The sequence below is a fragment of the Rugamonas sp. GW822-FHT03B10 genome, from assembly GCF_058801745.1.
In genome coordinates this window covers 112,942-169,166 of the sequence record NZ_JBXANP010000008.1, presented here as the reverse complement: position 1 = coordinate 169,166, position 56,225 = coordinate 112,942, and the positions used below count along the sequence as shown (strand labels likewise).

Sequence of the window (56,225 nt, the reverse complement as noted above, 5' to 3'; positions counted from 1 at the left end):
CAACGTGACCCCGTTCGAGCCCGAGTGGGAAGGCTACGTCACGCTGGAATTCTCCAACACCACGCCGCTGCCGGCCAAGATCTACGCCGGTGAAGGCTGCGCCCAGGTGCTGTTCTTCGAAAGCGACGAAGTGTGCGAAACGTCGTACAAGGACCGCAACGGCAAATACCAGGGCCAGCACGGCGTGACCCTGCCGAAAGCCTAAGCCGGAAGACGATGCCGGGGGCTAGCCCCGGCAGGAAACAGCACCTGCACCCCTAGTCCTCGTCCATCGAGTCCATCGCCCAGTCGTACAGTGGCGCCGTGGGCATCCGCCACGCGGCGCACGATGGACAGTCCCAGGCCGCTGCCCGGTTGATTCGCGTCCGCCAGCCGGAAGAAGCGGTCGAACACGCGTTCGCGCATTGCGGGCGGAATCCCCGGCCCGGTATCGGCCACCTCCAGGCACACTTGCTCCCCCTCGCGGTGGCACGACAGGCGCACCACGCCCGGTTGCGGCGTGTAGCGCATGGCGTTGTCGCACAGGTTACGCAACAGGATGTGGATGCTGTCCGGGTCCAGCATGCAGCGCGCCGGGGATAACTCCGTCTCCAGTTGCAGGCCGTGGCGGCGTGCCTGTTCGCGCAGTGCCGGCACCTGCGCGGCCAGCAGTTGGCACAGGTCCAGCGATTGCAGGGCAGGGTGGGCGCCCGTCTGCGGTTCCAGCCGCGACAGCGTCATCAACTGGTCCACCAGACGGCTGGCCCGGTCCACACTGGCGCCCAGGCCGGCCAGGAATTCGTTGCGCTCGGCGTCGTTGCGGGCGCGCTGGATCACCTGCAGATTGGTCTTGATGGCGGCCAGCGGCGTGCGCAGCTCGTGCGCCGCGTCTGCCGTGAAGCGCTGCTCGTGCTCCAGCGTCAGCCGCACCCGCTCGAACAGGTGGTTGATGGCCCGCAGCAGCGGCTGCACTTCCGTCGGCGCGCCGTCCACGCTCACTTCGCGCAGTTCATTGGGCGTGCGCTGGGCCACTTCACCGGCGCTGCGCTGTAAGGTACGGAAGACGCGGTTGATGCTCCACCAGATGGCGCCGGCCAGTAGCGGCACCGCCAGCAACGCGTAGCCGGCGATGCGGTGGGCGAACTTGTCGCTGATTTCCTGACGGTGACTGGCCGGTTCGGCCAGCTGGATCTGTAGATGGCCCTTGCCGTCCCAACTGGTGTAGGTGCGCCAGCGGCGTGTTTCGATGCTGGTCCATCCCAGTCCGTCGGCTTTTGCGAGCGGCTGCTCGGGTGCGGCGGCGCTTTTGTACAGCAGATGGCCTTCCTTGTCCCACAACTGGAAGATCAGGTACTCGCCGTGCATCAGGTCATCGTGCTCGTCCAGCGCCGTCGGGTCCACGCCCTGGCCTTCCTCCACCTCGTGCGCGGCCAGGGTGAGCAACAGGTGCGCCGCTTCCGTCAACGACTGATCGAACTGTTCCTGGCTCTCGCGATCCGCTTCCAGGTAGACGGTGAAAGCGCTCACGGCCCACACGGCGCAGGTGAGGCTAAGCAGCACCATGAGCAGCGTGCGCCGCAGCGACCAGCTGCGTGCGGCGGGGGCCGCCGTCATGGCGTGGGGCCGGCCGGCGCCGGGTCGATGGTGTAGCCTACCGCATGCACGGTGCGGATCAATTCCTTGCCCAGTTTTCGGCGCAGGTGGTGGATGTGGACCTGGATCGCGTTGCTTTCCACCTCCTCGCCCCAGCTGTACAGGGTCTCCTCCAATTGTTCGCGGCTCAGCACCCGACCCCGGTTCTCCACCAGCATCAGCAGGATGCCATATTCTTTGTTCGTCAGCGGCACGGGCTGGCCGGCGCTGCGCACCTGGCGCGCGGCCGTGTCGATTTCCAGCGTGCCGTGGGTAAGCAGTTCCCGCGTGCGCCCGGCCGCGCGGCGGCTGGCGGCGCGGATGCGGGCGGCCAGTTCGTCCAGGTCGAACGGTTTGATGATGAAATCGTCCGCGCCGCCATCGAGGCCGGCGATGCGGTCGGGCACCTGGTCGCGCGCCGTCACGATCAGGACCGCGCCGGCGTAGCCGTTGGCGCGCAGGGTGCGCAGCACCTGCATGCCGTCCATCTGGGGCAGGCCCAGGTCCAGCAGCACGCAGTCGTAGTGGTGCAGGCGGGCGGCCGTCAGCGCGCTTTCGGCCGACTGCACCCAGTCGACGGCGTAGTTCGACTGGTCCAGACCGATCTGCGTGGCCCGTCCAAGCTGGGGATCATCCTCGACCAACAAGATGCGCATGGCGTCCTTTCCAATAATTTTATGATCTGCCGCGCAGACAGGGCGGGCAGCCTCTCGCTAGCATGATCCCATGGTAGGGCGCAGTTGTTAAGAAGCTCTTAACAAGTTTCGCCCATGATCCGCAGCATTCACCACACATCCACAGGCTGTCATGATATCCATACCTACCCCCACTGGCGCCGCCCGACGCGGTCAATTGTTGCTGCTGGCGTGCGCGCTGGCCATCGCCTCCTGGCCCGCGCGGGCGCAAGCCCCGGCGGAGGAAATCATCAAACTTGACGCGACCCAGCAGCGCCGCGCCGGCGTGCAGACGGTGGCGGCCGGGGCGCCGTCGCCCGATGGCGGCAGCAGCGGCCAGCAACTGGCCGGCACCGTGGTGGCGGCGCCCGAGGGCACGGCTGTTGTGAGCAGCATCGTGGCTGGGGTGGTGCAGCAGATCCATGTGAGCCCGCTGCAGGAAGTGCGCGCCAGCACCGCTGTTGTCACCTTGTTCAGTCAGCAGCTGGTCGAGTGGCAGCGCGATTACCTGCAACTGGCCACCCAGGCCACGCTCGCGCGACGCAAACTGACCCGCGACGAAGCCCTGTTTGCGGATGGCGTGATTGCCCGTTCCCGGCTGGAGGAAAGCCGGGCGGCCTCGATGCAGGCGTCCGTGATGGCCAGCGAGCGGCGCCACGCGCTGCGCGCGGCCGGGATGGGACAAGCCCAGTTGCAGCGCTTGCTGGAAAAACAAGCCATGTCGCCGGCGCTGACGCTGACTGCGGGTGCGGCCGGCACCTTGCTCGATTTGCCGCTGTCGCCCGGCCAGCGGGTGGAGGCGGGCGCGCCGCTGGCCCGCATCGCCAAATCCGGCGCCCTGTGGCTGGAACTGCAGGCCACGCCGCAACTGGCTGCGCAACTGCACGTGGGCGATACGGTGCAGGTGGTCGGATGCGGCGCCGCGCGGGTGCAGGCGCTGTCGCCACACCTGAATGCAGGCAACCAGAGCGTGCTGGTACGGGCGCGCATGGAGCGCGAAGGCTGCCTGAAATTGAACCAGTATGTGCAGGCGACGGTGGCGGCCAAGCCGGCCGGCGGCGTGCTGCTGCCGTCGTCGGCCCTGGTGCGGCGCGGCGCGGCCAACTATGTGTTCGTCCAGCGCACCACCGGCTTCGCGGCCGTGCCGGTGACGATGGCGCCGGCGGGTGCGGACTCCATGTGGGTGCAAGGCGCGCTGCCGGCCGGTAGCCAGGTGGCGGTGCGGGGCGTGGCCGCCATCAAGGGCGCCTGGCTTGGTCTGGGTGCGGAAGGAGCCAAGTGATGCTGGAACGTCTGATTGCATTCGCGCTGTCGCAGCGCCTCCTGATGCTGGTGCTGACGCTGATGCTGGGCGCGGCCGGCGTGCAGGCGCTGCGGGGGCTGCCGATCGACGCCTTCCCCGACGTCTCCGGCACCCAGGTCAAACTGATCATGAAAGCGCCCGGCATGACGCCGGAGGAAGTGGAGGCGCGCATCGTGGCGCCCATCGAACAGGAATTGATGGGCATACCGCGCCAGGTGATGCTGCGTTCGCAGTCCAAATACGCCATCGCCGACGTGACGCTCGATTTCCAGGACGGCACGGACGTGTTCTGGGCCCGCCAGCAGGTCAGCGAGCGGCTGGCCGGCGTGCTCAAGGACCTGCCGGCCAACGTGGTGGGCGGCCTCGCGCCGATCACGACGCCGCTCGGCGAAGTGTTCATGTTCACCATTGAAGGGCCGCTATCGCTGGCCGACAAGCGCACGCTGCTCGACTGGACCATCCGCCCGCAACTGCGCGGTATTCCCGGCGTGGCCGAAGTGAACACGCTCGGTGGCCTGGTGCGCAGTTTCGAGGTGGTGCCCGACGTGACGGCACTGGCGGCGCGCCGCCTGTCGTTGTCGCAGTTGCAGGCCGCGCTGGAGAACAACAACCGCAACGACGGCGCCGGACGCCTTGGAGCGGGCGAGGAATCGCTGCTGGTGCGCAGCGACGGCAATATCCGCACGCTGGACGACGTGCGCGCCATCAGCGTCGCCTCGCGCGACGGCATGACGGTGCGGGTGGGCGACGTGGCCACCGTCCGCATCGGCCAGCTGACGCGCTATGGCAGCGTGACCGAGAACGGCAAGGGCGAGGCGGTGGAGGCGCTGGTGCTGTCCATGCGCGGCGCCAACGCGCAGCAGGTGGTCAACGAGGTGCGCGACAAACTGGCGCTGATCGGCAAGACCCTGCCCGCCGGCACCAGCATCAAGACCTTCTATGACCGCGGCAACCTGGTGGAGCGCGCCGTGGGCACCGTCACCTCGGCGCTGGGCGAGGCGACCGTGCTGGTGGTGCTGCTGCTGTATCTGTTCCTTGGCAACCTGCGCTCGGCGCTGGTGGTGGCGTGCATCCTGCCGCTGGCCGCGCTGGGCACCTTCGTGCTGATGCAAGCCTATGGCCTGAGCGCCAACCTGATGTCGCTCGGCGGCCTGGCGATCGCCATCGGCATGCTGGTGGACGCGGCCGTCGTCGTGGTGGAGAACATCGAGGCGCATGGCAACACGCCCGGCCCCAAGCTGGCGCGCCTGCACGTGATCTACCGCGCCGTGCGCGAAGTGGCGCTGCCGGTGACGGCCGGCATGCTGGTCATCATGATCGTGTTCCTGCCGCTGCTGTCGCTGCAAGGACTGGAGGGCAAACTGTTCGGCCCCGTGGCGCTGACCATCATCTTCGCGCTGGCGGCCTCGCTGCTGCTGTCGCTGACGGTGATCCCCGTGCTGGCCTCGCTGCTGCTGAAGGACCATCACGGCGACGCGCCCCGGCTGGTGCAATGGCTGGAACGCCAGTACCGCAGGCTGCTGGCGGTGGCGCTCGGCCACGGCCGCAAGGTGGCCGTGGGGGCGGTGGCGGCGCTGGTGCTGGCGGCGGTGCTGTTCCCGTTCATCGGCAAGTCGTTCATGCCCACGCTGGATGAGGGCGACATCATCATGCAGATCGAGAAGCTGCCGTCGGTGAACCTGCAGGAATCGGCGCGGCTGGACATGGCGCTGCAGCAGCGCATCCTGGCCCAGGTGCCGGAGGTGTCGCGCATCGTGGCCCGTCTCGGTTCCGATGAACTGGGGCTGGACCCGATGGGCCTGAACGAGACGGACAGCTTCCTCGTGCTGAAGCCGCGCGCCCAATGGCGCAGCCAGGACAAGGAAGTGCTGATCGACGCCTTGCGCGCGGCCACAGCGGGCTTCCCCGGCCTGAACATCAGCTTCACCCAGCCGATCGAGATGCGCACGTCCGAAATGCTGTCCGGCGTGCGGGGCGACCTGGCCGTGAAAATCTACGGTCCCGACCTCAAGCGGCTCGGCGCGCTGGCCGACGCTGTGGTGGCCGCCGTGCAGGCCGTCCCTGGCAGTGAGGATGTGCTGACCATCAAAAACAGCGGCGTGCAGTACCTGCAAGTGGAGCTGGACCGGGCCGCCGTGGGCCGCGCCGGCTTGAATGGCGACCAGGTGCAGAACGACCTGCGCACACTGGTGGAAGGGCGCACGGTAGGGGTGGTGGTGGAGCAGAACCGCCGTGTTCCCCTGCTGTTGCGGGGCGCGGACGATTTGCAGCGCTCGCCCGACCTGTTCCAGCAACTGCGCCTGCCGCAGGAGGGCGGCGACGCGCTGTCGCTCGGCCACCTGGCGGCGCTGCGCATGGTGGACGGCCCGGTCAAGGTGGAACGGGAGAACGCGTCGCGCATGGTGGTGGTGCGCGCCAACGTCCGGGGCCGCGACCTGGTGGGCTTTGTCGACGAGGCCAAGGCGCGGGTGGCCAAGCTGGTGCCGCTGCCGCCCGGCTACCGCATGGCGTGGGGTGGCCAGTTCGAGAACCAGCAGCGCGCGGCGGCCCGTTTGGGCATGGTGGTGCCGGTGGCGCTGGCGCTGATCTTCCTGCTGCTGTTCGCCACCTTGCACAGCGTGCGGCAGGCGTTGCTGGTGTTCGTGAACATCCCGTTCGCGCTGGTGGGCGGCGTGGTGGCCCTGGCCGTGACGGGGCAGTACCTGTCCGTGCCGGCCTCCGTTGGCTTCATCGCGTTGATGGGTATCGCCGTGCTGAACGGGCTGGTGATGATCACCTGCTTCAACCAGTTGCTGGCGCGCGGCATGCCGCTGGCTGAGGTGGTGGTGGAAGGCGCCCTGCGCCGCCTGCGGCCCGTGCTGATGACGGCTTGCATCACGGGCTTCGGCCTGGTGCCGCTGCTGCTGGCCAGCGGACCCGGTTCCGAGATCCAGAAGCCGCTGGCCATCGTCGTCACGGGTGGCCTGCTGAGCGCAACGTCGCTGACCCTGATCCTGTTGCCGCTGCTGTTCCGCCGTTTCGGCGTGGCGCGGCAACGTTAAGAAAAGAGAGTGCAAAGAAAATGAGCATGAGTACCGATATCAAATACGAGGCCATGTTGACGCTGGCCATCCCCGGCGCGCTCGAAGGCGACGTGCTGGACTTCCTGCTGCTGCGCCCCGAGCAGGCGCCGGGCTTCTCCGTGGTGGACGCGCAGGGCATGGGCAAGGGCGCCACCCTGCATACGACGCTGGAACAGGTGCAGGGCCGTTGCCGGCGCAAGCTGGTGCACGTGGTGGGCACGGTGGACGGCCTGAAAGCGCTGGTGGCGGCGCTGGCGGCGGAACTGCGCAATCCCGAAGTGGCGTGGTGGCTCACGCCGGTGCTCGCGTTCGGGAGGCTGGCATGAAACGCTTAGTGGTGCTGTCGATATGCGCGCTGCTGGCCGGTGCGCCAGCCTTCGCCCAGCACGCCGCCGACCCGGCGTTGGCGTTGCTGCCGCCCGAGGCCACGGTGCGGCAGGTGCTGGCCGCCATGCCGCAGTTGCGCGAAGTGGCCTTGCAGGGCGAGCTGGCCCAGGCCAACAAGGCCGGGCTGGAAGCGGGGCGACATGAATGGACGGTGCGCGCCGGCGTGAGCACGCGCAACGAGCTGGCCGGACCCACGTGGCGCGAACAGGAAGTCGCCCTGGAACGCCCCGTGCGCTGGTTCGGCAAGGCCGCGCAGGATGCCGCCATCGGCGCCACCGGTGTGGCCGTGGCGCAGGCGGCCCACGAGGACGCGTGGCACGAAGCCGGCCGCACGTTGATGGCGGACTGGTTCTCCGCCGTGCGCGAGAACGTCGCGGTGGCGCGGCTGGAGCAGCAGCACGCGCTGGCGGGGCAACTGGTGCGCGTCGCCACGCAGCGCGTGAAGGCGGGCGATGGCGCGGCGCTGGAGCAGTTGCAGGCGGAGACGGAGCAGGCACGCGTGGCGGCGCAATTGCAGCAGGCGCGCCAGCGCGGCGCGTTGGCGCAGCAGCTACTGCGGTCGAATTATCCCGGCTTGCCGGCCGCGCCGGCTTCAGACCTGCCCGCGCCGCAGGAGCCGGAAGGCTCGGCCGATAGCTGGGTGGCCAGCATCGTGGGCCACAATCACGAGTTGGAACTGGCCGAATCGTCGGCGCAACTGGCCGCACAGCAGGCGCGCCGCGCCAGCGCCGAGCGCATGCCCGATCCCACCGTGAGCGTGCGCGCCAGCCGTGAACGGGGTGGCCAGGAGCGGGTGCTGGGGCTGGTGCTGTCGATGCCGTTGCCGGGCGCGGGTCGCGGCGCGGACACGCGCGCCGCCACCGCGCGCGCGGAGCAGGCCAAGGAACGGCTCGACATGGCGCGCATCCGCGTCGATGCGGGAGCGCGCCGGGTGGTGCTCGACAGTGGCCATAGCCGCCAGATCTGGCAAACCATGGACAGCATCGCGCAGCAAAGCGAACGCCAGGCAGCATTGATGATGAAGGCGTATGCGGCGGGCGAAGTCAGTCTGAGCGAGGCGTTGCTGGCGCGGCGGCAATCGCTGGATGCGGCGCTGGCGGCCCAAACGGCCCAGCTGGATGCGCTGCAAGCCTATGCACGGCTGAAGCTCGACGCCCATATGTTGTGGGCCTTCGAGGAGTAAGGCCCGCGACAGGGACGCGATGAGGGGGGCCGCTCAGGGCGTGCCGTCCGCCCCCGACGGGTGCCGCTGGCCGATGGGCAGCACGATCTCCACGCACAGCCCACCCTCGGGCCGGTTGCTGGCCGTGATCTCGCCGCCGTGCGCGTGCACCACATGCTGGGCGATGGCCAGTCCCAGACCGTGGCCGTCGGTGTCGTTGCGCGTGTTGGCGGACCTGAAGAAGGGCTGGAAGATGGACGCCAGCTCGTCCGCTGCGACGCCGGGTCCGTTGTCCAGCACCCGGATGCAAAGCTGGCGCGCGTGGGGGCGCGGCCGCAACTGCAGCAGCACCGTGCCGCCCTCCGGGCTGTGCTTGATGGCGTTGCGCACCACGTTCTCGATGGCGCGCGCCAGCAGGTCGGCCTGGCCGATCACCACCACGTCGGCCTCGCCGTCGCATGCCACGCCGCGGCGCTGGCTCGACGCCTCGAAACCGGCATCGTCCACGATCTGCTCCAGCAGGTCGGCCATGCTGATCTCCTCCTGTCCCGCGCCCAGCGCGCCGGCCTCCAGCCGCGATAGCGTGAGCAATTCGCCCACCAGCTTGTCCATGCGTACGCCCTCGCGCTCGATGCGCGCCATCGACGACGCCATCTTGTCCGGCAGCTGGTGCGCCAGCCCGATGGCCGCCTGAAGGCGCGCCAGCGGCGAGCGCAGTTCGTGCGAAACGTCGTGCAGCAAGCGGGTCTGGCCGTCGATCAGGCTGCGCAGGCGCGCGGTCATGCGGTCGAAGTCGCGCCCCAGATCGTTCAGCTCCGTACCGCGCTTGCCGGAGGCATCCACAAAGCGGGGCGCCAGATCGCCGCCGGCCGCCGCTTCAAACGCGGCCCGCAGGGCCCGGATCGGACGCGAGAAATACCAGGCCAGCAGCACCGCAAACAGCAGGCTGGCCAGGATGGCCGCCACGATGGGCACGTACGGCGCCAGCGGCTGGAAGCGCGGATTGCGGCCATCGGGCGGTGGGTTGGCGCGCGGCGGGCCGCCTTCGCCTCCTGGACCGGGTGGCGGCATGCGCAATGCGTCGCCATCGGGCGCCGGCTGTGAGCCATGGTCGCGCGGCTTGGTTGGTGGCCCGCCGGGGCCGTCGCCGGGTCCATGACGGGGCGGCTCGCCCATGTGCGGGTCGCCCAGGCCGGCCAGCAGCGGGTTCGGATAGCCGCCGTCGAAACCGCGCAGCCGTTCGTGCGACGGCAGGAACAACAGGTAGTGCCGGCCGCCGGCATCGCGCGCGTCGCGCACGGCGGGGCGGGCATCGTCCTCTTTCAACAAGGCCCGCGCTTCGGCCAGCATGGCCGGGCTGACCGCGCGGCCCAGCAGTTCCCGGCCCTGGGCGTCGACGGCGAACACCCGGTGGTGGCGCATGGCGGTCAGCAGGCCGCGCAGCGCATCCGCGCCGCCGAATTCGAGCGTGGCGGCGGCCGAGTTGATGGCCATTTCGGCCGGCGGGCTGGTGTCGATGACGGCGCCGGCGTTGTTGGCGGCGTTGCGGTTCTTGAGCCAGACGGCGCCGCCTATGCCCACCGTGGCCGCCAGTTGGGCCAGCAGGATGGAGAGGAAGAACTTCCAGAACAGGCGGCCCACGGCTTATTCCTTGATCAGCTGGTAGCCCTGGCGGTACACGGTCTGCAGGCAGGAGCGGCCATCGGCGATGGTGCCCAGCTTGTGCCGCAGGCTGCTCAGATGGACGTCGATATTGCGGTCGAAGCGGGCCATGGGCCGGCCCAAACCCTGTTCGGACAGGGTGTTCTTGCTGACGGGCCGGCCGGCATGACGGGCCAGCACTTCGAGCAGGTTGAATTCGGTGCTGGTCAGTTGCAGCTTGACGCCGGCCCAGGCGGCGCGGCGCTGTTCCGGCCACATGGTGAGCTGGCCCACGCTGAGCGTGGCGGGGCCGCCGGCATCGGCCGGCGCGGCTTGCGCGCGGCGCAGGATGGCGCGGATGCGGGCCGTCAGTTCGCGCGGGGTACAAGGCTTGGCCACGTAATCGTCCGCGCCCAGCTCCAGGCCCACGATGCGGTCGGTGTCGTCGCCGCGCGCCGTCAGCATCAGGATGGGCAGCTGGCTGCTGTTGCGGATGCGGCGCAGCGTCTCCAGTCCGTTCATGCGCGGCATCATCACGTCGAGGATGGCGATCGCATAAGTGCCAGTGAGCGCTTCGGCCGTGCCGGCTTCGCCGTCGTGGACGGCCTTGACGTCAAAGCCTTCCTGCTCCAGGTATTCCTGGAACATGCTTACCAGTTCGATATCGTCGTCGATCAGCAGGACTTTGCTCATTGCAGCGCGTGTGGGGCAGTGTGGATGCGGCCATCATAACGCAAGCGGGACCGGGGGCGGCCCGGCTTTACCCGCTTTTACACCGCCTTGAACGGCCGTCTTTACACGGTTTTACCTTGTCCTAACGGCGCTTTACACCACCCGGCCGGAAAATGGCGGCTCCAATGCACAACCAAGGACCGCTGTCATGAATATCAAGAGAACGAAGATGCAAGCATGCCTGCTGGCCGCGATGCTGGCCTTGCCCCTGGCCGCCCACGCCGACGTGGCCGCGATGGCCGATGGTGCCCCGGGCGCCGGCCCCGCGTGCGGCCATCCGCCCGGCCCCGGCATGGACGACGGCCACCCGATGCGCGGGCTGGAAGCCATGCATGGCGGCCCTGCCATGCCCGGCATGATGCCGTTCGGCGCCGCTGGCATGGGCGGCGAGCCGCCATTCCTGCGCGCTGTCGAGCTGAGTGAGGCGCAACAAGACAAAGTGTTCGCCATTCTGCATGCGCAGGAACCCTACCTGCGGGACCAGGGCAAGGCCGTCGCCAAGGCACATGCGGCGCTGCGTGAACTGGCGCGCGCGGCGCAGTACGACGATGCCAAGGCCGCATCGCTGGCGCAAGCGGGTGCCCAGGCCATGGCCAACCTCATGCTGCAACACGTGCGCACGGAGCAGAAACTGCTGGCCGTGTTGACGCCGGAGCAGCGCAAGCAGCTGGACGAGCATGTGCGCCCACAGGATCAGCGCCGCCAGCCAACACGGGCACCGCGCCAGTAATCACGCCTATCCATTCCCCGCTCCACCCCAACCAAGGAGAACCCGATGTCGATCAACGCCCTCAGTTCCGGCAGTGCCGTCAACCAGATGACCTTTTTGAACAGAGCCAGTTCCACCTCCGCCGCCGGTGACGGCGGCCCGGTGCGCGGCGGGCCGCCACCGGGAGCTCGTCCGGACGGCGGCGGGTTTGTCGCCGCCATCGCGAACGCGCTCAAGGAAATCGGCGTGACCAGCACCGGTACCGCGTCGGGCACCGCCGCCTCGGGCGGCAGCGCCACCGGCGGTACCGGCGACACGAAGTCCGCCAGCGATACGACGTCCACCGACGGCGGCAACGTGGCGCAGGCGCTGGGCAGCTTCCTGCAAAGCCTGATGGGCGCGCTGCACGCACAAGGCGGCGCCAATGAGGATGGTCCACCCCCTTATGGCGAAGGGCAGCAGGGGCAGCAAGGGCAGGGCATGGGCGGACCCGGTGGCGCCGGTGGACCGGGGCGGCTGGCGTCCGACCTGCAAAGCCTGATCTCCAAACTGGGCAGCGCAACATCGACCTCCACGGCCACCGCCACCAGCGCCACCGACGACACCTCGGCCACGGACGCCACCTCCGACCTGGAGAGCACGTTCAAGAACCTGCTGGACCAACTGGGAGGGACCAGCGGCACCAGCGGCACCAGCGGTACCAACAGCGCCGACAGCAACGACAAGCTGGCCAGCTTCCTGCAAGCGCTGTCGAACAATCTGTCGGGCGCCGGCAGCAGCGGCAATCTGATCAACACCACCGTCTGAGGGCCGCACGATGGAGAACAACCACGAGGCACATGGCCACAGCCTGGCGGACGACCTGTCCGCGATGATGGGCATGCACACCAGCCGGCGCCAGTCGCTGCGCTGGCTGCTTGCGGGCGCGTCGGCGCTGCCGGTGCTGGGCTGCGGCGGCGGATCGTCCGTCACGGATGCCGGCACGGCCAGCAGCGGCACCTCATCGGGCTCCAGCGGAACCACCGCCACGGGATCGGCCGGCTCCTGCGCCGTGATCCCGGAGGAGACGGGCGGACCTTACCCGGCCGATGGCACCAACAGCAACGGCGCCGGCGGCGGCGCCACCAGTGTGCTCGATTTGTCGGGCGTGGTGCGCAGCGATATCCGCAGTAGCTTCAATGGCGCGACGGCCGTGGCGGCCGGTGTGCCGTTGACGGTCAAGCTGCGGATCGTCAACGCCAACGGCGCTTGCGCGGCCCTGCCGGGGTACGCCGTCTATCTGTGGCACTGCGACCGCGACGGCAACTATTCGCTGTACTCCAGCGGCGTGACGGACCAGAACTACCTGCGCGGTGTGCAGGAGGCAGACAGCGACGGCGTCGTCAGCTTCAGCACCATCTTCCCCGGCTGCTACGCGGGGCGCATGCCGCACGTGCACTTCGAGGTGTATCCCACGCTGGCCAAGAGCGTGAGCGCGGCGAACCGGATCAAGACTTCCCAATTCACGTTCCCGATGGCGACGCTGAACGAGGTCTATGCGAGCGCGGGTTACAGCGCCAGCGTGCGCAACCTGGCCCAGATCAGCTACGCGACCGATAACGTGTTTGGCGACGGCACGTCCTTGCAGATGGTGGCCGTGACGGGCAATGCGACCGACGGTTATGTCGTCACCCTGACGGTGGGCGTTAGCGCTTGACGTTGTTACGGTTCTACAGCGCTTAGGGCATGCGGCAAGGCGCCGCATGCCTGTCCCCCTGCAGGCGCGCTTCCTCGCCAGCAATTGTTTCCTTCTCCGGCCCGTGGGCGAAAGCGATTTCGCCGCCACGGCGCATAAAAAGCCCTCTTCCGAAGTTGATTTCGCCGCGTTGGCACGCGTGCTTGCGCGCGCCCGCTGGCATGGCGCTTGCGATGCAATGGACATGGGCGCAAGCGCGCCAGTCCAACCGGAGCACCTATGAACCAGCGACTGCTCGACTACCGTCCTGAGCTTGAATTTCTCGAAGCGTCCAGCGTCGGCGGCCTGGCCAGCGGCGATGAACTGACGCTGGCGGCCCGCCTGCTGGAACTGCGGGGCGGGGCGCAGCTGGACCGCTTCATCGATGCGATGGTGCGGACAGGCGGCGGCCCTGCGCCGCTGGCGGACGCGCTCAAACGGGCGGCCCGGCAAGTGTTGCCACTGCATGGCTGGCCGGGCACTCCGGTGATCGAGTCGTTGCGGCGGCGTGGCAAGAGCGATCCGGTCGCCCGCGCGGCCCGCATCTTCGGCGTTGAGCTGGAGGGCTTGAGCCCCGAAGACAAGGAGTTCGAGCTCGCGCAGCGCTTTGTCCGTTTTGCCCGGGAAGCGATCCGGCTGGCGGCGGATGCGGTCAGGCCCGCCGGTGTCGCGGCGGCGCTGGCCGAGTCGGCGCGCAGCCACGCGCCCGGCCTGCTCCATTGCGAGGCTGGACGGATGGGCCGCTGGCAGCGGCACGGCGACCGCATCATCGTCTACGACTGCTGACAGGTTGGGGAGGGAGAGGCTTAGTGGCGCGCCGGGTGGCCCGTTCGCCCGCGCATTTGTTGTTTGACCAGAGATGGGGAGTTCACCATGCATGACATCGATCGTACAACGCTGGAATTCGGCCAGCAGGAAATGTCCGGCTACGAGTCGGAACAATTTGAATTCGGCCAGGGAGAGTGGGGGGGCGAGATGGGCCAGCAAGGCATGTTCTCGGAAGCGGAGGAGATGGAACTGGCCAACGAGCTGCTCTCGGTCAGCAACGAGGCCGAGCTCGAACAGTTCCTGGGCAGCTTCCTGCGCAAGGCGGCGTCGGTGGCCGGGCAGGTGATCAAGTCGCCGATAGGGCAGGCCATCGGCGGCGTGCTGAAAGGCGTGGCCAAGAAGGCGCTGCCGCTGGCCGGTGGCGCCATCGGCGGCTACTTCGGCGGTCCGCTGGGCGCCAAGATCGGCAGCGGGCTGGCCTCGGCCGCCGGCGGCGCGCTGGGTCTGGAAGCGGAATCGATCGGCGGCGAGGACCGTGAATTCGAGGGCGCGCGGCAGTTCGTCCGATTGGCCGCCGATACCGTCAACCGGGCCGCCGCCGCGCGCGGGGCCGGCGATCCGCGCGCCATCGCGCAGGCGGCGGCCACGGCGGCGGCGCGCCAGTTCGCACCGGGCCTGCTGGCGCGCGCCGGCACGCCGGGTGGCGCGCCCGCCACTTTCGGCGGTGCGCCGGGCATGCACGCCGGCGCACAGGGCGCCGCGCACGGGCGGGGCCAGTCGGGGCGCTGGATGCGTCATGGCCACAAGATCGTCCTGTACGGAGCATGACCGCCATGGCCATCAGCGCATTCGCCGTGTGGATGCTGACGCAGGAGGCGCGGTCGTTGCAGGCGCGTCTCGAGCGCCTGCGGCCGTTCGCGCTGATCGAGCCGATGGTGCCGGCGGCGGCGCTGCTGCCGCAGGCACAGACGGCCATCGAGAGCTATCTGGCGCGCGGACGGCGCGAGCTGCACGGCATGTTGCGCGGGTATCTGGCGTGGTTGCAGGGGCCGGCCCGGCAGATGGCCAGCGCGGCCGATGCGCAGCGCCGCTTCACCTTCCTGCGCCTGCGCTTCAACGCCGCGCTGACCCAGTTCGACCTGTTCAACGAGGTGATCACCCAGCGCAGCGAGCACGAAAACGGCGTCTGGCTGTCCGGCCTCGACGCGGTGGCAGCCGATGCGCTGACGCTGGCCGGGGCGTACTACCAGGCGCCGCCCGTGGTCTGCTACCTCGACCGCGGACCCGGCGCCGCGATACGGCGGGCGCGCACCCGCTTGCCCGGCGGTGGCGAGAACCCGGTGGCCATCGTGCGGGTGCCGCGCGAGCGCATGGTCGGCAGCGGCATCGCCTCGTCGCTGGTGCATGAGGTGGGGCACCAGGGCGCGGCCCTGCTCGATCTGGTCAACTCGGTGCGCCCGCTGCTGCAGGCCATGCAGCGCGGTGGCGCAGGGGCGCCCCAGGCATGGCAGCTGTGGGAACGCTGGATATCGGAGATCGTGGCCGATTTCTGGTCGCTGTTGCGGGTGGGCGTGGTGGCCACGCTGGGCCTGATCGGCGTGGTCAGCCTGCCGCGCGCGTTCGTGTTCCGGCTGAACGCGGACGATCCGCACCCCGTGCCGTGGATACGGGTCAAGCTCAGTTGCGCCATGGGGCGCAGCGTCTATCCGCACCCGCAATGGGAGCGGCTCGAACGTTTGTGGGAATCCTACTATCCGCCGGCCGGGCTGGCGCCGCCACAGTTGCAGGTTTTGGCGCAGCTGCAGGACAGTATGCCGGCGCTGGTCGGCCTGTTGGTGCAGCACCGGCCACCGGCCTTGCGCGGGCGCTCGCTGCTGGAAGCGATGAACGCGTCGGCGCGCCAGCCCGCGCGCCTGCAGCTGCTGTTCCGCTTCTGGAACCGGACGCCGGAGCGCATGTACCGCGCCGCGCCCTCGCTCGTGTTCGCCGTGCTGGGGCAGGCGCGGGCCGACGGCACGCTGGCGCCCGAAGCCGAGGCGGCGCTGGTCGAGCGCCTGCTCACGCACTGGGCGCTGCGCACCACCTTAGACACCAGCGCCGTGTGCGGCGCGCATCAACATCGTTTGTCCACCCTGGAAGGAGCATGAAATGACAACCAAGAACCCGGCGGCCGCCGATATCCGGCCCGGCGCGGTCCAGGTCAGCGTGCATGACAAGGCGAGCGGCGCGGTCGTCGTCAATGCCGCCATCGCCCTGTACCGCGGCACTGGCGACTGCAGCAAGTTCGATCCCGTGAAATGGAGCGGCGCCCAGGAAGCGCCGCTCGACGTGCGCGTGACCGATGCGCGCGGCTACGCCACTTTCCCAGACCTGCCGCCGGCGGTCTACGTTGCCGTGTATGACCATTTTCCCGTCACTGCGCCCCAATGCGCGCAAGTGCACGCGGGCTGCGCCGCCTTGCTGTGTTTCGACCTGGAGGTCGATCCCGAGGTGACGTTGAGTTTCGAGACGCCCGATTGCCAGCCCAGCGATTGCCACACGGCCCGCGTGAGCGACCGCGTGACGGCGCAGGTGGGCTTTTTTGGCGACGCCAGCGACGATGTGCGGTCCCATGTCGACGTGGTGCCGGTCGCGCCATGGACCAAGGTGCGCGGCGAAGACTACCAGTTCAGCTGCACCGTGCGCCGGCCCGGCGTGCAGCGCTTCGAGGCCCAGCTGCTGCTGGGCCGGCGTGCCAACGCGGTGCTGGCCGGCGTGGCCGGGGCGGGCGCGTCCGGCGCCGGCGGGCCGCCGGCCATGATCGCGCTGGCCGCCGAATTCGAAGCCGAGGAGCGCACGCCCCAGCTGATCTCCGGTAACGTGGGCGTGTCGCTGTCGCGCACCGAGACCGAGCCGACCGAGGACCTGCCGCTGTGGACGCTGATCCGCAACAGCACCGAGGCCATGAGCTTCACCAACTACCTCCATTTCATCGACAGCCTGTTTTGCGCCGAACCGGCGAATGGCACCGTGTTCGGCCCGGCCGGCTTCGAGGGCGAGCGTTTCCTGAAGAAGGCCGACCGCTTCCACCATCTGCGTCACCGGCGCGCGCTGCCGTTCACGGACGCCGAGTCCTACCGTGTGCTGAAGGCGGCCACGGAGGCGTTCGTGATGGTCAACTGCGGGGTGCTGAGCAAGCCGCTGGCCTTCAATCCCGACGAGGACAACGCCTATCTGGACCGGCGCGACATCCCGCCCGGCAAGGATCTGGAGACGGTGCTGCTGGACGACTATCTGGAGAAGGTGGACGGCACGGCGACCTTGCCCTACCTGGCCATCATCCGCCGCAAGCTGCCCGACATTCCGATCCAGATCGCCCACGGGCGCGAGCACGACGCCGACCTGTGCTTCGGCATCCTGCAGGACAAGCTGGCCAATCCCTGCCTGCTGGAGCTGATCTGGTCCTACTGGCACGAGGAGGGCATGCTGGTGCAGACCATGAACGCCATCACCCAGCGCTTCCAGAACGTGCGCGGCCCCGGCGCCAACGATCCGCTGGCCAACACCGAGATCGACATGCTGCGCCCGTTGAACAACCTGATCTGGGGTTACACGCAGGATGAGCAGCATCGGCTGACGGTGGTGCGCCGCAACTACGAATATGACCATCATTACGGCGTGCGGCTGGAGGGCAAGGCCGTGCAGCACATGCGCGCGGCCGACACCCGCTCCAAGTTCCTCGAAGCGTTCCACCACTTGCTGCGGCTGTGCACGCAGTTCTACAAGCAGGACGACGACACCACCGTCAAGGCCGACGCCTTCCCCGTGCTGAACGCGCTCAAGGAAGTGCACCTGATCCTGTCGCAGGGCGCGCACAACCAGTTCGGCGACCTGCCGTCCACCGCCCGCATCGAGATGCTGATGCAGCAGTGGCTGCTGGCGCGGCCCGAGTTCCGCGAGTTCCTGCCCACCCGTCTGATGGTGGCCTATCCCGAACCGTGGATGGACCGGGTGGACGCGATGAAGAAGCTGCAGGGCTGGACCGACACCAGCGTGATGCACTTCCGCAGCCTGGCCATGTTCGGGGAACAGGTGCTGCTGTCGGTGCGCTACGGCGCCTGGTCCGATGTCTATGAGCCGACGCCGGCCTTCAACTGGGCCCGCTTCTGGCGGCCGCAGGTGCAGGGCTACATCCACGCGTACCGGGCCGCGACCGGCGTGGACCTGTCGATGGAGAAGCTGGACGCGGTGGCCGAGGCGACCATTCCGTCCGTGCTGCTGCGCCAGCGGCTGGCCGAGCAGGTTCGGAGCACGGCCTGACGCGGCATGGCCGACTTCTGCAGCGCGCTGTATCTGGGCATGCGCCATCCATCGGCCGCGCTCGGTGGCTGGCGGACGTTGACGCTGGGGCGCCCGGCGGCGCTGGAGGAGGCGCCGGGCGCGCGGCCGGTGGCGGCCGGGTTGGCACGCTTGCTGGGCAGCGAAGCGGCATTGCTGATGCCATCCACGCTGCACCTGTTCTGGGATCTGTTCGGCATGCTGGCCGAACAACCGCTGGCGGTGCTGGTCGATGGCGGCGCTTATCCGATCGCGCGCTGGGGGGCGCAGCGGGCCGTGATGCGAGGCGCCGTGATGCAGCAGTTTCCACGCGGCGCGGTGCCGGTGGCGGCGCGGCTGGCGCGGCGCGCGGCCCAGGCAGGAAGGCGTCCGTTGATTCTGGCGGATGGCTATTGTCCGGGTGCGGACAGCGGACCGCCGCTGGCCGATTATGCCCGCATCGCGGCCGAGTGGGATGGCTATCTGGTGCTGGACGATACGCAGGCGTTGGGGGTGAAGGGCTGGCAAGGTGGCGGTTCGCTGCGCCTGCCCGGCGTGGCAGGCCCGCGGGTGATGGTGGGGGCGTCGTTGGCGAAGGGCTTCGGCGCGCCGTTGGCGGTGTTGGCCGGCAGCGCCGCATTTGGCCAGTGGTTCGCCAATCGTAGTGAGGTGCGGCGCCATTGTAGTCCGCCGTCCGTGGCCGTCGTCGCGGCGGCGGCGCGGGCGCTGGCCATCAACCAGCGTTGCGGCGACAGTTTGCGCGCCCGTTTGTGGCGCAACGTGGCGCGGTTCCGGGACGGCGCGGCACTGCGGGGCATGCGTTGCCACGGTGGGGAGTTTCCCGTCCAGACCGTGCCGTTGCCGTCAGGGTGTGCGCCCGCGCGTTTGCAGGCCGCGCTGGCAGGCCAGGGAACACACGCCGTCGCGCAGTGGACGGGACGGCGCGGTGCACTCACTTTTCTGCTGCGCGCGGACCACCGCCCGGAGCATATCGAGCAGGCGCTTGACGCGCTTGCGACCTTGTTGGAGGACCGTTATGAACCACAAATTTGACACGTTGCCTTTCCCGGCCCAGGCCAACGCGGCACAGCCGGAAGGGGAGTTCGAACTGGAGCCGGAGCGCGGCGGGCGAACGTTCAGGGGCGGCGCATACCGCGCGGGCGGCGCCGGCGGCATGGGCGCCAAGGTCGGCAAGGGCGGGTGGGGGCGATGGGGACAGCATGGGCATCACGCGGGCCATCCGTGGCCGCGTCATCGGCCGCACCACCGCGTCTATTACGGTTCCGGCCTGTGGCCCTATGACGATGAGCCGGTATGGCATCCGCCGTACTGCGATTGCTCGCAATGCGGCGGCGCGGCGACCTTCGATGTGCTGCCGTTCGGCGCCCCGGCGGAGGGCCCCGGTTCGCCGTTCAGCGCGGACCGCGAACAGGAGCTGGCGATGGAGCTGCTGTCCGTGTCCAGCGAGGCGGAGATGGAGCAATTCCTGGGCAACGTCTTCAGCAGCGTGTGGAAGGGGGTCAAGAAGGTGGCCTCACCACTGGGCGGCGTGCTCAAGGCCGTCGCCAAGCGCGCCTTGCCCTATGTGGGCGGCGCGCTGGGGACGCTGATTCCGATACCGGGCGTGGGCACGGCGCTGGGGCGGGCGGTGGGCACGGCCGTCAGTCAGGCATTGGAGATGGAGTTCGCGGGCATGGCGCCGCAACAGCAGGAATTCGAAATGGCGCGGCGCTTCGTGCGGCTGGCCGGGACGGCTGCGCAGCTGGCCGGGCGGGGCGACGGCAGCCCGCAGTCCGTGCGCGCCGCCGTGCTGGTGGCGGCGCGGCGCCATGTGCCCACGTTGCCATGATCATCGACTGCCATTGCCACGCCGGGCCGGGCGACGGCTTGAGCGGCCCGTGGGATGCGAACGCGGGGCTGGCGCGTTATCTGCGCCGGGCCGCGCGCGCGGGCATCACGCGCAGCGTGTTGTTCGCCGCGTTCCACTCCGACTATGCGCGCGCCAATCGCGCCGTGGCCCGCATCGTGGCCGCCGCGCCGCACCGGCTGCTCGGTTTCGCCTTCGTCCATGCCACGCGCGACCGGGGCCGCATCCACGCCATGTTGCGCGAGGCGGTCGAGCAGCTGGGCTTCGTGGGCGTCAAATTGCATCGCCACGACGCGCGCATCAATGGCGAAGTGTGCGATGCGGCCCGCGCCTTCCACTTGCCCGTGTTGTACGATCCCGTGGGCGAGGTGGCGGTGGCCGAATTGCTGGCGAAGGACTATCCTGACGTCGATTTCATCCTGCCCCACCTCGGCAGCTTCGCCGACGACTGGAGCGCGCAACTGGCCATGATCGACCATCTGGTCCGGCATCCGAACATCTACACGGACACCGCCGGCATCCGCCGCTTCGACCTGCTGCAGCAGGCCGTGCGGCGGGCCGGCGCGCACAAGGTGTTGTTCGGCTCCGACGGCCCGTGGCTGCATCCGGGGCTGGAGCTGCACAAGGTGCGTCTGCTCGGGCTGTCGCAGGAGGATGAATCACTGATCCTGGGCGGGAATTTGCGGCGTCTGTGCCGGCTCGCCTGACGGTACATGGCGGCGATGCCGGCCCGGTGCCGGCTCATGCTTGCGTGCCATCGGCCGGCCGCGTCTTGCGCCGGATTTGCAGCGCGCGGTCCGTCACGCCCAGCCGCTGGGCGGCGCGCTGGTTGCTGCCGCCTTCCTGTTCCAGCACGATCCGGATCGCCATGTCGGCACTGGCCTGGGTGATGCGGGCCAGGCTCAGGCCCAGGTCCAGCGCGCACCGGATGGCGCCGGCGAACGCGGCGTCCGGCCACGAGGAGGCCAGCGGGGCATCGCAATGCACGCGTTCATCGGGCGGCACAGCGCCCAATGTGATGGGGCCGCAACCGCAATGGCGGTGCCACAGCCGCGCCACGATCTGCCGCAACTCGCGCACGTTGCCGGGATAGTCGCGCGTGAGCAGATAGTCGCGCACGGACGGATCGAGCTCGCAGCCGGGTTGCGGCGCGGCGTGCGCGGCCAGGAAGTGCGTCACCAGCGGCAGAATGTCCTCGCGCCGCTCGCGCAAGGGCGGTGTGCGGCAACGCCAGCCGGCGATGCGGTACAGCAGGTCGGCGCGGAACCGGCCCTGCGCCACGTCGGCCTCCAGATCGCGGTTGGTGGCGCAGATCAGGCGGAAATGGCTGGGCTGCCAGCTGTTGCCGCCCACCCGTTTGTATTTGTGCTCCTGCACCACGCGCAGCAACTGGGCTTGCAGCGGCAGCGGCAGTTCGCCTATCTCGTCCAGAAACAGCACGCCCTGGTCGGCCTGCGCGAACGCGCCATCGCGCGCGCCCACCGCGCCCGTGTAGGCGCCCCGTTCATGGCCGAACAATTCGCTGCCGGCCAGTTCGGGCGATAGCGTGGTGCAATCGAGTACGGTCAGCTCGCCCGCGCTACCGCTGAGCTGGTGGATGGCTTGGGCGATCAGGTCCTTGCCGGTGCCCGTCTCGCCCGTGATCAGGACCGACGATGTGCTGAACGCGGCCACCTCCACCACCTCATCAACGAGGGCGCGCCAGACAGCGCTGCGCCCCACCAGTGTCCGGCGCACGGCGTCCGATTCCGCCAGCCGGGCCACCGCGCGCCGGCGTTCGATGCGGGCCAGCAGCGGCGCCGGATCGGCGTCGTCGCATGGCCACCACAGCACATCGGCGGCCCCGGCAGAGAGTACATTCCAGCATAGGGCGGCGGGCGGCGCTTCAGCGCGGCACAGCAGGGCGAAGACATCGCTGTTCTCGTGCCGTGGCGCGAGCGCCGCCAGCTGCGCGGGCTCCGCGTCGTCCAGCAACACGACCCGGCAGGCGGACTCATCCTTTTCGCCTGCGTGGATGGCGATCCCTTGCCGCGCCCATCGCTGTGCCAGCAACGCGGCCCGCCCGGACAAGGCAGGCGTGGCGGCATGCAGGCAGACGGCGGGTGGTGTCGGATTCATGTGATCGCAGCCAGCGGTACCCAGGACGCGGGCCCCTGTGGCGCCTGCACCACAGGGGCAGGGGCCGATGCCCGGGACCGTGGTGCATTATAGATTGCGCAACCATGCGCACGTTTGCGCTGTGCGTATCGTGCGCGGCGGGTGCGCACGCAAAAAAAATCGGGGATGCTTCACGCCTTGGATAGCGTGGTGCATCCCCGATTGGACGGGCGTGGCCGGCTTACTGTTTGACGCAGTCGACGAAATAGCCGCGCTTGCCATCCACCTCGCGCTTGACCAGCCCGTGCACGTCCGTCTCGAAGCCGGGGAAGCGCTCGTTGAAGTCGCGGGCGAAGCGCAGGTAGTCGACGATGGTCTTGTTGAAGCGCTCGCCCGGAATCAGCAGCGGGATGCCCGGCGGGTAGGGCGTCAGCAGGATGGACGTGATGCGGCCTTCCAGCTCGTCGATCGCCACGCGCTCGATCTCGCGGTGCGCCATCTTGGCGAAGGCGTCCGACGGCTTCATGGCCGGGATCATGTCCGACAGATACATCTCCGTCGTCAGGCGCGCCACGTCGTAGGCCTTGTAGAAGTTGTGGATCTGCTGGCACAGGTCGCGCAGGCCCAATTTCTCGTAGACCGGGTTGGCGGCCGCGAACTCGGGCAGGATGCGCCACATCGGCTGGTTCTTGTCGTAGTCGTCCTTGAACTGCTGCAGCGCCGTCAGCAGCGTGTTCCAGCGGCCCTTGGTGATGCCGATGGTGAACATGATGAAGAACGAGTACAGGCCGCACTTCTCGATGATCACGCCATGCTCGGCCAGGTACTTGGTCACGATGGAGGCCGGGATGCCGGTCTCGGCGAATGTGCCGTCCAGCGCCAGGCCGGGGTTGACGATGGTGGCCTTGATCGGGTCGAGCATGTTGAAGCCCGGCGCCAGGTCGCCGAAACCGTGCCAGGTGTCGCCGGCGCGGATGATCCAGTCGTCGCGCGAGCCGATGCCGTCCTCGGCGAAGTGGTCCGGACCCCAGACCTTGAACCACCAGTCCTTGCCCCATTCCTCGTCGATCTTCTTCATGGCGCGGCGGAAGTCCAGCGCCTCGATGATCGATTCCTCCACCAGCGCGGTGCCGCCCGGCGCCTCCATCATGGCCGCGGCCACGTCGCACGATGCGATGATGGAATACTGCGGCGAGGTCGAGGTATGCATCAGGTAGGCCTCGTTGAAGGCATCCTGGTCCAGCTTGACGGACTCCGATTCGCGCACCAGCACCTGCGAGGCCTGCGACAGGCCGGCCAGCAGCTTGTGCGTGGACTGGGTCGAGAAGATCATCGACTCCTTGGCGCGCGGACGGTCCTTGCCGATGGCGTGCATGTTCTTGTAGAAGTCGTGGAAGGTGGCGTGCGGCAGCCATGCCTCGTCGAAGTGCAGCGTGTCGATCTTACCGTCCAACATTTCGCGCAGCGTCTCCACGTTGTAGATCACGCCGTCGTAGGTGGACTGGGTGATGGTGAGGATGCGCGGCTTCTTGTTGGCCGCCTCGCGCGCGAACGGGTTCGCCTCGATCTTGCGGGCGATGCTCTCGGGCGTGAATTCCTCCAGCGGAATCGGGCCGATGATGCCCAGGTGGTTGCGGGTCGGCATCAGGAACACGGGGATCGCGCCGCACATGATGATCGAGTGCAGGATGGACTTGTGGCAGTTGCGGTCCACCACCACGATGTCGCCGGGGGCGACGGTCGAGTGCCACACCATCTTGTTCGAGGTCGAGGTGCCGTTGGTGACGAAGTAGCAGTGGTCGGCGTTGAAGATGCGCGCCGCGTTGCGCTCGGACGCGGCCACGGGGCCCGTGTGGTCGAGCAGCTGGCCCAGTTCCTCCACCGCGTTGCAGACGTCGGCGCGCAGCATGTTCTCGCCGAAGAACTGGTGGAACATCTGGCCGATGGGCGACTTCAGGAACGCCACGCCGCCCGAGTGGCCGGGGCAGTGCCACGAGTAGGAACCGTCGTTGGCGTAGTGCACCAGGGCGCGGAAGAACGGCGGCGACAGGCCGTCCAGGTAGGACTTGGCCTCGCGGATGATGTGGCGCGCCACGAATTCGGGCGTGTCCTCGAACATGTGGATGAAGCCGTGCAGCTCGCGCAGGATGTCGTTGGGGATGTGGCGCGAGGTGCGCGTCTCGCCGTACAGGTAGATCGGGATGTCGGCGTTCTTGTAGCGGATTTCCTCGACGAAGGCGCGCAGCGATTTGAGCGCGTGGTCGGTTTCCTCGACCGAACCGCCGCCGAATTCCTCGTCGTCGATCGACAGCACGAAGGCCGAGGCGCGCGATTGCTGCTGCGCGAACTGCGACAGGTCGCCGTAGCTGGTCACGCCCAGCACTTCCATGCCTTCTTTTTCCATCGCGGCGGCCAGGGCGCGAATACCGAGGCCGGACGTGTTCTCAGAACGGAAATCCTCGTCAATGATGACGATGGGGAAACGAAATTTCATGCTGTCTCCAGAAAAGAAGACCGCCCCTGACTGTTGTACAGGGGCGGGCTGGGCGCGCGTCGCGGTGGTTCGGCGCGCATAAAAAAATTAAGAACGGGATTCTCGCAGAAATGGGGGCGCCGTGGTGAAAAAATTAGCGCCTTTTTCCGCGATGGGCCCATCCCCGTCAGTGGCCGGCGGCGCCGCCGCCCAGCTTGAGCAGCAGGGCGCCCAGCGGGTCCACGTGCAGCCACGCGAACGCGCCCAGCGCGATGCCGACGCCGGCCACGCCGTAGGCGGCCGCCTGCAGCCATTTTTTCCTTGTCAACAAGGTGATGGCCGCCAGCGAAATGGCGATCTGCTCGGCCGTGGTGGCCAGCGCCCACTGGTGGTGGGCATGCATGGCCTCATCGGACTTGTGGTTCCATTCGGTGGACGATGCCTCCCACTTTTCGGCGTCCTTCTTGATGTCTTCCTTTTCCGCCTTGTAGCGTGCCACTTCCGTCTTGTAGCGCTCCACGTCCACGCCGGGCAGGGTCATGGCCAGTTCGGCCAGGTTCTGCTTGTTGGACTTGGCCTGGTAGTAGTTCCAGCTGTTGGCGGCCTGGGTCTTGTCGATGGCGGCGTTGTTCTTGAACAGGGCCGCGTCGTTCTGGGTGGCGCCGCCCTGGTAGCCGAACATGGCGCCCACGGTGGCCAGGATGGCCGTCATGACGGCGATGTTGTTGGAAAAGCTGTCGCTGCCGTGGGCCGCATGCTCCACCGCGTGGTCGTGCGGGCCGTGTACGTGAAATCCGTGTCCAGACATGGTTTGAAGGGTTCCTCTAAATAAGATGGCGCTGATGGGGGGCGTTATGGCGCGGCGCGGCGGCGCAGCGTGACGAAGGCGTATTCGAGGCCGGCGGCCGAGACATGCGCCTCGCGCGCCGTCTCGACCCACGCATCGGCGGCGATGGCGGGGAAAAAGGCGTCGCAGGAGAAGGTTTGGTTGATGCAGGTCAGATCAAGCTGATCGGCCAGTGCCAGCGCCTGTCCGTAAATCTCGGCGCCGCCTATGATGTAAGCCGGCACGTCTTGCACCAAGGCAATGGCCGCGTCCAGCGAGGCGGCCGTCTCCACGCCGTCGTGGCGCCAGTCGCCGTTGCGGGTGATGACGATGTTGCGCCGGCCCGGCAGCGGGCGGCCGATGGATTCGAACGTCTTGCGTCCCATCAGGATGGGATGGCCGGTCGTGAGGCGCTTGAAATGGGCCAGGTCTTCCGGCAGGCGCCAGGGCAGGGTGTTGGCGATGCCGATGCCGCGCTGGGCGTCCATGGCGACGATGATGTTCAGTTGGCTCATGTGGTGGTGCGAAATAGGTCCATTATCGGTGAATTCGGCCTGCGCCGGGGAACGTCACGGTCGCTTGCGATGTGATACTTAAATCAATCATTCCAGAGTGAAAATGTGTGAGTTTCAACGATGATTTTTTGCGTATTGTACGAGGAAATTGTTAGCGACACGTGGATGGGGATTTAACAAAACCGGGAAACGGCGTGGCAATCAGAAACAATACTGAGGGGGTGCGGAAATGTTGACGAATTTAAAAATCAGAACGCTGGTGATCGGCGCGCTGGCCGTGCTGCTGGCGCTCATGCTGGCCAACGGCCTGATGGGCATCTACGGCGCCGGCCATTCCGTGGGCCTGGTCCAGCAGGTGACCCTGCGCGACCAGCAGAATAGCACTGAATTGAACGCGATGCGGCTCGACATGGAGCAGAGCCGCAGCCAGATCCTGCAAGCGTTGCAGCACAATCCGGAGCTGGGCTGGGCCAAGCTGCACGACCACCCGTTGACCGTGCACTTCGACCTGATCGCCACCTTCACGGCCCGCACGGCCAAGCGCTGGGACGGTTACCTGGCCGGCATCAACTCGCCGGAGGAGAAGCGCCTCGCCGGGCAGTGGTATGCCGACAGCGCGGGCCTGGGCCTGGAGGCCATCAAGGCGGCCGGCGCGGCCATTAAGGGCGGCCAGTGGGACGAGGCCGAATCCATCCTCATCAAGCAGATCAACCCGTCCTACCGCAAGGGCGACGAGGCGCTCAAGGCCCTGACCGATCTGGCCGCGTCCAAGGCCAGGGCCAACGAGGCGGCCGTCGGCGCCAGCCTCGCGGCCACCACCGGGACCATGGTGGCGGTGCTGGCCATTGGGCTGGTGGTGGGGGCGGTCGTGGGCGCTGCGCTGCTGCGCGCCATTTCCGCGCCGCTGGAGCAGGCCATGACGATCGCCACGCGCGTGGCCGGCGGCGACCTCACGGGCCGCATCGAAGCGCGCAGCGACAACGAAATCGGCGCGCTGCTGACGGCGCTGGACCGGATGAAGGGCAACCTGGCCGGCATCGTGCGCGAAGTGCGCGGCAGCACGGACACCATCGCCAGCGCATCGGACCAGATCGCGGCCGGCAATATGGACCTGTCGGACCGCACCGGCGAGCAAGCCGGTTCGCTCGACCGCACCGCGCACGCGATGGCGCAACTGACGGGCACCGTGCGCCAGAACGCCGACAACGCGCGCCAGGCCAACCAGCTGGCGCAGTCGGCCTCGGAGGTGGCCGTCAAGGGCGGCACGGTGGTGGGCGAGGTGGTGCAGACCATGGGGTCGATCAACGAGTCGTCCCGCAAGATCGTCGACATCATCGGCGTGATCGATGGCATTGCCTTCCAAACCAATATCCTGGCCCTGAACGCGGCCGTGGAAGCGGCGCGCGCCGGGGAGCAGGGGCGCGGCTTCGCCGTGGTGGCGTCCGAGGTGCGCAACCTGGCGCAGCGCAGCGCCGGCGCGGCCAAGGAAATCAAGGAGTTGATCGGCGACTCCGTGGAGAAGGTGGGCACCGGCGCGCGGCTGGTGGACGAGGCCGGGGCCACGATGCAGGAAGTGGTGACCAGCATCCAGCGCGTGGCCGACATCATGGGCGAGATCACGCAGGCCAGCCAGGAGCAGACGGCGGGCCTGGACCAGATCAACGCCGACATCGGCCAGATGGACGCCATCACCCAGCGGAACGTGGCGCTGGTGTAGCAGGCGTCGGCGGCCGCCACCTCGTTGCAGGAGCAGGCCGCGTCGCTGGCCCAGGTGGTGAGCGTGTTCAGGCTCGATGGCATGGCCCCTGGCCGCGCCGCCGCGCCGCAACCGTCGCCGGCGGCCCGCCCCGCGCCGCTTAAGCCGTTCAAGCCGGCCGCCCCGCGCGTGGCCGGGGACAGGCCGGCGGCCGCGCCTGTGCGGCCGAAGGCGGTGGCGAACAGCGCCAGGGGAAATGACGACTGGGAAGCGTTCTGACCCGGCCGGACAGCATGATCTGGCGTAAAGCCGGCGCGCGCGGCCCGTCATACGATGGGCATTTCCGTGGACGCGCCGGCCATGTTGTTCAATTCCCACCCATTCCTGCTGCTGTACCTGCCGGTCGTGCTGGCCGGCTTCTTTCTGCTGGGGCGCCGTTCCCCGGTGGCCGCCGCATGGTGGCTGGCCGCCGCCTCGCTGTTCTTTTATGGCTACTGGAATCCGCGCTTCCTGCCCTTGCTGCTGATCTCCGTCGTATTGAATTACCGGCTAGGCGCCCGGCTGCGGCGCAGGCCGGGCCGGCACTGGCTGGCGGCGGGCGTGGCGGCCAATCTGCTCGCCCTCGGCTGGTTCAAATATGCGGGATTGCTCGCCGCCACCGCGCACCTGCCGGCGCCGGACATCGTGCTGCCGATCGGGATCTCGTTCTTCACCTTCACCCAGATCGCCTACCTCGTCGATACCTGCGAGGGCAAGGCCAGCGAGAGCCGCTTTGCCCACTACCTGCTATTCGTGACCTACTTTCCGCACCTGGTGGCCGGCCCCGTGCTGCACCACAAGGAGATGATGCCGCAGTTCGCGGACCGGGCCACCTACCGCCCGCATGCGCTCGACTTCGCCGTGGGCGCGACCATCTTCTTCGCCGGACTGGCGAAGAAGGTGCTGATCGCCGATAACATCGCGCCGTACGCGAATGCGGTGTTCAACCAGGGCGGCAGCCCGTCGCTGCTGCTCGCGTGGGGCGGTGTGCTGGCCTACGCCTTCCAGCTCTACTTCGATTTTTCCGGCTACTCGGACATGGCGATCGGGCTATCCCGCCTGTTCGGCGTGCGCCTGCCGCTCAACTTCGCGTCGCCATACCAGGCGGCCGACATCAGCGAATTCTGGCGCCGTTGGCACATGACGCTGTCGCGCTTCCTGCGCGATTACCTGTACGTCCGGATCGGCGGCAACCGCCATGGCAAGGCGCGGCGCTACGTCAACCTCATGGTCACCATGCTGCTCGGCGGACTGTGGCACGGCGCCGGCTGGAATTTCGTCATCTGGGGCGGCTTGCATGGCGTGTATCTGGGCGTGCACCACGCCTGGGCCGCGCTGCGCCCGCCGCTGGGACGGCGTGCCGCGACGGCGCTCACTTTCATCGCCGTGTGCTACGCGTGGGTGTTCTTCCGCGCCGCCGACCTGCACACGGCCCTGGCCTACGTGGGCGGGATGAGCGGCGCCAACGGCATGGCCTTGCCGGACGCCTTCGCCAGCCGGCTTGGCGGCCTGCTGCCGCTGGCGCAGCGCATGGGCGTGACGTTCTACGGTGGCGGCGGCAGCCAGTTCATCGACACCTGGAGCGCCGTTGGCGCGGCGGCGGCCATCGTGTTTCTGTGCCCGAACACGCAGCAGATCATGGCCCGCTTCGCGCCCGCGCTGGACTGTGGCCGGCACCGCGCGCCATGGCTGGCGTGGGCGCCCACGCGCGCGTGGGGCGTGGCGATCGGGGTGATCGCCTTGCTCGATCTGCTGTCGCTCAACCGTCCCAGCGACTTCCTCTATTTCCAGTTCTGATGGACGCCCACGCCCGCACCTTCCTGCGCACCGTCCTGTCGGTGCTGGCCATGGGCAGCGCCGCCTGCGCGGCCTTCGTGTACGTGGTCGATCCCTACGGCGTGTATGGCGCCGTCAACCGCGCCGGGCTGAACGCGGTCAAGCCGTCGCTCACGCGCTATCAGGAGGAGATCAAGGCCAGCATCGCGCTGCGTTCCGGCGCCGCCAATTACATCTTCGGCAATTCGCGCGCCGAGATCGGATTCGACCCCGACACCTGGGGCGACGCCTATAACCTGGCCATCGCCGGTTCCGTGATGGACACCGTGATCAGCCAGATCGCCACTCTGCGCGCGCATGGCGTGAAGCCGGCCGGCGCCATCGTCGGCATGGAGTTCCTCAATTACGCCGATGCGCCCCGTCCCGCGCGCGCGGTGGCGCCCGAGGTTCCCGCCGACCGCGCGTTCTGGCGCTTCGACACGCTGTACTCGTTCGCATCGCTCAAGGACAGCCTGCGCACGCTGCGCATCCAGCATGACGACTACGCCGAATCCATGAGCCCGCGCGGCTTCAACCCGCTGCGCGAATACCTGGCCTACGCCCGGGTCGATGGCTATCACCTGATCTTCCAGCGGCGCGCCGAGGAGAACGCGGCCACCTACCTGCGCAAGGCGCGCACGGGGTTCAACGCGGAGCGGGCCCGGCGCGATACGCGCCGCATACTCGACATGCTGGCCGACGCGGGCGCCGACATCAAGTTGGTCATCTATCCCTACCACGCCCAGGTGCTGCTGCTGTTCGAGGAAACCGGGCTGTGGCCGTGGTTCGAGGCGTGGAAGGCGATCGTGGCGGAGGAGGTGCGGGCCGCGCGCGCGCGTCATCCCGGCGCGCACATCCTGCTGGCCGATTTCAGTGGATTCGGCGCGCGCCAGTGCGAGGCGATACCGGCCAGCGGCTCGTCCGCCGCAACGCAGTGGTATTGGGAGGGCGGCCACTTCAAAAAGGCGCTCGGCGATGCGATGCTGCATGCGCTGGCCACCGGCGAAGGCTATGATGGCTTGGGCATGGTGCTCGACACGGCCACGCTGGCGGCGAACCGCGCGCGCATCGCCCGCGAGCGCGCCGCCTGTCTGGCGGCGCGGCCGGGCCTGCGGGAGGAAGTGCGCGCCATCGTCGCGCGCCTGCGCCGCGACGCCGCTTCGGCGTAGCAACACCGGCAAAGCAAGCCTGGCACGCGGACTCTTGCATTTTTCCCGTCTTTTCGTAGGAAGTCTCCTACGCGGCCTGCCGAAACACCTGCGTTGCAAGCCACATCCGGCCCATCCTCATAGGGCGGAGGCCGCAAAACCGCTGCGCGCCGCCTGTGGAATTTATTTCTGAAAACATTTCCTGCATGAATTGAAAGAGTGTCGCACGATTAATGCTGTCATTTTTGCCATGATAAGATCAAAAGGCAGTATGTGATCAATCAACGGGGCCTTTGCGCCCCGCTCTACATGGAGGAATTATGACCAAACTTAAATCGGCGCTCACCGCCATCGCGCTGGCCGGCGCTGCCTTGGTGGGTGGCACCGCCGCAGCCGCCGATGTCAGCCAGCCAGCCCAGATGCTCACGCTGGGCGCGGGTGCCAACTTCTTCGGGCACGTGTTCGATATGGGCAATGACGGCAACACCTTCAGCGACCGCTACAACTTCACCACCAGCGGCGCTGGCAACCTGGTGGCGCAAGTGTCGGCCATCAGCCCAGCGCAGACGGACGGCATCAAGATCACGGGCTTCTCCCTGTTCAACTCCGGCGGCCTGTCCTTGGGCGGCAACCAGGTGCTCGATGGCAAGGTTGATCTGTGGACGCTGGTGAGCAGCCATCTGGTGCCCGACAACTACTACCTGCTGGTCACGGGCCAGATCCTGTCCAACGCACCGACCAGCTACAGCGGCACCGTGATCACGTCGGCAGTGCCCGAGCCTGCCACCTATGGCATGCTGGTCGCCGGCGCCATCCTGATCGCCTACCGCAGCCGTCGCCGCAACGACGCGGCGTAATCAACATCGTCTGACCGGACGGAGGCCGCGGGCCGCAGCCTCCGTTTTTGCGTCAGTCCCACCGCAGGCGATACAATCTGGGCTTGCCGCGCCTTGCCGGCCAGCCCAGACCTTGTCACCGCCCCTGCCACCCATGACGTTAGACCAATTACGGATTTTCATCGCCGTCGCCGAGCGCGAACACTTGACGCAAGCGGCCAGCGCGCTGGCGCTCACGCCGTCGGCCGTCAGCGCCGCCATCCGCGCGCTGGAGGACCGCTACGGCACGCCCTTGTTCAACCGGGTTGGCCGGCGCATCGAACTGAGCGAGGCGGGCCGCATCTTCCTGGCCGAGGCGCAGGCCACCTTGGCCATGGCCCGCAACGCCGAGCTGACCTTGGCCGAACTGGGCGGGCTGAAACGGGGCGCGCTGCGCATCCACGCCAGCCAGACCATCGCCAGCTACTGGCTGCCAGCGCTGCTGGTGCGGTTCCGCCAGCACTATCCGCAGATCGAACTCACGCTCACCATCGGTAACACGCAAAGCGTGGCGCGCGCCGTGGTGGAAGGCGGGGCCGACCTCGGTTTTGTCGAAGGCGAGATCGACGAGGCGGAGTTGTCGGTGCAGGTGGTGGCCGAGGACCGCATCGCCGTGCTGGTGGCGCCCGGCCATCGGTGGGACGGGCAAGTCGCCGTGACGGGCGAGGAATTGTTGACGGAGCGCTGGGTGCTGCGCGAGCACGGTTCGGGCACGCGCTCCGCGTTCGAGGGCATGCTGGGTGCGCTCGGCATGGATGGCGAGCGGCTCGACGTGGCGTTGACGCTGCCGTCCAACGAGGCCGTGTGCGCGGCCGCCATGTACGGCGGCTTCGCCACCGTCGTTTCCGAACGGGTGGCGGCCGCCTATCTGCAGGCGGGCTTGCTGCGCAAGGTCGATTTCGCGCTGCCGGCCCGCGCGTTCCGCCTGCTGCGGCATCAGGCGCGCTACCGGAACAAGGCGTCGCTGGCGCTGGAGGCGTTGATCGCCTGAGTTGCCGCGATCGCAGCCAAGGCCGCGGTCGCCGGCGCCACGTCAGGCGATGTGCAGCAACTGGATCAGGGTGGCGCTGAACACGCCGAGCACGACCAGCGACAGCACGACCACGCTGGTGACGCGGCCACCGGCCCGCAGCACGGCGCGCGCATCCACGCCCAGGCCCAGCGCGGCCATCGACATGACGGTCAGATAGCCGGCCCCTTCGTGGGCGACATCCAGCACGGGTGCCGACAGGACGGCGGCCGAGCGCAATCCCATCATCACCAGGAAGCCGACGATAAACCACGGCACCATTTGCGACAGCGGCGGACGCCGTCCCTTGTCGTCGCGACCCAGCAGCGACAGGGTCAGCACCACGGGGCCCAGCATCAGCACCCGCACCAGTTTGACCAGCGTGCCGATATGGACGCTGGTCTGGGACACGGTGGCGGTGGCCGCCAGCACCTGCGGCACGGCGTACACGGTCATGCCGGCGAACACGCCGTACTGCACTTCCGACAGGTGCAGCAGCGGCACCAGCAGGGGCAGGGCCAGCACCACCACCACGCCCAGCACGGCCGTGAAGGCGATCGATGCCGCCACGTCCTTGCCATCGGCGTTGATGACGGGGGCCACGGCGGCGATGGCCGAATTACCGCAGATGGAATTGCCGCAGGCGATTAGCAGCGCCATCTTGCCCGGCAGGCCGCTGGCGCGGCCGATGCCGTAGCTGCCGGTGATGGTGACGGCCACCACCACGGCGATCCCGATCAGCATCGACGCCCCGTGTTCCAGGATGGCGCCCGCGCTGACGGAGGCGCCCAGCAGCACCACGGCCACTTCGAGCAGGGTCTTGGCGCTGAATTTGACGCCGGCCTGGTAGCGTGGCCCGAGGCCGCGCGCCGTGCAGATGATGGTGCCGAGCACGATGGCCAGCACCAGGCTTTCCAGCCACGCCCGGCCAAACAGCCGTACTTCGAGCAGTTCCAGCCCGTGGGCGGCGACCGTGACGGCGCCGCACAGGAGCAGGCCGGGCAGGAGAGCTTGCGTGTTTGTTATTACCTTTTTCATCACCGCTGTCCTCCGTTATTACATTATTTGTGTAACGGATTATCAGGGGTGGGTATTGTTGTGTCTATTGATAAGTTATGGACGTATCATTCGATTTAGACGAACGATCGATGCATAAGCTTATACGAAAACAGCGGGGTAATTAGTTGATGCCGTGAAACTCGCGTAGTGTCGTGGCCAGCGCGCGCGGCGCTTCCAGCGGAATCATGTGGCCGCAGTCGCGCAACATGATCAGGTGGCTGGTCGGGCAGCGCGCGTGCATGGCGCGCAGATCGGCCGGATCGACCTTGTGGTCGTCCTCGGAGCCGACCAGCAGCACTGGGCAGCGCAGTTCGGACAGCCGGTCCAGCAGATCGGCGCGTTCGGTCGACGCGGCGAACTGCGCGAGCAGCAGCGCCTTGCCCAGCTCCAGCGCCATCCGCTGGATCACGCCGACGATGGCCTGATTGCCCATGTTGGCTGGATGGACGAATTCACGCAGCTGGGCGGCCGACATGCCGGCATAGGCGTGGTTGCTCAGTACTTTGATGGTGCGCTGGCGGCGCGCGATCTCGTCCGCCTCCAGCCCCTTGGCCGAGGCGGCGATCAACACCAGCGAGTTGACGCGCTCGGGATGGGCCAGCGCGTGTTCGAGCGCCAGATAGCCGCCCAACGAGAACGCCACCAGATTGGCGCGCGGCGCGCTGTGGGCGGCGATGGCGTGGCGCATGGCGTCGCGGTCGTGCGCATCCTGCAGCGGCACGAACCGGCAGTCGACATCGTCGCCCAGCAGCGGCGTCAGGCCCGACCACATGCGCGCGTCGCACATGGTGCCGGGGATGAAGTCCAGCCGGAGCACGGTGTTTCAGACCGCCATGGGCGCTGTGATGGGCGCGTGGTGCTGGTAGCCTTCCAGCGAGAAGTCGGACGGCTCGATCAGCTCCAGCCATTCGGGCTGGTACTTGCCCGTCTCGGCGTAGGCCGGCACGCGGTCCGAGATCACCAGCCGGGGCGCGGGGAAGGGCGCGCGCGTGAGCTGCTCCCTGACCATGTCCAGATGGTTTTCGTAGATGTGCGCGTCGCCCACGAAGTAGGTGAACCAGCGCGGCGTGTAGCCGGTCAGGCGTCCCACCAGGTGCAGCAGGGCCGCGCCCTCGGCCAGATTGAACGGCGTGCCCAGGCCGATGTCGTTGCTGCGCACGTACAGGCACAGCGAGACTTCACGCGTGGCGGCGTTGGGGATGAACTGGTACAGCAGGTGGCAGGCCGGCAGCGCAACGGCGTCCAGGTCGGCCGGGTTCCAGCCGTGGAACAGGATGCGGCGGCTGCCCGGATTGTTGACGATGGTGTCCAGGCATTCGCGCAACTGGTCGATGGCCTTGTACAGCAGGACCTTGTCCACGCCTTCGTCCTGCAGCGGCGCGATCAGGCGGAAACCGTTGCGCTGCGCGTCCTCGATCTGCGCCGTCTGGTCGGCGGCGATCAGCTTGTAGCCGGGCCAGCCGCGCCACTGCACGCCGTAAACGGGGCCGAGGTCATCCTCGCCCATGCGGTAGGGGTTGTCCAGCCACTGCTGGTTCTCGTTGGCGTTCTGGTCCCACACTTTGCAGCCCAGCGCGCGGAAGTCGGCGGCGCTGCGCGAGGCGCGCAGGAAGGCGCACAACTCGCCCACCACGGACTTGAAGGCCAGCTTCTTGGTCGTCACGGCCGGGAACCCGTCGTTGAGCAGATCGAAGCGCATCATGGCGCCCGGCACGCTGAGCGTGCGGATGCCGGTGCGGTTGTCCTGCCAGCTGCCGGTGTCGAGTACCGTCTTGATCAAGTCCTGGTATTGCTGCATGCATTTCTCCAACGTGAAGCGGGGGGCGCGCGGCCCGAAAAAGGCGGTTATTGTAGCAGGCCCGCCGCCGGTATTAATTCCGAAGCGGGATCAGCGCGACGGGCCACGGCCGCCCGCTTTGGCCTTGCGCTGGCCGCCCGCCGCGCCGCCGGCCGCTGCCTTGGCGGCGCTGCGCGCCAGCGATTTGGCGCCACGTCCACCGGCCACGATGACGGCGCCGCGCGGCGCGCTGGCGCCAACAGGACTCGTCTTGGGACCGGCGGGCTTGCGCGACGCGGCCGGTGCGGCCGCACGCTGCCCGCCGCCGGCTGCCAGCGCAGCCTTGCCGCCCGCAGGCCCGGTGAAAGGCCGTTTCTTCTTGCCGGGAGCGGGGGCAGGTTTTGACGCCACGCCGGCCGCGCCGGTGGCCGGCACCCGGTGGTCGGCCTCGAAGCCCGGTTCCTCCTCGCGCGCGATCACCTGGCCGGTCAGCTTTTCGATGGCGGCCAGCAGGTCCACCTCGTCGGCGCAGACCAGCGACACGGCCTCGCCCGTGGCGCCGGCCCGGCCGGTGCGGCCGATGCGGTGCACATAATCCTCCGCCACTGTCGGCAGGTCGAAGTTGACCACCTGCGGCAGCGCCTCGATATCGAGGCCGCGCGCGGCCACGTCGGTCGCCACCAGCACCTGCACCTGCGCCGTCTTGAAGCGGTCCAGCGCCCGCAGGCGGGCCGGCTGCGGCTTGTCGCCGTGGATGGCGTCAGCCGCGATGCCTTCCTGCAGCAGCAACTGCACCAGCTGTTCGACACCCTTGCGTGTCTTGACGAACACCAGCACCTGGCCCCAGCGCAGCTTCTTCATCAGATGCAGGAACAGTTCCGGCTTGCGTTTTTTGTCGGTCGGGATCAGCCACTGCTTGACGGTCCTGGTGGCCGTGTTGCGCGGACTGACCTGGATCTCCACCGGATCGTTCAGCAGGCCCTTGACCATGGCGCGGATCGCATCCGAGAACGTGGCCGAGAACAGCAAAGTCTGGCGCGGTTTGGGCATGGCCATCAACAGCAGGTCCAGGTCGTGCGAGAAGCCCAGGTCCAGCATGCGGTCGGCCTCGTCCAGCACCAGCGTTTGCAGCGACTCGAACCGGATCGCCTCCTGGCGCAGCAGGTCCAGCAGGCGGCCCGGCGTGGCCACCAGCACGTCCAGCCCCTTGCGCAGCTTGTTCACCTGCGGCTCGATCGGCACGCCGCCATACGCCACGAAATAACGCAGCGGCAGGTTGCGGCCGTAGGTGCGGAAGCTGTCGTACACCTGTTCGGCCAGTTCGCGCGTGGGCACCAGCACCAGGCAGCGCACGGACTGTGGCGCCACCATGCCGTCCATGGTCAGGCGATGCAGGATGGGCAGCGCGAAGCCGGCCGTCTTGCCGGTGCCGGTCTGGGCGGCGGCCATCAGGTCGCGGCCGGCCAACACGGCCGGAATCGCCTGCTTCTGGACCGGCGTGGGTTGATGGTAGGCCAGCGCTTCCAGCGTGCGCAGTAATGGGTCGATCAGGCCGAGGGATGCGAATGTCATGGTGTACTGAAAAATGAGTTATAGGTTCCGACTCCAGGGTCTGGCCCTGGTTTGCGGCGACGCAGAGCGGGAGACCGCCGAAGTCGCCGCCGGATCAGTTGAGCAAGGCGGCGGCCCACAGGGCCAGGATCTCGCGCACGCGCTCGTCGGACAATGCCAGCAGGTTGTCGCCCACGTACAGTTCGACCACGCTGTGCTCCGGCAGCGCGCCGTGGCTGGCGCGGTTGAACAGCCAGACGCCGTGCCGTGCCGCGATGTCGTTGCGGATGTCCACGGCGCGTTCCCGGCTCACCGGAAGGTGCAGATGCAGCATGTTCGCATGCGGACGGGCCGGATTGACCATCATGTGCGGGTGCGCGCGCAAGGCCTCGTACAGCCATAGCGTGCGACGGAAATAATCCGGCATGGCGGCCAGTCGTTCGTCGAACTGCATGGCCGCCGCCACCACGTACGGCGAGCGGTGCACGATATTGCCGCCCTGGCGGCGATACCACTCGGCCGCCTTGGCGACGAAGGCATGGCTGCCGGCCAGCAGGGCGCCACCGAGGCCGCCTATGCCTTTGTACAGCGAAACGTAGACGCTGTCGAAACCGGCCGCGATGTCGGCCACGGACCGGCCGTAGGCGGCGGCCGTTTCCCACAGCCGCGCGCCATCCATATGCAGGTGGATGCCCTGGTCGGCGCAGTGGCGCTTGATGGCGTCCAGTTCCTCCCAGTTCGGGCATTGGCCGCCGATCTCGCGGGCCGGCAGTTCCACCGCGGCCGCGCCCAGGCGGTCCGGGATCGCTTGCAGTTCCTCCAGCGTCCACGGGCGATGCTGGTCGCCGATCTGGAGCACGTGGAAGTGGTCGAACAGTTGATGGTTGCCCCGCTCATGGCGCAGGATATGGGCCGTGGGATGCAGCGCCACCAGCCGGCTGCCGCGTTCCGCGCAGGCCAGCCGCAGCGCCGTGGCCTGGGCCATGGTGCCGGTGATGCAGAACACGGCGGCCTCCTTGCCCAGCAGCGCCGCCACTTTCGCTTCGAACTGCTGCAGCAGCGCGCCGTCGCCATAGGTGTCGTGCGCCACGCCGTTCGCTTCGCACCATGCCGCCATGGCGGCGAAGGTCTCGGCCGGCGTGGGCTGCCGGTGGCCCGGCAGGACGGTGTGGCATTGCTGGCGCAGCTCCGCGTCGGTCACGTCCGGCCCCCGTTAGTGGACCACGTGGACGTTGTGGAACTGCAGGGCCGCCAGATTGGCATACACGCCGCCCAGCGCCACCAGCGAAGCATGGGTGCCGGTTTCGACGATCTTGCCGTCTTCCATGACGATAATGCGGTCGGCGCGCTGCACGGTGGCCAGGCGGTGGGCGATGATGACGGTGGTGCGGCCCACCATCGCCGCCTCCAGCGCCGACTGCACCAGGCGCTCCGATTCCGCGTCCAGCGCGCTGGTCGCTTCGTCCAGCAGCAGCAGCGGCGGGTTTTTCAGCAGCGCGCGGGCGATGGCGATGCGCTGGCGCTGACCGCCGGACAGGCGCACGCCGCGCTCGCCGAGGAACGACTGGTAGCCTTCCGGCAGGCGCTCGATGAACTCGTGGGCGGCGGCCAGCTTGGCGGCCTGGATCACTTCCGCGTCGGTGGCGCCGGCGCGGCCGTAGCGGATGTTCTCCATCGCGTTGGCCGAGAAGATCACCGTATCCTGCGGCACGATGCCGATCGCGTCGCGCAGCGTGTGCAGGTCGAGGCGGGTGATGTCCACGCCATCGAGCTTGATGGTGCCTTGCTGCGGATCGTAGAAGCGCAGGAACAACTGGAACAAGGTGGTCTTGCCGGCGCCGGACGGGCCGACCACGGCCAACGTTTCACCGGGTTTGATGTCGAGCGACAGCTGTTCCAGTGCCTGGGTGTCGGGGCGCGAAGGATAGTTGAACGTCACGTTCTGCAGCGCCAGCGCGGCGCCATTGGCCGCGCGCGGCGGCAGCGCCAGCGGCTGGGTCGGCGATTCGATGCGCGACTTGGCCGACATCAGTTCCAGCAGCCGTTCGGTGGCGCCGGCGGCGCGCTGGGCTTCACCCATCACTTCCGACAGGGCGCCGATGGAACCGGCCACGATGGAGGCGTACAGGATGAACTGGCCCAGGTCGCCGCCCGTCATCGTGCCTTCGATCACGGCGTGCGCGCCCAGCCACAGCACGAACACGATGGTGCCGAACACCAGCACGATCGCGATCATGGTCAGCAGCGCGCGCGCGCGGATGCGGCGCATGGCCGTCAGGAAGGCGCCTTCGACGGACGCGCCGAAACGATCGGACTCCACCTTCTCATGGGTGAAGGCCTGCACGGTGGGCATGGCGTTCAGGATCTCGCCGGCCATGGCCGAGGCGTCGGCGATGCGGTCCTGCGAATCGCGCGACAGCTTGCGCACGCGGCGGCCGAACATCACGATCGGCAGCACGGTCAGCACCAGCAGGCCGATGATGATGGACGACAGCTTGACGCTGGTGACGAACAACATCGCCAGGCCGCCCAGGAACAGCAGCATGTTACGCAGCGCCATGGAGATGCTGGTGCCCACCACGGCCTGGATCAGCGTGGTGTCGGTGGTGATGCGCGACAGGACTTCGCCGGTCTGCGTGGTTTCGAAGAATTCGGGGCTTTGCGTGACGACGTGCTTGTACACGGCGCTGCGGATGTCGGCCGTGACGCGCTCGCCCAGCCAGGACACGGTGTAGAAGCGGGCCGCCGTGGCCAGCGCCAGCACGGTGGCGACGGCGAACAGGGCCAGGAACACCAGGTCCACGTGCTGGATGCTCTTGCTGCCGGCCGCGCCGCCGAAACCGAGGTCGATCATCTGCTTGAAGGCGGCCGGGATGGCCAGCGTGGAGGCGGCGGCCACCACCAGCGCGATACCGGCCATCATGAACTGGCGGCGGTACGGCAGCAGGAACGGTATCAGGCCCTTGAAGGCGGCCAGGCTGCCTTTCTTCAGTTGACGCGATTCTGCGGGCGCCGCGGCGGACGGTGTGCTGGCGGTGGTGCTATTTGTCATCGTGTTGGCAGTATTAGTGGTCATCGTATTCAAAGTTTCATGGCCCCCGCATACCCGGTCAGTTCCAGGTAGGCGCGGCCCACGGGCTCGCCGTCGCGGTTGACCGTGACGGCGCCTTCCCAGTACACGGCGCCGGTCGAACGCCGCGAGTCCAGCTCCTGGTCGTCCTGCAACGGCACGATCTGCCATGCGGTGCGACCGGTGGTGAGCAGGGTGGCAACGGGATACTCGGCATTGGTGCGGGGCGAACGCCACCGCCGCTGCGGGGTAAAACTAACCTGGTCCGGCGCGTAATCCGTGATCTTACCGGATGCGTCGCGCCATGTCGCGTGCGCCCATAGTTTACCACCTGTGGCGCTTCTGATCTGGAAAGCCATCAGGGCGCCGCCGTCGTCCAGATTGGCGCCCACCCAATCCCATCCCGAGGCGGCCGGATCGAGCACCTGGGACGACCATTCGTGATCGAACCAGCTGCGCCCCGTCACGGCCAGCGTCTTGCCCTGGCGGGTGATGGTGCCGCTGGTGGCCAGTTGCGGCGCGCTGTAGTAGTAGCTGGCCTGGGCCGGCTGCGGGCCCTTGCGCGAGTAGCCGCCGTCGCCTTGCAACAACAGCGGCTGGGTGGGCGTCAGGCGCAGCGCCAGCGTGAAGCCGGTCGTGTCCACGCTGATGCGGTAGCTGTCGTCGGCCTCGCGCACCATGCGCCAGGCATCGAGCTTGACGTCGGTGTCGCCCAGCTTCGCGTAGGCCAGGCCGAAGCCCTCGCGCGCGCTGCGCTGGTCGTGCAGCAGCTTGCCGTTGGCCGGATCGGACAGGGCGGCGTGGCCGATGATCATCTGTTTGGGTGCGAAGCGGCTCGGGTTGGCGCGGTCATGCGGCGTGGCGCTGCGGAAGAACGTGACCTGGTAGCCGAGCGGCTTGCCGTCCGCGCCCTTGAGCCAGCCGGTCACGTACCACCATTCGGTCTTGAACCCGGGATGGGCGCCGTAACTGGCGGGGAAGGGCAGCGGCGTGGCCAGCGGCGTGACGGCGGCGTAGTGCGGCGGCGCGGCCAGGGCCGGCGCGCACAGCACGGCCAGCAGCGCCGCGATGATGATGGAAGCCAGACGTTGCAGCATTACCAATCCTCCCGTACGGCCCGTATCGGTCCGCCGGACAGCGCCTGGCGCCCGGCCAGTAGCGCCGTCAACGCGGCGGCGCCCAGCAGCAGGCCGGCCACGATGGCCAGCAGGCCCCACGGCAGGTGCAGTTGCATGGTCCAGTGGAACGATTGCGGATTGATGACGAATACGAGGATCAGGCTGATGACCCAGCCCAGCGCAAAGCCAGTCACGATGCCGAGGCCCGTGAGGGAACCGCCCTCGATGGCGAGGATGGCCAGCACCTGCCGCCGCGTGACGCCGACGTGGCGCAGCATGCCGAACTCGCGCGCCCGCGCCAGCGTCTGGGCCGAGAACGTGGCCGCCACGCCGAACAGGCCGATCACGATGGCGATCGCTTCCAGCAGATAGGTGATGGCGAAGCTGCGGTCGAACACCTGCATGCTCATGGCGCGGATGTCGGACGGCGCGCCGAAGTCCAGACGGTCGCCGAACGGCAGGCGCTTGGCCCGTTCTATCGTCTGCGCGGTGGTGGTGCCCGGCGTCAGCCACAGGGCCGCATCGCTGACTTCCATGTCGCCGGTGATGGCGCGGTAGTCGGATAAACGCATCTGGATCGAGCCGGTGGGGCGGGCGTAATCGCGCCACACACCGGCCACGAAGAATGCATGCGACTGTCCGGCCAGCGGCAGGGCGATGCGCTGGCCGGGCGTCATGCCATACAGGTCGACCATCGCTTCGGATACCCAGACCGGCGGCACGCCGGCCGGCGCGGGCAGGGCGGCGCCGACCAGCGGCAGCAGGCGGCCCGGATCGGTCGCATCGATGTAGCGGGCCATCAGGGCCACGTTGGGACGCTCGGCCGCCAGCGACAACGAGCGGGCGCGCAGGAAGTCGGCCTTTTGCACGCCGGGCAGCGCGGCCAGCGCGGCCTGTTCCGGCGGCCGCAGGCCGGCCGTGACGCCGCCGCTGGCCGAGCGCACATACAGGTCGGCCGGCAGCAGGTGCTGCAGCCAGTCGTCGAGCGACACGCGGAAGCTGGCCACCATGATCGCCATGGCCACCATCAGGCTGAAGCTCGACAGCACGCCGCCGAGCGCGATCCCGGCCTGGCCGGAGGCGTTGGCCAGGCGCGCCAGCGTCAGCGTCACCACGGGCGAGGCGTCTGGCCGGTGCGCGGTGGCGGCGCTCCAGCGCGCGTGCGCGGCGCGGAACACGGCGGCGGCCAGCCGCGGCATGAGGGCGATGGTCCCGACCAGCAGCAGCGCGACGGACAGATAGCCGAAGATCGGCAATTCCAAGACGGGCGGCGCGCGGCTCAGCAGCGCGGCCAGCGCCAGGCAGGCGATGGCGGGCCAGGCGGTGTCCAGGCGCGCGATGGTGGCTTCCTCGGTGCCCGATTTGAGGGCCACGGCAGGCCGTGCGCGGGCCGCCTCCAGCGCCGGGGCCGCGCAGCCTAGCAGGGCCACGCCCACGCCGAGCGCGAAATAGACCAGCGCCGCCACCGGCGTGAAATGCACGGATGGCTGGACGCCGGCGAACAAGCCCGCGCCCAGGTCGGCGCCGAAAAAGCGCAGCATGGCGGCCGCGATGCCATAGCCGGCCACGATGCCGATGGCCGAACCGACCACGCCCAGGCACAGGCCTTCGAGCAGGATCTGGCGCAGCAGACGGTGGCGGTCCATGCCCAGCACGCGCAGCAGCGCGAACTGGCTGCGGCGCCGGATCACGGACAAGGCCTGGGTCGAGAACACGAGGAAGGCGCCGGTGAACAGCGCCACCAGCGCGAGGACGGTCAGGTTGACGCGGTAGGCGCGGCTCACGCCTTCGTTGCGGCTGTTCTGTTCAGCGTCGTTGGGCTGGCCCACGCGGAAGCGGCCCGGATAGCGGCGCTCCAGATCGCGCGCCAGCCGGGTCTTGAACGCTTCGCGGTCGACCCCGTCGCGCAACTTGAAGTCGATGCGCGACAACTGGCCCAGCTTGTTGAAGCGCCACTGGGCCGCGCCGATGTCCATCACGCCCAGGCGCTGGCCGGCGCGCGCATGCAGCAGCGGCCCGGCCACGCGCAGGCGCACGGTGTCGGTGCCGTTTTGCACGGCCAGCGTGCCGTTGCGTTCGAGCTTGAGCCAGGACAGCGCGGCCGGCGCGAGGAAGATCGCATCGTCGGCCAGCGTGTCGTAAGGCTGGTCGTCGGCGGGCACGCCCAGCAGGTCCGGCGTCACGAACGCGGCCCGCATGGCGTCCACGCCGATGATCTTGAGCGCGCTGCGCTGGCCGGGCAGGGAAGCGTCGAATTCCAGCACGGGCGAGGCCACGGCCACGCCGTCGCGGGTGGCCAGATCGGGATAAACCGTTTCGTCGAAAAACGCCTCCGTGCCGCGTACCTGCACGTCGGCCACGCCCGACAAGCCCTTGATGGCGGACGAGAATTCATTGAACGCGGCGGCGTTGATCAGGTGGATGGCGAAGCCGAGCGCGATGCCGACGGCGATGGCGGCGATGGCCGTGATGGCGCGCAGCGGGTGCGCGCGCCATTCGCCGAGCAGCAGCCAGCGCGACAGCCGGCGCAGACCGGCGGCCATCGTGCGGCGATCGGGTGGGGCTAGGACTGCGGACATTCGAGCGCCAGTTTGTCGGCCGCGTACCGGGCCCGCCGTTGCGCATGGTCGGCGGCCTTGCCGCTGGCGCTTTTCGCCGCATCGTCGGCCATCTGACGTTGCAGCGTGAGACGGCCACATTTCAGTCGTCTGGCTTCGGCGGCGCGGTCGGCGCGTGCCTGCGCGCGCGCGTCGGCTTTCTCACGTTGCAGACGTTCCTTTTGCAGCGCGTCCGCCTGGCGCCTGGTGTTCGCCAGTTCGGCGGCGGCGCTGGCCGCCGCGTCGGCCGATGGCGTGGCCGGCGTGTCGAGTACGGCACCGCGCCCATCCGCGCACGGTTCGGCGCCGTAGCTGATCTTGCCGTCGGCGGACGTGCATTTGTAGACCGGCTGCGCGCAGGCGCCGGCGGCCCACAGCAGGCCGGCGGCGAGCAGCGGGCGCGCCAGGGCGCTCACAGGATCTTCCCCGGGTTCATGATGCCCAGCGGGTCCAGCGCGGCTTTGATGGCCCGCATCAGGTCCAGTTCCACGGCGCTCTTGTAGTGGGCCAGATCGTCGCGTTTGAGCGCGCCGATGCCGTGTTCGGCCGAGATCGAACCGCCGAATCTGGCCACGCTGTCGTGCACCACGCGGTTGACGGCGGCCTGGTTGGCCAGGAAAGCGTCGTGGCCGACACCGTCCGGCGGCGCCACGTTGAAATGCAGGTTGCCGTCGCCGAGGTGGCCGAAGCACACCAGCTGGCAGCCCGGGAACGCCTGCTGCAACAATGGTTCCGTGATGGCGATGAATTCCGCGATACGCGAGACGGGCAGCGAGATGTCATGCTTGATGTTCTTGCCGGCCGCCGCCTGGGCCAGCGGAATGTGCTCGCGCAGTTGCCACAGTCCGGCCGACTGCGCGATCGAGCTGGCCACCACGGCATCGTCGATGACGCCCTGTTCCAATGCCGCGCCGATGGCGTCTTCCAGCAGGCCCACCGCGTGCTGTTCGGATTCGTTGCTTGATAACTCAAGTAATACATACTGCGCGTGGGGCGCCGTGAATGGCTTGGGCAGCAGGGGGAAATGCTGCGCCACCAGCGCCAGACAGAATTGCGACATCAGCTCGAAGCCGGTCAGGCTGGCGCCGCAGCGGTCCTGCATCAGGGTGAGCAAGCGCAGCGCGTGGCCGGGCGTGGGCATGGCGGCCAGCGCCGTGATGCAGGCTTTCGGTTGCGGATACAGCTTGAGCACCGCGCCCGTGATCACGCCCAGCGTGCCTTCCGCGCCGATGTACAGGTCGCGCAAGTCGTAGCCGGTATTGTCCTTGCGCAGACCGCGCAAGCCATCCCACAACTGGCCCTGCGGCGTGACCACCTCCAGGCCCAGGCACAGTTCGCGCGTGTTCCCGTAGCGCAGGACCGCGGTGCCGCCCGCGTTGGTCGACAGGTTGCCGCCGATGCTGCAGCTGCCCTCGGCGGCCAGCGACAGCGGGAACAGGCAACCTTCGGCCGCCGCCGCCTCCTGCACCTGCTGCAGGATGCAACCGGCATCGACCGTGATGGTGCGGTTGACGGGATCGACGGCGCGGACACGGTTCAGGCGCGCCAGCGACAGCACCACGGCACCGCCGCTGGCGTCGGGCACGCTGCCCAGCACCAGCCCGGTGCGCCCGCCTTGCGGCACCATCGGCACCCGCCACTGCGCGCAGGCCGCCACCAGCAGGCGCACCTGCTCGACCGTCGCGGGGCGCAGCACGGCGGCGGCTTTGCCGGTGAAGCGTCCGCGCCAGTCGGTCAGATAGGGCGCCATGCCGGCATCGTCGCAGACGACGAAATCATCGCCCACCACGCCGCGGCAGTGGGCCAGGAAGTCGTGCAGGAAGGTGGCGGGCAGGCTCATTTCGCGCGGTTGACCTTTTCCAGCAGTTCCTTGGCCATGCGTTTGGCGGCCTTCTTGTACGGGCGCAGGTACATCACGGCGCACACGAAATAGATGCACACGATGGCGGCCTCGCCCCAGCCCAGCCAGGCGGACATGGTGCCCTTGTCGCTGTAGCCGCGCACCACGCCCTCCGTGAAGTACAGCAGGATCATCATGGACGACCATTGCAGCGTGTAGATGTCGCGCTTGAACACACCGTACAGGGGGATCAGCAGCGGCACGGCCTTGAGCACCACCCACGAGCCGCCGGGATGCAGCGGTGCCAGCACCATTTCCCACAGCACGCACCAGATGATGAGCAATACCAGGCTGGCGATGGCGCCAAGGTGGAAGTAGCGATGCAGCTTATCGTTGACCATCATTGCCCCCGCAGTTTGACGGCCGTTTCGGCCAGGCGCCGGCCCAGCGCGATGGCCAGCCGCTTCTCATCGTCCGTGATGGCCAGTTTGCCATCGAGTCCGGCCCAGTGGCTTGCGCCATACGGCGTGCCGCCGCTGGCGGTGGTCATCAGTTCGGGCTGGGTGTAGGGCAGGCCAAGCACCATCATCCCGTGGTGGAACAGCGGGATCATCATCGACAGCAGCGTCGCTTCCTGGCCGCCGTGCAGGCTGCCGGTGGAGGTGAACACGCAGGCGGGCTTGCCGGCCAGCGTGCCGGACAGCCAGTCGGCCGAGGTGCCATCCCAGAAATACTTCATGGCCGAGGCCATGTTGCCGAAGCGCGTGGGCGAACCCAATGCCAGCCCGGCGCATTCCCGCAAGTCCTCCAGTTCCACGTAGGGCGCGCCCTCGGGCGGCACCTCCGGTTCGGTCGCCACGGTCACGGTGGAGACGGCCGGCACCGTGCGCAGGCGCGCATCGCAGCCCGGAACGCTCTCGATGCCCTGGGCGATCAGCTCCGCCAGTTTCCTGGTGGCGCCGTGACGCGAGTAAAACAATACGAGAATAATCAGATTGGATCGGTTCATCATTGTTATTATATGGCCCTTTAGCGGGTGGCATGACTGCTACTTTTGCATCCTGATTATCGAGTCCATGCTTTTAAAATACGTTCCCATGTTCTGGCACTTCCTGAAACAGCGCTGCACCGGCGGCGCGGAGGCGGTGCGTTCGCTGTCGTGGCAGGAAATCCGCGACCTGTTGCTGTTCGCGCGCCGCCGCCTGCGCGAGGAGAGCCTGACCCAGGTGGCCGGCAGCCTCACGTTCACGTCCGTGTTCGCGCTGGTGCCGCTGCTGACGATCGCGCTGGCCATCTTCACCACTTTCCCGATGTTCAACACCTTCCGCAAAGCGCTGGAAGCCTATTTTATCCAAAGCGTGATGCCGAAGGGGATAGCCAACACCATCATGAGTTACCTGACCGGGTTCGCGTCCAAGGCCACGCGGCTGTCGGCCGTGGGCGCGGTGGCGCTGGTGGTGACGTCGATCGCCATGATGGGCACGATCGAACGCGTGTTCAACCGCATCTGGCAGGTGCGCCGCGGACGGGGCTGGACCAAGCGCATCCTGGTGTACTGGGCGCTCATCACGCTGGGACCGCTGCTGATCGGCGGCTCGTTGACCTTGTCGTCGCACTTCTTCATTGCCACCAGCGACCTGGTGGGCGGCATTCCCGTGCTGGGCGCCTTGATCTATACCATCTTGTCGATCGCCCTGACGACGGCCGGATATACGCTGCTGTATGTGGCCGTGCCCAACCGCGAGGTGGACTGGCGCGACGCGGCCTGGGGTGGGCTGGTGGCTGGCGTGGCATTCGAGGTGGCCAAGCGCGGCTTCGCGGTGTTCATCATCCAGTCGCCCACCTATTCGAAGATATACGGCGCGCTGGCGGCCTTGCCCTTGTTTCTGCTGTGGGTCTACGTGTCGTGGCTGATCACGCTGGTGGGCGCGCTGCTGGTGGCGGCGCTGCCGGTGGTGAAATACGAGCGCTGGTGGCACGAGGCCGTGCCCGGCGGCGAATTCGTCGATGCGATGGCGATACTGAAAGTGCTGTACGCGGCGCGCAAGGCCAGCGACACGGCGCTGGTGAACGCCGGCACCATCCGCCGCGCCACCCGGCTGGGCTTCGATGAGATGGATGTGTTGTTGGAGAGGATGGCGGCCGAGGGCTGGGTGGGGCGGATGCAGACCGAGGCGCCGCGCCGGGTCCAGTGGGGCAAACGGGTCAGCGACAGCGGCGACCATTGGGTGCTGCTGGCCAACGTGGACCGGCTGACGCTGGCCGACGTCTACCGCTTGTTCGTGTTCGGCGGCATGCCTGTCAACGCCGGCGTGGTGGCCGATGGCGACGATGAGCGCGACGCGCGGGCCGCGCGCGATGCGGCCTCGCTGGCGCGCGCGGTGGAGGGCGCCGTCGAGCAGGGCTTGGGGCGCACGTTGGCCGAGCAGTTCGGCTAGCCGGCGCGCCGGCGCGCCGCGGCGCCGGCCGGGCTCGGACTTGCCAGACCCTATTGGTTGACGAAGCCGTACAGCGCCTCGCGCACCGCGTCCGGCTGTTCGCTCATCAGCGAGTGGCCGCTGTCGACCTGCACCACCTTGCCGTGGGCGATGGTGGAGGTGAGCAGCTTGGTCGAGCGGGGTGGCGTCATCATGTCCTTGCGGCCGAACAGGAACAGGGTGGGGCAGCGCACCGATTGCGCGGCCGCTTCGCCGTTGGCGTAGCTGTTGCAGGCCGAGAAATCGGTGTGGAACACCAGCGCCGGGTTGATGGCCGAGATGCGCTGCATCAGCCGCCGCGCGCCATCCATGACGGACATGCCCGGCCCCGCGTTGGACGGCTTGCGGGTGGCCGACGAATGTGACCAGATGTTGACCATGTCGATGGCCTCCGCCTCGTTGGTGCGCGCCGTCTCCAGCAGCGCGTCCGACACCTTCATCGGGTAGGTCGAACCGATCATGCCCAAATGCGTGACGCGCTGCGGCGCCCGGAACGCGGCCTCCAGCGCGATCAGCGATCCCATGCTGTGCCCGAACAGGGCCGCCCGCTGTACGCCGGCCGCGTCCAGCACGGCCAGCAGCCAGTCGGCCAGCGCCTCCACGCTGGCCTTGGCCGCGCCCTGGCTGCGGCCATGCCCCGGCAAGTCCACGGCCAGCACGCCGTGGCCATGGTGGGCGAAATAACGGGTCTGCAAGGTCCACACGCTATGGTCGTTCTGCGCGCCATGGATGAACACCACGGTCGGCAGCGATGGGTCGAACGGCTTGCCGCCCGTGTAGCAATAGGCGTCCACACCTTCCACGTTGAGCAGCATGTCAGGCTCCTTTCTGCGACAGTTTGAGGCCGCGGGCCAGGTCCTCGATCAGATCGTCCGCATCCTCCAGCCCGACGGACAGGCGCATCGTGCTTTCCGTGATGCCGGCGGCGGCCAGCTGCTCGGTCGGCACGCGGAAGTGGGTGGTCGAAGCGGGATGGATCACGAGCGACTTCGCGTCGCCCACGTTGGCCAGGTGCGAGAACACTTGCAGACTTTCGACGAATCGCTTGCCGGCTGCGCGGTCGCCCTTGATGCTGAACGAGAGCACGGCGCCGCAGCCCTTGGGCAGCAGGGTCTTGGCCAGTTCGTAGTCGGGATGGCTGGGCAGCTCAGGGTAGGACACGGCTTCCACGGCCGGATTGGACAGCAGGAACTCGGCGACCTTGCGCGTGTTGGCCACGTGCCGTTCCATGCGCAGACCCAGCGTCTCCACGCCCTGCAGGATGGCGAATGCGTTGTGCGGACTCATGATGGCGCCGAAATCGCGCAAGCCTTCGCGCCGCGCGCGCAGCGCGAACGCGCCGACGGTCGATTCTTCCGTGAACACCATGCCGTGGAAGCCGTCGTACGGCTCGCACAGCTCGGCGAAGTGGCCCGTCTTGTCGTGCGCGGCCTGCCAGTCGAAGGTGCCGCCGTCCACCAGCAGGCCGCCCATGGCCGTGCCATGGCCGCACAGGAATTTGGTGGCCGAGTGGAACACGAGGTCGGCGCCCAGTTCGCAAGGGCGCAGCAAATAGGGCGTGGTGAAGGTGGAATCGACCATCAGCGGCAGGTGGTGCTCATGCGCCAGCGCCGCCACTTGCGGCACGTTGAGCACGTCCAGCCCGGGATTGCCCAGCGTTTCGGCGAACAGCAGCTTGGTGTTGGGTCGGATGGCGGCGCGCCAGGCGTCGAGGTCGCGCGGATCGACGAAGGTGGTGTCGATGCCGAAGCGCTTGAGCGTGTAGGCCAGCAGGTTGTGCGAGCCGCCGTACAGCGCGCGCGAGGCCACGATGTGCGAGCCGGCGCCGGCGATGGTGGTCAGGCCCAGGTGCAGGGCGGCCTGGCCGCTGGCCGTGGCGATGCCGGCCACGCCGCCCTCCAGCGCGGCGATGCGTTCTTCCAGCACGGCGTTGGTGGGGTTGCTGATGCGCGAATACACGTGGCCGGCCCGCTCCATGTTGAACAGCGACGCGGCGTGGTCGGCGTCCTGGAAGGCGAAGGCGGTGGTGAAGTAGATCGGGGTGGCGCGGGCGCCGGTGGCCGGGTCGGGTGACGCGCCGGCGTGCAGCGACAAAGTATCGAAGCCAGGGTAGTGGGGGCCGCTCATGTTGTCTCAACTGGTGGTTGGAATGCTGGGCATCCTACCTTGAAACGTGCCGTAGCAACAGTGGCAAACAGTGTTGCGATTTGATTATCCGCAACGCTGGATTTTTTGCCGGGCTTAGGCTACATTCGCTATAAGGCTACGACAAGTAGAAATCTCATTCATATAGCCCATCACACAGCGGATAGGACGGCCCAAAATGAAAGTTTCCGAAATTCTCCAGGTTAAAGGCAATATTCTTTACACCATTTCCCCCGACCAGCCACTGGTGGAAGCGGCCAACACCATGGCTGAAAAAGACATCGGCTCGCTGGTGGTGATGGAGTTTGGCGATCTGGTTGGCATGCTGACCTTCCGCGAAGTCCTCAAGGCCGTGCACAGCAACGATGGCGCCGTGGGCGGCGGCACCGTGCGCAAGCACATGGACGACCATCCGATCACCGTCACGCCGGACACTGAAGTGAACGAAGTGCGCCGCATCATGCTGGAAAAGCACGCGCGCTACCTGCCGGTGATGAACGCCAAGACGCTGCTGGGCGTGATCTCGTTCTACGACGTGGCGCGCGCCGTGCTTGAAGCGCAGAGCTTCGAGAACCGCATGCTCAAGGCCTACATCCGCGACTGGCCGGCCGAAACGACGGAATGAGCGTGCGCGCCGCCACGAGGCGGCCCGCGACAAACGGGGCGATGCCACCTGCGGGTGGCATCGCTTTTTTTACGCCCCGGTCCACACCGCGTAGACCAGCGCCACCGGCAGCACCGCGACGGCCCATGCCAGCAGCCGCCGCAATGTGACGCGGACCAGCAGCATGCGCCCCGCGAGGTAGCCGGAGAAGGCGCCGCTGGCCAGCAGCAGCGCGCTGCGGGCGGCCGGCAGCCAGTCCAGGTTGATGCGCTCGGCCTTCAGGTGGCCGGCCGTCAGCAGGAACAGGCCGGTGAAGATGCTCGCGCCGGCCAGCGGCACCAGCGCCAGCGCCAGCCGCTGCCACGACAGGTCGGGGAGGCTGGCGATCCGCGCCGCCAGCCGCAGCGCCAGCAACACGGCCGCACCCAGCGCCAGGCCGCCGCCCAGGATGAACAGCAGCACGCAGATCCCGTCCAGCCACGTGAACACATCGTTGGCGGCCGGGTAGTGGGTCAGCAGCCACCACGGCGCGTTGTCCTGCAACAGCACGAAGCTGTCGCGCGCGATCAGCCAGTCGGCCAGCAGGGTTTTCAGTTGCACGAAGCGGGCGCTGGCCGACCACTGGAACGCGGCCGTGGCGATGCCGATCACGCCCAGGCCCAGCATCAGCGCCTCGGCCGTGGTGGCGTCCTTGTTGGTGGTGGCGAGGATCTCGCTGGCCGGCGTCCGCAGCGCCAGCGCGACGGCGTCCTTGTGGCCGCTGCATCGCCCGCATGCATGGCAGGCCGATGCGCTTTTCATGTGCCGGATGTCGATCAGCGGCGCGCAATCGACGGCTGGCGTGCGGGTCGTGTCGCGCTGCCACGCTTGCGCATCGACGCGGTAGTGCAGCGGGGCGATCTTCGCCAGCAGCCCGAACACGCCATTGGCCGGACACAGATAGCGGCACCACACGCGCTTGCCTTTGCCGTACACGAATCCGACCGTGACCGCCACCACCGTCGAGCCGCCCAGCACCAGCAGCGCCGCTTGCGGGTATTCGTACACGCTGACCAGTTGCCCGTAGACGGTGGTGCAGACGAAGGCCGTCAACGGCCAGCCGCTCCAGCGCATCCAGCGCGGGATCGGCCGCCCCAGCCCGCGCCGGCTGGCGAATTCGGACAGCGAACCTTCCGGGCAGAACACGCCGCACCACACGCGCCCCAGCAGCATGGTGCCCAGCATGACGAACGGCCACCAGATGCCCCAGAACAGGAACTGGGCGAACAGGCGCAGGTTGCCGTACAGGTGCGCATCCTCGGGCGGGATCGGCATGAACGCCGGCACCACCAGCAGCACCAGATAGAACAGCACCACCATCCATTGCAGCGCGATGATGACGCGCCGGTGCCGACGCATGGCGTGGCCGATGGCGGCCAGCCGCCCGGCCGGCGTGGGGGGCGGATCTTGGGCCCCGGTACGGCCGGCAGCGTGTGCTGCGGCATGAGTGGCGGCATGGGTGCTTGCATGGGCGGCGGCATGGGCCGCGGCGGCGCCGCGCGCAGCCTCGGAGCGGACCGGAACGATGGGGATGCTACGCATGGCGGGCAAGACGGCGTTGGGTGGCCAGCACCGCGATCCAGTACAGCGCATAGAAGACGGCCAGCGTCAGCGACGGGCGCGCGCGGTAGCCGGTGAAGGCGGCCACCAGCGCGCCGCCGGGGCTGCCGTCGTCGAGCAGCGCCGCGCTGTTCCACAGGGGATCGACCAGCGCCGGCAGCCAGCCGCCGCCGATCAGGCGGTCCACGGCGCTGCTCAACAGCGCCGCCGCGAACAGCAGCAACAGCGCGCCGCTGATGCGGAAGAAGCGCCGGTAGTCGAGCAGGCCCAGGCCACTGCTGACGATCCATGCCGTCAGCAAAGCCAGCCCCAGTCCGGCGACGGCGCCGGTGGCCATGCGGCCGGCCCCTTCGGCCACACCCATGCCATACAAGAAGATAGCGGTCTCCGCGCCCTCGCGCGCGATGGCCAGCGCGGCGATGACGGCGATGCCGGCCGTGCCGGCGCGGGCCGTGGCCCGTTCCAGTCCGCTTTCGAGTTCGCGTTTCATGTGGCGGCCATGGCGCTGCATCCACAGCACCATCTGCACGATCAGGCCCGCCGCCACCAGCAGCATGGCCAGTTGAAACCATTCGAGCGTGGCGCCGGACAGCTCGTCCTGGGCCGCCACCATGGCCCAGCCCAGCAGCGCGGCCAGCGCCGCGCCGGCGGCCGAGCCGGTCCACAGCGCGCCCAGTCCACGGCTGCCGTTGCGGCGCACCCAGGCGTGCAGCACGCCGATCACCAGCATCGCTTCCACGCTCTCGCGCCACACGATGAACAAGGCGTTACCCATGCGCGGCCTCCCTCATTTGACGACGATGCGGCCTTGCGCCGTTTGGGGGTGGAAGTCGCCGAAGAATGGATAGCTGCCCGGCTTAAGCGGCATGAAGATCAGGAAGCTGGACGCGCCGGGCGCCAGCACCTTCTCCTTGCGCAGTTCCGTGCTCTCGAACTCCTCCGCACCCGGTCCCTCGTTCTTGATCAGCAGGCGGAACTTGGTGTTGGCCGGGGCCTCGATGACGGCGGGGACGAAGCGGCCGTCGCGGATCACGAGGTTCAGCGTGGGCATGTCGCCCGCCATGGCGGCCGGCGCGGCCAGCAAGGGAAGCAGGCAGGCGGCCAGCCAGGCGCCGGCCAGCCAGCGGCGCGGCGCGTTGATGTGCGGTAGTGTAAGCATGGGTTCCTTCAATAACTGAGTTGGGCGCGCAGGCCGGCGATGGTGATGGCCGCGGCGCCGGGCATGGCGGCCGGATGGCTGATGTATTGCAGCGTCGGCGACAGCTCGAACTGGCGGCTGATGCGGTAGCGGTAGTAGAGCTCCGCCACCCGTTCCGCGCCCGTCGCGCCGCTCAGCGCGCGGTACGGGGCGCTGCTACGTAGCCAGCCGAAGGCCACGCCTACGCTGTCGCCACCCCGGCTCCAACTGCTGCCGTTGACTACGGCGCCGGCCGTCAGGGCGCGGTCGAAGCGCACTTCGCCGCGCGTCTGCTGGCCGTAACGGGCAAACACGGTCACATCGTCGCCCACGCGCTGATCCACGGACGCGCCCCAGCCCCGGTGCTGGTCCGGCGCCGCGTCGGCCTCGTCCAGATGGCTGGCCTGACTGTTGCGCCAGGCGTAGAGCCGGTAATTGCCGGCCAGGCCGCCGAACAGGCGCTGTTCCGTCTCGGCCTGCGCCAGCAGCAATGGCGAGCGCAGCGTGTGCTGGTAGTTGGCGCCGGTGGCGCCGGCGCCGAACACTCCCAGCGACAGGCGCCAGCTTTCCGGCTTGCCGGCCGTGTTGTGGTACGACAGGCGGAAGCCGGGCGCGAAGCCGTTGGCGTCCACGCCGATGTCGCCGCCCGCGTCGAGCAGTGGATTGTGGACGAAGATGGTGTTGGTGAACTGGCGCGTTTCGTCGCCGGCCACGGCGTTCTGGTCGAAGAACGCGAACGGGTCCATCTTGCCGAAGCCGACTTCCAGCGTCTCGCGCGAGCGCGGCGCGTGGCCGCCGAGCGGCAACGGCAGGCTGGCCTGGTACCAGGCCTGGGCCAGCACGGCCACGGCGTCGTCCGGCCGCACGCCACCCAGCACGCGGAACGCGGTGGCGTTGGGTTTGGAGAAGGAGGGCAGGTCGTTCAGCCCGTCGCCCTGGCCGATGCGGAACTGCGCGTAGACGCGTTGTTCGACCGTGCCCAGGTTGGCCAGCGGCAGCGTGACGAAGGCATCGGCCCGGTAATTGAGCTGGCTGTAGGTGTTGGCGGCGCTGCTTGGTTTCTGGGCCATGGTCGTGAGGCTGAAGCCGGCGTTGATGCCGTCCAGTCCCTTGAGCTTGCGCAGCGTACCGCGCGCGCCTTCGGCCTGCATCTCCACCGCCTTCAGGCGCGACGTCAGTTCCGGTTCATTTTCGCTGATGCGGTCGCTCTCCAGGCTGGCGTCGGCCAGATGCTGCTGCGCTTCCAGCGTGGCCACCCGTTGTTCGAGCGGGATGGCCGGTGTGGCCGGGGTGGCCGCCGTGGTCGTCGTCGCGGCGGCGGGCTGCCCGGCGCGCAGCGCCTGTTCCAGCTCGGCATTGCGCTGTTCCAGTCGCTCCATGCGGGCGCCAAGCTTGGCCACCAGCTGGCGCAGGGCCGCCACGTCGGCGCGCGCGCCGGACGCGGTGGGGGCGGCGGGTGCGGCAATGGCGGCCTGGGTCAGGCCCGCCAGCACGAGGGCGCCGCACAACTGGCGGGGCAGGGGATGACGCATGGCTCAGTACCCGCCCTTCTTGCCGATGCCGACGTAGGTGAAGTCGAACTCCACGTCGAACGGCTTGAACCACGGGCGCACGCCCGTCAGCCGGTCGGTGTGGCGGCCGAAATGGCTGTGCTTGCTCTCGGAGGGCGGCAGGATGGTGTAGCGCACATGGTAGCGGCCCGGGCCGAACAGTTTGATGTTGTCGCCATAGTGGGGACCGTCGTTGGCCACCATCGGCATGAATTCGCCATTGACCTTCTGGGCGCTGCCATCCTTGCTCACTTCAAACTTGACCATCAGGTAGGGTATCCAGGCGCCTTCCTCGAAGCCGTTCGGATTACCGCCCAGCGCGTGAATGTCGGCCTCGATGTGGATGTCCGATTCCTCGGCCCGTTTCATCATGCCGTCCGGTTCCATCACGACCGGTTGCAGGTAGACGGCGCCGATCTCCATGCCGGCGCGCTGCTGCGGCGTGCCGATCGGGTATTCGACGGCGCTGGCCGGCGCGGCGGCGGCCAGGGCGGCCAGGGCCGCGACCGCGAGGCGGGCGGCGGGTGGGGCGAGGTGGAAACGCATACTGATCCTTTGCAAACTCGAATTGAGTGCAAATGATAAGCGTTCGCATTTACATTTGTAATTGACCCAGGTTAAGAATTTCCAGCCTGAGGGCCGGGAATCGCCACGCCGGACGCGGCGGGGTGACGAAGGGAAGGGGCAGGGATGGCGGCGGGCGCCGGCGGCGCCCGCCCGGGTTCAGGCCGCGCCTTGCAGCGCGTCGTCGGCGAGCCAGCTGGCCAGTACGGGCGCCGTCATCGGGCGCGCGAACAGGAAGCCCTGGGCCAGCGGGCAGCCCAGCGTTTGCAGGATCATGGCCTGGCGTTCGTCCTCCACGCCTTCCGCGATCACCGCCAGGCCCAGGTTGCGGCCGAGCTGGATCACCATCTCGGCGATGCTGCTGCCGCGCGCGGAGCCGGTGATCTCGGTGACGAAGGCGCGGTCTATCTTCAGGCGGTCGATCTGCAAGCGCTGCAGATAGGACAGCGACGAGAAGCCGGTGCCGAAATCGTCGATCGCGATACTGACGCCGGTCTGCTTGATCTGGCCCAGCATCTTGATGAGCAGGTCCGGCTCCTCCATGGCCATCGACTCCGTGATTTCGAGTTCCACGAATTCGGGCGGCGCCTTGGTGTCCTCCAGCGCCGCGCGCAGCATCTCCAGGAAGTAGGGGTGGCGGAACTGCACCTGCGACACGTTGATCGACATCATGAAGTT

The 56,225-nt window shown here is 68.2% G+C and carries 51 protein-coding genes (2 of these 51 only partly in view); 23 read left to right on the top strand and 28 right to left on the bottom strand.

All coding sequences use genetic code 11. From position 1 onward, the window contains the following. Positions 1-205 carry the 3' portion of a dCTP deaminase gene (gene dcd, locus AC1RQG_RS15360; protein ID WP_493132842.1) on the top strand. Its footprint begins 362 nt before the window's first position, so 205 of the gene's 567 nt are visible here — the last part of the coding sequence; its start codon lies off the left edge, out of view; its stop codon occupies positions 203-205. Here dcd and AC1RQG_RS15355 read toward each other — a convergent pair. Beyond that, the gene (locus AC1RQG_RS15355) at positions 202-1,593 is read right to left on the bottom strand and encodes an ATP-binding protein (RefSeq protein ID WP_493132840.1); all 1,392 of its coding nucleotides are present in this window, start codon (positions 1,591-1,593) and stop codon (positions 202-204) included. The two genes, dcd and AC1RQG_RS15355, sit on opposite strands and share 4 nt — an antisense overlap. Continuing rightward, on the bottom strand, positions 1,590-2,267 hold the full coding sequence (locus AC1RQG_RS15350) for a response regulator transcription factor (protein WP_493132838.1): 678 nt from the start codon (positions 2,265-2,267) through the stop codon (positions 1,590-1,592). The genes AC1RQG_RS15355 and AC1RQG_RS15350 overlap by 4 nt, the downstream gene beginning before the upstream one ends. Before the next feature lie 151 nt (positions 2,268-2,418). On the opposite strand from AC1RQG_RS15350, the gene AC1RQG_RS15345 reads away from it, so the two are divergent. The 4 genes from AC1RQG_RS15345 to AC1RQG_RS15330 are packed head-to-tail and all read left to right on the top strand — an operon-like array spanning position 2,419 to position 8,220. Then, positions 2,419-3,567, top strand: coding sequence for an efflux RND transporter periplasmic adaptor subunit (locus AC1RQG_RS15345; protein ID WP_493132836.1), 1,149 nt, complete (start codon positions 2,419-2,421; stop codon positions 3,565-3,567). Next, complete coding sequence (locus tag AC1RQG_RS15340; protein WP_493132834.1) at positions 3,567-6,629, top strand: efflux RND transporter permease subunit; 3,063 nt, start codon at positions 3,567-3,569, stop codon at positions 6,627-6,629. Before AC1RQG_RS15345 ends, AC1RQG_RS15340 begins: the two co-directional genes overlap by 1 nt. 26 nt (positions 6,630-6,655) lie before the next feature. Beyond that, complete coding sequence (locus tag AC1RQG_RS15335) at positions 6,656-6,976, top strand: DUF3240 family protein (RefSeq protein WP_493132831.1); 321 nt, start codon at positions 6,656-6,658, stop codon at positions 6,974-6,976. Next, on the top strand, positions 6,973-8,220 hold the full coding sequence (locus tag AC1RQG_RS15330; protein WP_493132829.1) for a TolC family protein: 1,248 nt from the start codon (positions 6,973-6,975) through the stop codon (positions 8,218-8,220). Before AC1RQG_RS15335 ends, AC1RQG_RS15330 begins: the two co-directional genes overlap by 4 nt. Before the next feature lie 33 nt (positions 8,221-8,253). On the opposite strand, the gene AC1RQG_RS15325 is transcribed toward AC1RQG_RS15330, so the two are convergent. Beyond that, positions 8,254-9,840: a sensor histidine kinase gene (locus AC1RQG_RS15325; protein WP_493132826.1), complete on the bottom strand. Its 1,587-nt coding sequence runs from the start codon at positions 9,838-9,840 to the stop codon at positions 8,254-8,256. 3 nt (positions 9,841-9,843) lie between these two features. Continuing rightward, positions 9,844-10,533, bottom strand: a complete 690-nt coding sequence (locus tag AC1RQG_RS15320; RefSeq protein ID WP_493132823.1) for a response regulator — start codon at positions 10,531-10,533, stop codon at positions 9,844-9,846. A 187-nt stretch (positions 10,534-10,720) separates the two neighbouring features. Between AC1RQG_RS15320 and AC1RQG_RS15315 the strand changes: the two genes are divergently transcribed. From AC1RQG_RS15315 to AC1RQG_RS15270, 10 genes are all read left to right on the top strand, one after another. After that, the gene (locus AC1RQG_RS15315; protein ID WP_493132820.1) at positions 10,721-11,302 is read left to right on the top strand and encodes a Spy/CpxP family protein refolding chaperone; all 582 of its coding nucleotides are present in this window, start codon (positions 10,721-10,723) and stop codon (positions 11,300-11,302) included. Between the two features lie 45 nt (positions 11,303-11,347). Then, the gene (locus tag AC1RQG_RS15310) at positions 11,348-12,088 is read left to right on the top strand and encodes a hypothetical protein (protein ID WP_493132818.1); all 741 of its coding nucleotides are present in this window, start codon (positions 11,348-11,350) and stop codon (positions 12,086-12,088) included. A 10-nt stretch (positions 12,089-12,098) separates the two neighbouring features. Next, positions 12,099-12,977, top strand: coding sequence for a dioxygenase family protein (locus AC1RQG_RS15305; RefSeq protein ID WP_493132815.1), 879 nt, complete (start codon positions 12,099-12,101; stop codon positions 12,975-12,977). A gap of 258 nt (positions 12,978-13,235) precedes the next feature. Continuing rightward, the gene (locus tag AC1RQG_RS15300; protein WP_493132813.1) at positions 13,236-13,781 is read left to right on the top strand and encodes a hypothetical protein; all 546 of its coding nucleotides are present in this window, start codon (positions 13,236-13,238) and stop codon (positions 13,779-13,781) included. 87 nt (positions 13,782-13,868) lie between these two features. Next, complete coding sequence (locus AC1RQG_RS15295) at positions 13,869-14,591, top strand: hypothetical protein (RefSeq protein ID WP_493132811.1); 723 nt, start codon at positions 13,869-13,871, stop codon at positions 14,589-14,591. Positions 14,592-14,596: 5 nt separating this feature from the next. Beyond that, positions 14,597-15,910 (top strand): hypothetical protein, encoded by a 1,314-nt coding sequence (locus tag AC1RQG_RS15290; protein WP_493132808.1) that lies wholly within the window; start codon positions 14,597-14,599, stop codon positions 15,908-15,910. Position 15,911: 1 nt separating this feature from the next. After that, positions 15,912-18,062 carry a hypothetical protein gene (locus AC1RQG_RS15285; protein WP_493132806.1) on the top strand — a complete coding sequence of 717 codons (2,151 nt, stop codon included), beginning with the start codon at positions 15,912-15,914 and terminating at the stop codon, positions 18,060-18,062. Positions 18,063-18,068: 6 nt separating this feature from the next. Continuing rightward, positions 18,069-19,112, top strand: coding sequence for a PLP-dependent aminotransferase family protein (locus AC1RQG_RS15280; RefSeq protein WP_493132804.1), 1,044 nt, complete (start codon positions 18,069-18,071; stop codon positions 19,110-19,112). Beyond that, positions 19,096-19,908: a hypothetical protein gene (locus AC1RQG_RS15275; protein ID WP_493132801.1), complete on the top strand. Its 813-nt coding sequence runs from the start codon at positions 19,096-19,098 to the stop codon at positions 19,906-19,908. The genes AC1RQG_RS15280 and AC1RQG_RS15275 overlap by 17 nt, the downstream gene beginning before the upstream one ends. Next, positions 19,905-20,633, top strand: coding sequence for an amidohydrolase family protein (locus AC1RQG_RS15270; RefSeq protein ID WP_493132799.1), 729 nt, complete (start codon positions 19,905-19,907; stop codon positions 20,631-20,633). Before AC1RQG_RS15275 ends, AC1RQG_RS15270 begins: the two co-directional genes overlap by 4 nt. Before the next feature lie 34 nt (positions 20,634-20,667). Here AC1RQG_RS15270 and AC1RQG_RS15265 read toward each other — a convergent pair whose 3' ends face one another. The 4 genes from AC1RQG_RS15265 to AC1RQG_RS15250 form a co-directional block, all read right to left on the bottom strand. Next, positions 20,668-22,044: a sigma 54-interacting transcriptional regulator gene (locus AC1RQG_RS15265; protein WP_493132797.1), complete on the bottom strand. Its 1,377-nt coding sequence runs from the start codon at positions 22,042-22,044 to the stop codon at positions 20,668-20,670. A 220-nt stretch (positions 22,045-22,264) separates the two neighbouring features. Beyond that, positions 22,265-24,517 (bottom strand): Orn/Lys/Arg family decarboxylase, encoded by a 2,253-nt coding sequence (locus AC1RQG_RS15260; RefSeq protein ID WP_493132796.1) that lies wholly within the window; start codon positions 24,515-24,517, stop codon positions 22,265-22,267. 166 nt (positions 24,518-24,683) lie between these two features. After that, on the bottom strand, positions 24,684-25,304 hold the full coding sequence (locus AC1RQG_RS15255; RefSeq protein WP_493132794.1) for a DUF4337 domain-containing protein: 621 nt from the start codon (positions 25,302-25,304) through the stop codon (positions 24,684-24,686). A gap of 44 nt (positions 25,305-25,348) precedes the next feature. Continuing rightward, positions 25,349-25,837 (bottom strand): dihydrofolate reductase, encoded by a 489-nt coding sequence (locus AC1RQG_RS15250; RefSeq protein WP_493132792.1) that lies wholly within the window; start codon positions 25,835-25,837, stop codon positions 25,349-25,351. Between the two features lie 229 nt (positions 25,838-26,066). Here AC1RQG_RS15250 and AC1RQG_RS15245 point away from each other — a divergent pair, with 229 nt between their 5' ends. The 6 genes from AC1RQG_RS15245 (at position 26,067) to AC1RQG_RS15220 (ending at position 32,401) form a co-directional block, all read left to right on the top strand. Next, positions 26,067-27,554, top strand: coding sequence for a methyl-accepting chemotaxis protein (locus AC1RQG_RS15245; RefSeq protein ID WP_493132790.1), 1,488 nt, complete (start codon positions 26,067-26,069; stop codon positions 27,552-27,554). A gap of 24 nt (positions 27,555-27,578) precedes the next feature. After that, complete coding sequence (locus AC1RQG_RS15240) at positions 27,579-27,812, top strand: hypothetical protein (protein ID WP_493132788.1); 234 nt, start codon at positions 27,579-27,581, stop codon at positions 27,810-27,812. Between the two features lie 81 nt (positions 27,813-27,893). Beyond that, positions 27,894-29,369: an MBOAT family O-acyltransferase gene (locus tag AC1RQG_RS15235; protein WP_493132785.1), complete on the top strand. Its 1,476-nt coding sequence runs from the start codon at positions 27,894-27,896 to the stop codon at positions 29,367-29,369. Next, positions 29,369-30,556, top strand: a complete 1,188-nt coding sequence (locus AC1RQG_RS15230; protein WP_493132783.1) for a hypothetical protein — start codon at positions 29,369-29,371, stop codon at positions 30,554-30,556. The genes AC1RQG_RS15235 and AC1RQG_RS15230 overlap by 1 nt, the downstream gene beginning before the upstream one ends. A gap of 299 nt (positions 30,557-30,855) precedes the next feature. Then, positions 30,856-31,392 (top strand): FxDxF family PEP-CTERM protein, encoded by a 537-nt coding sequence (locus AC1RQG_RS15225; RefSeq protein ID WP_493132781.1) that lies wholly within the window; start codon positions 30,856-30,858, stop codon positions 31,390-31,392. 133 nt (positions 31,393-31,525) lie between these two features. Continuing rightward, entirely contained in the window at positions 31,526-32,401 is an 876-nt protein-coding gene (locus AC1RQG_RS15220) for a LysR family transcriptional regulator (protein WP_493132778.1), read from the top strand. Between the two features lie 42 nt (positions 32,402-32,443). Here the strand turns inward: AC1RQG_RS15220 and AC1RQG_RS15215 are convergent, their stop codons facing one another. The 12 genes from AC1RQG_RS15215 to wrbA all read right to left on the bottom strand — a co-directional run bounded on the left by AC1RQG_RS15215 (position 32,444) and on the right by wrbA (position 46,440). Continuing rightward, positions 32,444-33,457 carry a YeiH family protein gene (locus tag AC1RQG_RS15215; RefSeq protein ID WP_493132776.1) on the bottom strand — a complete coding sequence of 338 codons (1,014 nt, stop codon included), beginning with the start codon at positions 33,455-33,457 and terminating at the stop codon, positions 32,444-32,446. Between the two features lie 142 nt (positions 33,458-33,599). After that, on the bottom strand, positions 33,600-34,295 hold the full coding sequence (locus AC1RQG_RS15210) for an alpha/beta fold hydrolase (protein WP_493132773.1): 696 nt from the start codon (positions 34,293-34,295) through the stop codon (positions 33,600-33,602). A 6-nt stretch (positions 34,296-34,301) separates the two neighbouring features. Further along, on the bottom strand, positions 34,302-35,276 hold the full coding sequence (locus AC1RQG_RS15205; RefSeq protein ID WP_493132771.1) for a thymidylate synthase: 975 nt from the start codon (positions 35,274-35,276) through the stop codon (positions 34,302-34,304). A gap of 90 nt (positions 35,277-35,366) precedes the next feature. Then, a complete protein-coding gene (locus AC1RQG_RS15200; RefSeq protein ID WP_493132769.1) occupies positions 35,367-36,827 on the bottom strand; it encodes a DEAD/DEAH box helicase in 1,461 nt (486 codons plus the stop codon). Between the two features lie 94 nt (positions 36,828-36,921). Then, positions 36,922-38,007, bottom strand: a complete 1,086-nt coding sequence (locus tag AC1RQG_RS15195; protein WP_493132767.1) for a threonine aldolase family protein — start codon at positions 38,005-38,007, stop codon at positions 36,922-36,924. A 12-nt stretch (positions 38,008-38,019) separates the two neighbouring features. Beyond that, complete coding sequence (locus AC1RQG_RS15190; RefSeq protein ID WP_493132973.1) at positions 38,020-39,858, bottom strand: ABC transporter transmembrane domain-containing protein; 1,839 nt, start codon at positions 39,856-39,858, stop codon at positions 38,020-38,022. Between the two features lie 29 nt (positions 39,859-39,887). Then, positions 39,888-40,973, bottom strand: coding sequence for a lipocalin-like domain-containing protein (locus AC1RQG_RS15185; protein WP_493132765.1), 1,086 nt, complete (start codon positions 40,971-40,973; stop codon positions 39,888-39,890). Next, entirely contained in the window at positions 40,973-43,573 is a 2,601-nt protein-coding gene (locus AC1RQG_RS15180; protein WP_493132762.1) for an FtsX-like permease family protein, read from the bottom strand. Before AC1RQG_RS15180 ends, AC1RQG_RS15185 begins: the two co-directional genes overlap by 1 nt. Further along, positions 43,558-44,007 carry a DUF4124 domain-containing protein gene (locus tag AC1RQG_RS15175; protein ID WP_493132759.1) on the bottom strand — a complete coding sequence of 150 codons (450 nt, stop codon included), beginning with the start codon at positions 44,005-44,007 and terminating at the stop codon, positions 43,558-43,560. The genes AC1RQG_RS15180 and AC1RQG_RS15175 overlap by 16 nt, the downstream gene beginning before the upstream one ends. Further along, entirely contained in the window at positions 44,004-45,431 is a 1,428-nt protein-coding gene (locus tag AC1RQG_RS15170; protein WP_493132756.1) for an FAD-binding oxidoreductase, read from the bottom strand. The genes AC1RQG_RS15175 and AC1RQG_RS15170 overlap by 4 nt, the downstream gene beginning before the upstream one ends. Beyond that, positions 45,428-45,835, bottom strand: a complete 408-nt coding sequence (locus tag AC1RQG_RS15165) for a DUF2069 domain-containing protein (RefSeq protein ID WP_493132754.1) — start codon at positions 45,833-45,835, stop codon at positions 45,428-45,430. Before AC1RQG_RS15165 ends, AC1RQG_RS15170 begins: the two co-directional genes overlap by 4 nt. Then, positions 45,832-46,440 (bottom strand): NAD(P)H:quinone oxidoreductase, encoded by a 609-nt coding sequence (wrbA, locus tag AC1RQG_RS15160; RefSeq protein ID WP_493132752.1) that lies wholly within the window; start codon positions 46,438-46,440, stop codon positions 45,832-45,834. Before wrbA ends, AC1RQG_RS15165 begins: the two co-directional genes overlap by 4 nt. Positions 46,441-46,528: 88 nt before the next feature. Between wrbA and AC1RQG_RS15155 the strand changes: the two genes are divergently transcribed. Continuing rightward, complete coding sequence (locus tag AC1RQG_RS15155) at positions 46,529-47,869, top strand: YihY family inner membrane protein (protein WP_493132750.1); 1,341 nt, start codon at positions 46,529-46,531, stop codon at positions 47,867-47,869. 50 nt (positions 47,870-47,919) lie between these two features. Here the strand turns inward: AC1RQG_RS15155 and AC1RQG_RS15150 are convergent, their stop codons facing one another. Both AC1RQG_RS15150 and AC1RQG_RS15145 read right to left on the bottom strand, forming a co-directional pair. Further along, complete coding sequence (locus AC1RQG_RS15150) at positions 47,920-48,723, bottom strand: alpha/beta fold hydrolase (protein ID WP_493132748.1); 804 nt, start codon at positions 48,721-48,723, stop codon at positions 47,920-47,922. Position 48,724: 1 nt separating this feature from the next. Further along, positions 48,725-50,035, bottom strand: coding sequence for an O-acetylhomoserine aminocarboxypropyltransferase (locus AC1RQG_RS15145; protein WP_493132745.1), 1,311 nt, complete (start codon positions 50,033-50,035; stop codon positions 48,725-48,727). Positions 50,036-50,231: 196 nt separating this feature from the next. On the opposite strand from AC1RQG_RS15145, the gene AC1RQG_RS15140 reads away from it, so the two are divergent. Then, entirely contained in the window at positions 50,232-50,678 is a 447-nt protein-coding gene (locus tag AC1RQG_RS15140) for a CBS domain-containing protein (protein ID WP_182164089.1), read from the top strand. A gap of 69 nt (positions 50,679-50,747) precedes the next feature. Here the strand turns inward: AC1RQG_RS15140 and AC1RQG_RS15135 are convergent, their stop codons facing one another. The 6 genes from AC1RQG_RS15135 to AC1RQG_RS15110 all read right to left on the bottom strand — a co-directional run. Further along, entirely contained in the window at positions 50,748-52,055 is a 1,308-nt protein-coding gene (locus tag AC1RQG_RS15135) for a 4Fe-4S binding protein (protein WP_493132972.1), read from the bottom strand. A 175-nt stretch (positions 52,056-52,230) separates the two neighbouring features. Beyond that, on the bottom strand, positions 52,231-53,031 hold the full coding sequence (locus AC1RQG_RS15130; RefSeq protein ID WP_493132741.1) for an FTR1 family iron permease: 801 nt from the start codon (positions 53,029-53,031) through the stop codon (positions 52,231-52,233). A 12-nt stretch (positions 53,032-53,043) separates the two neighbouring features. Further along, entirely contained in the window at positions 53,044-53,415 is a 372-nt protein-coding gene (locus AC1RQG_RS15125; protein ID WP_493132739.1) for a cupredoxin domain-containing protein, read from the bottom strand. 8 nt (positions 53,416-53,423) lie between these two features. Next, positions 53,424-54,965 (bottom strand): carbohydrate porin, encoded by a 1,542-nt coding sequence (locus tag AC1RQG_RS15120; protein WP_493132737.1) that lies wholly within the window; start codon positions 54,963-54,965, stop codon positions 53,424-53,426. Positions 54,966-54,968: 3 nt separating this feature from the next. Continuing rightward, positions 54,969-55,529: an iron transporter gene (locus tag AC1RQG_RS15115; protein ID WP_493132735.1), complete on the bottom strand. Its 561-nt coding sequence runs from the start codon at positions 55,527-55,529 to the stop codon at positions 54,969-54,971. Positions 55,530-55,706: 177 nt separating this feature from the next. Next, positions 55,707-56,225, bottom strand: partial view of an EAL domain-containing response regulator gene (locus tag AC1RQG_RS15110; RefSeq protein ID WP_493132732.1) — the end only. It continues 1,743 nt past the right edge of the window; the window shows 519 of its 2,262 coding nt (coding positions 1,744-2,262); its start codon lies beyond the right edge, outside the window; it ends in the stop codon at positions 55,707-55,709.

What these genes read in the sequence shown, in the direction of transcription:
- AC1RQG_RS15355 (WP_493132840.1), bottom strand. Translation starts at nt 1,593, where the DNA reads ATGACGGCGGCCCCCGCCGCACGCAGCTGGTCGCTGCGGCGCACGCTG.
- AC1RQG_RS15350 (WP_493132838.1), bottom strand. Translation starts at nt 2,267, where the DNA reads ATGCGCATCTTGTTGGTCGAGGATGATCCCCAGCTTGGACGGGCCACG.
- AC1RQG_RS15345 (WP_493132836.1), top strand. Translation starts at nt 2,419, where the DNA reads ATGATATCCATACCTACCCCCACTGGCGCCGCCCGACGCGGTCAATTG.
- AC1RQG_RS15340 (WP_493132834.1), top strand. Translation starts at nt 3,567, where the DNA reads ATGCTGGAACGTCTGATTGCATTCGCGCTGTCGCAGCGCCTCCTGATG.
- AC1RQG_RS15335 (WP_493132831.1), top strand. Translation starts at nt 6,656, where the DNA reads ATGAGTACCGATATCAAATACGAGGCCATGTTGACGCTGGCCATCCCC.
- AC1RQG_RS15330 (WP_493132829.1), top strand. Translation starts at nt 6,973, where the DNA reads ATGAAACGCTTAGTGGTGCTGTCGATATGCGCGCTGCTGGCCGGTGCG.
- AC1RQG_RS15320 (WP_493132823.1), bottom strand. Translation starts at nt 10,533, where the DNA reads ATGAGCAAAGTCCTGCTGATCGACGACGATATCGAACTGGTAAGCATG.
- AC1RQG_RS15315 (WP_493132820.1), top strand. Translation starts at nt 10,721, where the DNA reads ATGAATATCAAGAGAACGAAGATGCAAGCATGCCTGCTGGCCGCGATG.
- AC1RQG_RS15310 (WP_493132818.1), top strand. Translation starts at nt 11,348, where the DNA reads ATGTCGATCAACGCCCTCAGTTCCGGCAGTGCCGTCAACCAGATGACC.
- AC1RQG_RS15305 (WP_493132815.1), top strand. Translation starts at nt 12,099, where the DNA reads ATGGAGAACAACCACGAGGCACATGGCCACAGCCTGGCGGACGACCTG.
- AC1RQG_RS15300 (WP_493132813.1), top strand. Translation starts at nt 13,236, where the DNA reads ATGAACCAGCGACTGCTCGACTACCGTCCTGAGCTTGAATTTCTCGAA.
- AC1RQG_RS15295 (WP_493132811.1), top strand. Translation starts at nt 13,869, where the DNA reads ATGCATGACATCGATCGTACAACGCTGGAATTCGGCCAGCAGGAAATG.
- AC1RQG_RS15290 (WP_493132808.1), top strand. Translation starts at nt 14,597, where the DNA reads ATGGCCATCAGCGCATTCGCCGTGTGGATGCTGACGCAGGAGGCGCGG.
- AC1RQG_RS15285 (WP_493132806.1), top strand. Translation starts at nt 15,912, where the DNA reads ATGACAACCAAGAACCCGGCGGCCGCCGATATCCGGCCCGGCGCGGTC.
- AC1RQG_RS15280 (WP_493132804.1), top strand. Translation starts at nt 18,069, where the DNA reads ATGGCCGACTTCTGCAGCGCGCTGTATCTGGGCATGCGCCATCCATCG.
- AC1RQG_RS15275 (WP_493132801.1), top strand. Translation starts at nt 19,096, where the DNA reads ATGAACCACAAATTTGACACGTTGCCTTTCCCGGCCCAGGCCAACGCG.
- AC1RQG_RS15270 (WP_493132799.1), top strand. Translation starts at nt 19,905, where the DNA reads ATGATCATCGACTGCCATTGCCACGCCGGGCCGGGCGACGGCTTGAGC.
- AC1RQG_RS15265 (WP_493132797.1), bottom strand. Translation starts at nt 22,044, where the DNA reads ATGAATCCGACACCACCCGCCGTCTGCCTGCATGCCGCCACGCCTGCC.
- AC1RQG_RS15260 (WP_493132796.1), bottom strand. Translation starts at nt 24,517, where the DNA reads ATGAAATTTCGTTTCCCCATCGTCATCATTGACGAGGATTTCCGTTCT.
- AC1RQG_RS15255 (WP_493132794.1), bottom strand. Translation starts at nt 25,304, where the DNA reads ATGTCTGGACACGGATTTCACGTACACGGCCCGCACGACCACGCGGTG.
- AC1RQG_RS15250 (WP_493132792.1), bottom strand. Translation starts at nt 25,837, where the DNA reads ATGAGCCAACTGAACATCATCGTCGCCATGGACGCCCAGCGCGGCATC.
- AC1RQG_RS15245 (WP_493132790.1), top strand. Translation starts at nt 26,067, where the DNA reads ATGTTGACGAATTTAAAAATCAGAACGCTGGTGATCGGCGCGCTGGCC.
- AC1RQG_RS15235 (WP_493132785.1), top strand. Translation starts at nt 27,894, where the DNA reads ATGTTGTTCAATTCCCACCCATTCCTGCTGCTGTACCTGCCGGTCGTG.
- AC1RQG_RS15230 (WP_493132783.1), top strand. Translation starts at nt 29,369, where the DNA reads ATGGACGCCCACGCCCGCACCTTCCTGCGCACCGTCCTGTCGGTGCTG.
- AC1RQG_RS15225 (WP_493132781.1), top strand. Translation starts at nt 30,856, where the DNA reads ATGACCAAACTTAAATCGGCGCTCACCGCCATCGCGCTGGCCGGCGCT.
- AC1RQG_RS15220 (WP_493132778.1), top strand. Translation starts at nt 31,526, where the DNA reads ATGACGTTAGACCAATTACGGATTTTCATCGCCGTCGCCGAGCGCGAA.
- AC1RQG_RS15215 (WP_493132776.1), bottom strand. Translation starts at nt 33,457, where the DNA reads ATGAAAAAGGTAATAACAAACACGCAAGCTCTCCTGCCCGGCCTGCTC.
- AC1RQG_RS15205 (WP_493132771.1), bottom strand. Translation starts at nt 35,276, where the DNA reads ATGCAGCAATACCAGGACTTGATCAAGACGGTACTCGACACCGGCAGC.
- AC1RQG_RS15200 (WP_493132769.1), bottom strand. Translation starts at nt 36,827, where the DNA reads ATGACATTCGCATCCCTCGGCCTGATCGACCCATTACTGCGCACGCTG.
- AC1RQG_RS15190 (WP_493132973.1), bottom strand. Translation starts at nt 39,858, where the DNA reads ATGACAAATAGCACCACCGCCAGCACACCGTCCGCCGCGGCGCCCGCA.
- AC1RQG_RS15185 (WP_493132765.1), bottom strand. Translation starts at nt 40,973, where the DNA reads ATGCTGCAACGTCTGGCTTCCATCATCATCGCGGCGCTGCTGGCCGTG.
- AC1RQG_RS15180 (WP_493132762.1), bottom strand. Translation starts at nt 43,573, where the DNA reads ATGTCCGCAGTCCTAGCCCCACCCGATCGCCGCACGATGGCCGCCGGT.
- AC1RQG_RS15170 (WP_493132756.1), bottom strand. Translation starts at nt 45,431, where the DNA reads ATGAGCCTGCCCGCCACCTTCCTGCACGACTTCCTGGCCCACTGCCGC.
- AC1RQG_RS15165 (WP_493132754.1), bottom strand. Translation starts at nt 45,835, where the DNA reads ATGATGGTCAACGATAAGCTGCATCGCTACTTCCACCTTGGCGCCATC.
- wrbA (WP_493132752.1), bottom strand. Translation starts at nt 46,440, where the DNA reads ATGAACCGATCCAATCTGATTATTCTCGTATTGTTTTACTCGCGTCAC.
- AC1RQG_RS15155 (WP_493132750.1), top strand. Translation starts at nt 46,529, where the DNA reads ATGTTCTGGCACTTCCTGAAACAGCGCTGCACCGGCGGCGCGGAGGCG.
- AC1RQG_RS15150 (WP_493132748.1), bottom strand. Translation starts at nt 48,723, where the DNA reads ATGCTGCTCAACGTGGAAGGTGTGGACGCCTATTGCTACACGGGCGGC.
- AC1RQG_RS15145 (WP_493132745.1), bottom strand. Translation starts at nt 50,035, where the DNA reads ATGAGCGGCCCCCACTACCCTGGCTTCGATACTTTGTCGCTGCACGCC.
- AC1RQG_RS15140 (WP_182164089.1), top strand. Translation starts at nt 50,232, where the DNA reads ATGAAAGTTTCCGAAATTCTCCAGGTTAAAGGCAATATTCTTTACACC.
- AC1RQG_RS15135 (WP_493132972.1), bottom strand. Translation starts at nt 52,055, where the DNA reads ATGCGTCGGCACCGGCGCGTCATCATCGCGCTGCAATGGATGGTGGTG.
- AC1RQG_RS15130 (WP_493132741.1), bottom strand. Translation starts at nt 53,031, where the DNA reads ATGGGTAACGCCTTGTTCATCGTGTGGCGCGAGAGCGTGGAAGCGATG.
- AC1RQG_RS15125 (WP_493132739.1), bottom strand. Translation starts at nt 53,415, where the DNA reads ATGCTTACACTACCGCACATCAACGCGCCGCGCCGCTGGCTGGCCGGC.
- AC1RQG_RS15120 (WP_493132737.1), bottom strand. Translation starts at nt 54,965, where the DNA reads ATGCGTCATCCCCTGCCCCGCCAGTTGTGCGGCGCCCTCGTGCTGGCG.
- AC1RQG_RS15115 (WP_493132735.1), bottom strand. Translation starts at nt 55,529, where the DNA reads ATGCGTTTCCACCTCGCCCCACCCGCCGCCCGCCTCGCGGTCGCGGCC.